The organism is Kribbella caucasensis (assembly GCF_004361855.1).
Lineage (GTDB): Bacteria > Actinomycetota > Actinomycetes > Propionibacteriales > Kribbellaceae > Kribbella > Kribbella caucasensis.
In genome coordinates this window covers 336,762-392,478 of the sequence record NZ_SNWQ01000008.1, presented here as the reverse complement: position 1 = coordinate 392,478, position 55,717 = coordinate 336,762, and the positions used below count along the sequence as shown (strand labels likewise).

Here is a 55,717-nt window from a genome sequence, read left to right as displayed (position 1 = left end):
AGAGGTCTTCCAAAGGATCACGCGATGACCGCCTTCAAGCGTCTACGCCACGCCCGTCACCGGGCCTGCCGTACACCACTCTGCTGGACGCCACTGCCGTCAGGGCCGCCGTACGAGGTGAAGCCGTAAGCGAGAGGCATGGCAAGGACGCTAGCCGCCGCCCCGGTTGAGCGGTCCGGACGGTGTTCCGGTCAGCGAACCGACACCGGCGCGGCGCATCATGGTTGCAGCCGAGGATCGGCGACCGTGATCACGACACGCTGGTAGTGCGTCAGGGCAGGGCTCCCGTTGTCCATTGCCTCCAGGATCACGTGGATGGTTTGGCCTGGCTCTGCGTCACGGGGGATCTGCAGAGCCGTCGAATTGTCGTCGATCGCAGAGAGCCTGACAGTGCTCGGAAAGGTGCCCGCCTCCTGGTACTGCCACCATCTGAGGGTCACGGCGTTGCCGTCCGGGTGGCTCGCCTTTCCGTGCAATGTCACGGTTTCACCCGGATGCCGGATGAGGTCCAAGCCTTCGGCCACGGACGCCTTGGGGTGATGATTGGCCCCGGTCGGATCGCTGGTCACACTCCACTTCAGGCGCGCGGCGAAGTCGTTCTGGATCGCCGAGAAGAAGCGAGCGCTTGAGTAGTCGTTGGCCGTGGTGCCCTGCGGGGTCGCATCAAGCGCCCCCTTGTTCAACCACCGCTTGGGGTCAGCCGGATCGACGATCTGGCGCCCGCCCCATCCACCCCACCTCGGGTCCTGCCAGTTGCGCAGGCCGTTGTCGATGAGCAGCGCGAAGTTCGAGGAGTCGCCCTCGGAGATCCAAGAGTTCTTCGGCTGCGGCGGTGTCCAGACCTTGTACCCCATCGCGGTCAGTTGCTCGCTGTTGTACCCGGACAGACCGAAGTAGTCTTCGTCGTCGAAGCCTGCGGCCATTTGCTTGCCGTCGCCCCAGACGCGGTAGGCCGCGCCGATCGGACCAACTCGAGTGACGTTGTCACGCGTCCAGTCCGCGGTCAGGTAGTGCGTATCGGCCGGCAGAACAACGTTGCACGCGCCATATCCCCACGTGGACGTGGCAACCTCGCGGCTCTGGATGTCAGGCCAATGCGGCTTGATGTAGTCCGTGAACGTCGTGTCCTGCAGACCGAAGCTCGTGATGACGGCCTTGTCCACGATCTTCGCGTAGATCGACTCCCACTGACCTGTGCCCTTGAACTCGTCCTCGACCGACCTCAGGGCGCGCGCGATCGTGTTGGGCCCGCCCCACGCCTGCAGGAATACCTGGCCAGGCTCGTCGTCAACCAGGATCTCCTTGATCAGATCCGAGCCCTCGGTGTCCGCTCGCATGTCCCCGACCTCGATCACGTTCCCCTCACGAATGAGGGACCGCAGATGGTCGGGTGTGGGATACCTGGCGTCGTGCTGGACGAGGTTGGCGTAGACCTGCGCGTAGGCGTCGACCGCCTCGTCGATGTGCAGCCGCGCTCCTGGCGCCGGCCACCGGTAGGGATCGATGCCCAACGCAGTGTCACCCTTGTGGTGCACCATGCTCGAGGAGTAGATGAGCCCGGCGACGTTGATCTCGTTGCTGTACAGCAGGAGACGCAGCATCGAGTTCAGATCGTCGAGCTCCGGGTCCGTAGTGATGACCGTGCGTGGTGCGGAAAAGCTCAGCGACGCTTCGGCATGATGTCGTAGTTCGGTGCTTGCAGGCGGCCGGGTGAGAGGCATGGCACCGGACGCTAACCGCCGCCCGTGAGCCCCGGCCGGGCGGCGTTCCGGTCAGCGAACCGAGACCGGCACGGGGCCGATCCACCGGCCCTACAGTGTGGCGATCACTGCGAGGACCGGACCTGATCCGGTTGCCGCCCCGGCGTTCCTCACTGCGCTTCGCACTCCGTTCACGGCAGGTGTCAGGACTAGCTCGAGGAGTTTCGATGTCACTCAAGAAGACAGCGGTAGCGGTGGCCGCCGCTGCGGTGATGCTGGCCGGCACCGCGTGCAGTGCCGCCACCCGGAACGACGGCCAGGCCGCGCAGAGCGCCGGACCGGTCCGCAACGGCGGCACGCTGGTGGTCGCCCAAGCCTACGACGCCGACCCGGCCTCGTTCCTGAAGACCGCGATCGGCAACATCGTCTCGGAGTACGCCGTCCTCGAGACGCTGACCCTGATCGATCCGCAGACGGCCGAACCCAAGGGTGTGCTGGCGTCGTCCTGGACGCTGGCCCCGGACGGCAAGAGCATGACGGTGAAGCTGCGTGACGACGTCACCTTCCACAGCGGCCGCAAGCTCACCGCCGCCGACGCCGTGTTCACGCTGAACAAGGCGAAGGACCCGGCCGTCGGTGCCGCGAACCAGAAGATCGCCGCCCAGTTCAGCAGCGTGCAGGCCAACGGCGACGACGAGTTCGTGCTCACCTTCGCAAAACCGCTGCCGAACATCTTCGACCTGTTCGAGACGCTGCCGATCCTGAACAAGGACGCGTACGCCGACTATGCCGCCGGTAAGAAGGTGGACGGCACCGGCCGGTTCGAGTGGAAGTCGTACACGCCGGGCGGCAAGATCGAGCTCGCGAAGTACGCCAAGTACCGCGACGCGGCGAACACGCATCTCGACGCGATCGAGATCAGCATGATCAAGGACCCGACGGCGCTGGTCTCGGCGATCCGCAGCGGCCGGGCGCAGTACGCGGTCGGCGTTCCGCCGGTGGACGCACGCAGTCTCGGTGAGCAGCAGGGCTTCGCTCTGGTCAGCTCCGGCGGTGCGGCGTTCCCGTTCGCCCTCAACGTGACGAAGCCTCCGTTCGACAAGAAGGCCGTCCGGCAGGCAGTCCAGTACGCAATCGACCGCGACCGCATCGTCCAGCAGGTCGAAGGCGGCAAGGGCCAGTCCGCCAGCTTGCCGTGGCGCCCGTCGACTGTCGGGTACGACGCCGCACAGTCGGGGCACTACACCTACGACCAGGCCAAGGCGAAGCAGCTCCTGACCGATGCCGGAGTCAAGCCCGGTACGACGTTCGACGTCGCGATGGGAGACGCCCCCGAGGCACTGGCGATCTTCCAGATCGTCAAGAACAACCTCGCCGCCGTCGGCCTGAACGCCAACCCGGTGATCATGAACATCCCCGACTACGAGCAGAAGCTGGCCACCCGGAGGTTCAGCACCTCGGCCGTCTTGATGCAGGCCGGCAACGGCAACTCGCCGGCCACGGCGATGGTGGCGCGTCCCGAGCTTGTTGCCGACAACAACGTCTCGAAGTTCGCCAGCGCGGAGTACACCAAGCTGACGCAGGCGGTGATGAACGCGAGTGTGAAGGCCGACCAGGAGAAGGCGTTGCGGGACTACAATTCCTACTTCGTCGACGAGGCGTTCGCTGTGCCGCTGATCATCCGCCCGACGCTCACGGTCCGGACCAGCCCGCTGAACAACATCTTGCCGACCCAGATGGGCTTTCTGAACCTCGGCCAAGCCTGGCTGAGCGACTGAAGGTGCACATGACTGTCACCAGTCCAGTCTCCTGTTCCGCCGCGATGATCACCACGCCGGCCGATCTCGGGTCCGCGCCGCTCTTCCGCAAGGAGGTGCGGCTGCACCCTGGCCACGGTCCGGTGGAGTCCGGGCTCCTGCACATCAGCGCTCTCGGCGTGTTCGAGGCCGCGCTGAACGGACGCCCGGTCGGCGACGACGTCCTGAGCCCCGGCTGGACGTCGTACGAATGGCGGCTTCGCTACCGCTCGTACGACGTCACCTCACGGCTCGGCGACCACAACACCCTGACCGTGTCGGTGGGCAACGGCTGGTACCGCGGTCGCCTCGGGTGGAGCGGCCTCCGCGCGTTGTACGGCAAGGAGCTCGGCGTCATCGCCCAACTGGAGATCACCTTCGCCGACGGGCATCGCCAAGTCACCGGCACCGATGAGTCCTGGATCGTGACCGGCTCCGACGTGATCGCCGACGACCTGTACGACGGCGAGACGATCGACGCCCGCCGCAGGACGCTCGGCACGGATGCCCTCCAGGTGAAGCGGCTCGAGTTCGACACCACCAAGCTCATGCCGTACGTCGGACCGCCCGTCGTCCGGCAGGAGACGCTGACGCCGATCAGGATCTGGACCTCGCCCTCTGGCCGGACCCTGGTCGACTTCGGCCAGAACCTGGTCGGCTGGCTGCGCTTCACCGTGATCGGTCCGCGTGGCTCCGAGATCAGGATTCGGCATGCGGAGGTGCTCGCGGATGGCGAACTCGGGGTCCGGCCGCTCCGGGACGTGCAGGCGACCGACTGCTTCGTCCTCAGCGGTGGCGAGGACTTCTTCGAGCCTACCAAGACCTTCCACGGCTTCCGGTACGCCGAGATGAGCGGCTGGCCGGTGGAGTTGGGACCGGATGCGATCGAGGCGGTCGTGGTGCACTCCGAGCTGCGCCGGACCGGGTCCTTCGAATGCTCCGACCCGGCGCTCAACCAGCTGCACCGCAACGTTGTCTGGGGCACCAAGGGCAACTTCCTCGACCTGCCGACCGACTGTCCGCAACGCGACGAGCGGCTCGGCTGGACCGGCGACATCGCCGCCTTCGCGCCGTCGGCGGCGTACCTCTTCGACGTCGAGTCCTTCCTGGCCGACTGGCTGATCGACCTCGGCCTGGAGCAACGTCATCACGACGGCCTGGTGCCGCTCGTCGTACCGGACCTTCTCAAGATCATGCCCGGTCCCGCGCGGGCGGCCGATCGGGACAGTACTGCGTTCTGGAGTGACGCGGCGGTCTGGGTGCCGTGGGCGCTCTATCAGGCGTACGGCGACCCTGCCGTGCTCGAGCGCCAGTACGACTCGATGACGGCGCACGTCCTCCGGGTGGAATCCCTGACGTCGCCGAACGGGTTGTGGGACACCGGCTTCCAGATCGGCGATCATCTCGACCCGACCGCGCCGCCGGACTCGCCCTGGCAGTCGAAGGCTGACAAGGGCGTCGTGGCTACCGCGTGCCTGCACCGCTCGGCGTCGATGGTCGCGGATGCCGCGGCTGTACTCGGCCGAGCCGCCGACGCCGGTAAGTTCAGGGTTCTCGCCGAGCGCACCCGGGCGGCGTTCAACGCGCACTATGTCGGGGCGGACGCCACCATCACGTCGGACTGCCCGACCGTGTACGCCCTGGCGATCGAGTTCGGGCTGCTCGACGAGGCCACCGCACAGTTGGCCGGCAAGCGACTTGCCCGGCTGGTCGCGGACAACGGCTACCGCATCTCGACGGGCTTCGCCGGTACGCCGTTCGTCACCGACGCACTCACCAGCACCGGACATCTCGACGACGCCTACCGCCTGCTGCTCCAACGCGAGTGCCCTTCGTGGCTGTACGCCGTCACGATGGGCGCGACCACGGTGTGGGAGCGGTGGGACTCGATGCTGCCGGACGGCTCGATCAACCCCGGCGAGATGACCAGCTTCAACCATTACGCGCTCGGAGCCGTGGCCGACTGGATGCACCGGACGGTCGGCGGGATCGCTCCCGCCAAGCCGGGCTACTCGAAGGTGCGGATCGCTCCGCGCCCGGGAGGCGGCCTGACCTGGGCCGACTCCGCGCTGGAGACCAGGCACGGCCGGGTCGAGGTGCGGTGGCGCCGGGAGGACGGCGTGCTGACCGTGCAGACCACCCTGCCCGACGGTGTCGCCGGGGTGCTTGCTCTGGACAACCAACCGGAGCGGATCCTGATCGCGGGCACGCAGACGCACGAGGTACCGGACGGAGGTGTGGTTCGATGACGAGATTTCTGTTGCGCAAGGCGCCGTCGGTGTTCTTCGTGTTGTTCGCCAGTTCGATCATCGCGTTCGCGTTGCCGCGGCTCGCGCCGGGGGACGTGGCGGTCGTCCTGGCCGGGGAGAATCCGGACGCTCAGACGATCGCGGCGATTCGTGAGCAGCTGGGGTTGAACAAGTCTCCGGTGCTGCAGTACGCCGACTGGGTCGGCGGCCTGTTCCGCGGGGACCTGGGGGAGTCGTTCCTGCTGCACCGGAGTGTGGCGAGTCTGATCGGGGACCGGGTCGGCAGCACGCTGGAGTTGGCCGTGCTGTCCACGCTGTTCGTGATCGTCATCGGCGCCGGGCTGGGCATCATGGCCGGTTCAGCGCGGATCGGGTGGGTACGGGCGCTGCTCGACTTCACCGACAGCTTGTTCGTGGCGATTCCGTCGTTCGTGGTCGGGCTGGGCCTGATCCTCTTGTTCGGGGTGTTCAACCGCTGGCTCCCGGTCAGTGGCGAGGTCGGCGTCCTGCAGAATCCGGCGATCGGGATCCAGTACCTCGTCCTGCCCTCGCTCGCCCTCGCGCTGGGTCCGGCGGCGGTCGTCGCCCGGTTCATTCAGACCGAGATGGCGACGATGCGGAAGGCGGAGTTCGTCGATCTGGCCGTCAGCAAGGGAGCCTCGCGGCGCCGGATCACGTTCCGGCACGTGTTCCGCAACAGCCTCGGCAGCGCGGTGGTCGCCGTTGGTCTGCAGGTGGGACACGTGCTCGCCGGTGCAGTGGTGATCGAAGCGATCTTCGCCCGGAACGGGCTCGGTCAACTGGCCGTGACGAGCGTGCAATCGCGGGACTTCACCGTCCTGCAAGTACTGATCCTGGGTGCGGTCTTCGTGGCCGTCGTGTGCCAGTTGTTCACCGAGATCATCCTGGCCGCCCTCGATCCCCGAATCCGGCTGGGAGAGTAGATAGAGATGACGAGCATCGAAGCCATAGGTAGAGCCCGGGCAACCCGCCGGCTCAACCCGACGGTGGCGCGCTACCTGTCGGCGTTCCGCACCACGCGAGGCATCATCGGCCTGACCCTGCTGGGCATCCTGGTCCTCGCGGCGGTGCTGGCGCCGGTCCTGTTCCCCGGCGGCTACGACCAGCAAGGCAGTACGTCGTTGACCGGGATGTCGGCCGCGCATCCGTTCGGGTTGGACGAGTTCGGCCGGGACATCCTCACCCGCAGCGTCTACGGGCTGCGGATCGACCTCAGTCTGATCTTCGCCGCCGTACCGCTGAGCATGGCGCTCGGGATGGTGCTCGGGCTGGCCGGGGCGATCTCGGAACGGCTCGGCGAGGCGGTGCAGCGACTGTTCGACGTGGTGATCGGGTTCCCCGGTCTGCTGCTGGGCATCTGCCTGGTGGCGGTTCTCGGTCCGGGCTGGCTCGCACTGTTCCTGACCATCCTGATCTCCGGGATGCCCACCGCCGGCCGGTTGGCCCGGGCGGCGTGGCTGTCCCAGCAGTCCCGCGAGTACGTGCTGGCCGCACGTGTTCTCGGCGTACCGAAACCGAAGGTGCTGACCCGCCACATCGTGCCGAACGCGATGGACTCGATCGTGGTGAACGGCTCGGTCTGGATGGTGATCGGCGTGTACATCGAGGCCGGGCTGAGCATCGTCGGGCTGGGTGTGCAGCCGCCGACGCCGTCGCTCGGGGTGCTGCTGAACAACGGACTGCGGTTCGTCACCCAGGCACCGACGTACCTGATCGGCCCCGCACTGATCCTTGTTCTGCTCGCGCTGGCGTTCAGCTTGATCGCGGACGCCCTCAACGAGGCGGTGAACCGGTGAGCAATCCGACGGTGGTGGCGACCGCTGCGAGGCCCGACTCGGGCCGAGCGCTGCTGCGGGTCAGGAACCTGCGCACCGAGTTCAAGGTCGGTCAGGGCCGGGTGCAGGCCGTCAACGACGTCAGCTTCGACATCCACCCCGGCGACGTGCTCGGGATCGTCGGCGAATCCGGGTCCGGCAAGTCGGTCACCGCCCGCTCGATCATGCGGATGGTCCGCGCGCCTGGCGAGATCGTCGGCGGGTCGGTCGAGTTCGGCGGCGAGGACCTGCTGTTGCTGCCGGAGCGCGAGATGCGGCGCCGGCGGGGGAGCGGCGTGGCGATGGTGTTCCAGGATCCGCAGGCCGCGCTCAACCCGGTGATGACGATCGGCGACCAGATCATCGAGGCGCTCACCCTGCACGGCACCGAAAAGCGGACGGCGCGCGGGCGGGCGCTCGAACTGCTGGACCAGGTGGGCATCCCCGACTCGGGGGTCAAGATCGACCAGTACCCGCACCAGTTCTCCGGCGGGATGCGGCAGCGCGTCGTGATCGCGATCGCGCTGGCGAACGACCCGGTGCTGCTGATCGCGGACGAGCCGACGACCGCACTCGACGTGACCATCCAGGCGCAGATCCTGCGGCTGCTGCTCAGACTGCGCGAGGAACTCGGGCTGGCGATCGCGATCATCACCCACGACATGGGCGTGGTCGCGGAGATGTGCTCGCGGGTCGCGGTGATGTACGGCGGCCGCGTCGTCGAGCAGGGCACCGTCGAGCAGGTCCTCCGCACACCCCGTCATCCCTATACGGCGGCGCTGCTGGCGGCGATGCCACGGCTGGACGATGAGCGCCTTGGGCAACCATTGCCGGCCATCCCGGGTTCGCCGCCCGATCCGTCGGCGCTGCCGCCAGGCTGTTCCTTCGCACCTCGCTGCCGGTTCGCCGAGGACGGTTGCCGTCACGAGGTCCCGGCTCTGCTCCAGGTAGGTGACGAGGATCAGCTGTCCGCCTGCTTCGTGGCGCAACGTGGCGTCGCCGTCAACGTCACGCCGGCATTCGATCCGGTGGCGGTCGATCCGGTGGCGGCCGAGCCTGTGCCGGTCGAGGATGTGCTGGTCGAGCACCGTACCGCGGTCGATACCGACACGGTTCTGGAGGTTCGCGACCTGCGTGTCGATGTCGGCTCGCGACGCCGCGGCCTGTTCCACCGCGACCCTCCGGTGTACGCCGTCGACTCGGTCAGCCTGGCGGTGCACGCGGGCGAAACAGTCGGCCTGGTCGGCGAGAGCGGCTGTGGCAAGTCGACGCTCTCGCGGAGCATCGTCGGCATCACGCCGGTGGCCGGTGGTTCCGTCGAGGTGGACGGTGAAGACGTCACGTCGATGGGTGACGAGCAGGTGGCCCGGATCCGCTCGTCGGTCCAGTACGTGTTCCAGGATCCCTACGCGTCGCTGAATCCACGCCGTACCGTCCGTCAATCGCTTGCCGAAGCCCTGTCGCTGCGAGGGCTGCGCGGTGCGGAGCTGGAAGCGGAGTCGCACGCGCTGATGGATCGGGTCGGCCTGCGCCGGGAGTACCTCGACCGCTACCCGCACGCGTTCTCCGGTGGGCAACGGCAACGCATCGGCATTGCCCGGGCACTGGCCCGCCGGCCGAAGGTGCTCATCCTCGACGAGCCGGTGTCGGCCCTGGACATGTCGATCCAGGCGCAGATCATCAACCTGCTCGAGGAGCTCCAGCGCGAACTCGGCCTCGGCTACCTGTTCATCGCCCACGACTTGTCGGTGGTCCGTCACCTGAGCGACCGGGTCGCCGTGATGTACCTCGGCCGCATCGTCGAGACCGGCACGGCGGCCGAGGTGTACGGCGACCCGCAGCATCCGTACACGGTCGCGCTCCTGTCCTCGTCGCCGACACCGACCGTCGAGGAGCGCACCCGCGAACAGATCGTGTTGCAAGGCGACCTGCCGAGTCCGGCGAACCCGCCGTCCGGCTGCCGCTTCCGCACCCGCTGCCCGATCGGTCCACTGGTCCATCCCGAGCGAACGATCTGCGCCGAGCAGGATCCCGAACTCCTGCCACGCCACAACCACCAGGCCGCCGCCTGCCACTTCCCAGGGGAGCTCCTGTGACGATCCCTGCCGCTGCCGACCGACTCCGGCAGGCGACGATCACCAAGACCCCATGTGAACCCGTCCGCGACCTCATCGGCCGAGACGACGTCAGTACGGCGTACGCGGTGCAGGAGGTGATCGTCGCCGAGCGACTGGCCGCTGGAGGCAGCGTGGTCGGCCGGAAGATCGGGCTCACGTCGCCCGCGGTCCAGGAGCAGCTCGGCGTGGATCGGCCGGACTTCGGGGTGCTGTTCGCCGACATGGAGATCGCGAACGGAGGCGTCGTCGGGGTCGGCGTGCTGCTGCAGCCGAAGATCGAGGCGGAGGTGGCTTTCATCCTCGGCCGCAATCTGGACGATCCGATCGACGACGCGACCATCCGGGATGCCGTCGAGTTCGTGGTACCCGCCCTGGAGATCGTCGACAGCCGGATCGCCGGCTGGGACATCTCCTTCGGCGACACCGTCGCGGACAACGCGTCCAGCGGGCTGTTCGTACTCGGCGACGACCGGCTGCCGCTGGCGAAGGTCGAACCGGCCGACGTGGAGATGACGCTGTGGCTCGACGGCGAGGAGGCGTCCCAAGGCTCGGGCCGGGCCTGTCTGGGCGATCCCCTGCACGCACTCGCCTGGTTGGCACGAACCGCCCAGGCGCTGGGCGATCCACTCCGCGCCGGACAGGTCGTCTTGTCCGGCGCCCTCGGACCGATGGTCGCGGTGAGATCCGGTGCCCGCGTGGAGGCCGAGATCTCTGGACTCGGCCGCGTAGCGGTCACCTTCAGCTGAGAGGAACCCATGGAACGCACGAAGGTCGCCGTCATCGGCTCGGGCAACATCGGCACCGACCTGATGATCAAGATCAAGCGGCTGTCGGACAAGCTCGAGCTGGTGGCGATGGCCGGTATCGATCCGGCGTCGGACGGACTCGCAAGAGCCGCCCGGCTCGGCGTGCCGACGACCCACGAAGGAGTCGAAGGCCTGATCGCCCTCGACGGCTTCGACGAGATCGGCATCGTGTTCGACGCCACCTCGGCGAAGGCGCACGAGGTGAACGCCCGGACGCTGGCGCCGTACGGCAAGCGGCTGGTCGACCTGACCCCGGCCGCGCTCGGGCCGTTCGTCGTGCCGGCGGTGAACCTCGACCAGAACATTGCCGAGGGCAACGTCAACATGGTCACCTGCGGCGGGCAGGCGACCATCCCGGTGGTCGCGGCGGTGGCCCGGGTGACCGAAGTGGTGTACGCCGAGATCGTCGCGTCGATCGCGTCGAGGTCGGCGGGACCCGGGACCCGGGCGAACATCGACGAGTTCACCGAGACGACCGCCGGCGCCATCGAGAAGGTCGGCGGCGCCCGGCGTGGCAAGGCCGTCATCGTGCTGAATCCGGCCGAGCCGCCGCTGATCATGCGCGACACCGTGCTCTGCCTGGTCAACGCGACGGACCCGGACACGCATGAGCGGATCCGCGCGTCGGTGCGCGAGATGGTCGGCGTAGTCGCCGGTTACGTGCCGGGATACCGGCTGAAGCAGGAGGTCCAGATCACCGAGATTCCGAACGGCCAACCAGTGCACACGCTGACCGGCGGACAACCGGTGACGCATCAGGTTTCGGTGTTCCTCGAGGTCGAGGGCGCGGCGCACTACCTTCCGTCGTACGCCGGGAACCTCGACATCATGACGTCGGCGGCGCTGGCCGCGGCCGAGCGGATCTCCGACGACATCACCGGGCGGACGCGGCAGGAGGCCGGCGCATGACCAAGTTGTTCATCCAGGACGTGACCTTGCGGGACGGCATGCACGCGGTCCGGCACCGGATGGCGACCGAGGACGTCGCGCGGATCGTCTCGGCGCTCGACGCGGCCGGGGTCGACGGTATCGAGGTCGCCCACGGCGACGGTCTCGCCGGCGGCAGCCTCACCTACGGGCCTGGCTCGCACTCGGACTGGGAGTGGATCGAGGCCGCGGCGGAGAACATCTCCCATGCTCGGTTGACGACGTTGCTGCTGCCTGGCATCGGGACCATCCAGGACCTCAAGCACGCGCACAGCCTAGGCGTGCGGTCGGTGCGGGTGGCGACACACTGCACCGAGGCCGACGTCTCGGCCCAGCACATCGCGACCGCGCGCGAGCTCGGGATGGACGTCGCCGGATTCCTGATGATGAGCCACCTGGCGCCGGCCGCCGAGCTGGCGAAGCAGGCCGCCCTGATGGAGTCGTACGGCGCGCACTGCGTCTACGTCACGGACTCCGGCGGCCGGCTGCTGATGGACGGAGTACGGGAGCGGGTCCGGGCCTATCGCGACGTACTCGACCCGGCAACCGAGGTCGGCATCCACGCGCACGAGAACCTCTCGCTGTCGGTGGCGAACTCGGTCGCGGCGGTCGAGGAGGGCGTGACCCGCGTCGATGCGTCGCTGGCGGGTCAGGGCGCTGGTGCCGGCAATTGCCCGATCGAGCCGTTCGTGGCGGTTGCGACGCTGCAGGGCTGGGAGCACGGCTGCGACCTGTTCGCTCTCCAGGACGCGGCCGATGACGTGGTCCGCCCGTTGCAGGACCGGCCCGTGCGGGTCGACCGCGAGACGCTGACACTGGGCTACGCAGGGGTGTACTCGAGCTTCCTGCGGCACGCCGAGGTCGCCGCCGAGCGATACGACCTCGACGTGCGCACCATCCTCGTCGAGGTCGGCCGGCGGAAACTGGTCGGCGGGCAGGAGGACATGATCGTCGACATCGCCCTCGACCTGGCGAAGGCCTGAGGTCAGCCGCGCAGCCTGAGGTCAGCCGCGCAGGAAGGCGCCGACCAGCCCGGCGACTTCCCGCGGTGCGTGCTCCATCAACGGGATCGTGCCGCCCTCGATGATTGCCGAGTCGATCGAGCGGGCGGCCGTCAGCCGTTCGGAGAGTACGGCGAGGTTCGGCAGCGCGAAGGGGTCGGCACTGGCGCCGATCAGCAGCACCGGGGCAGTGACCAGACCGACGCGGTCTTCCATCCGGTACCGATGGCAGGCCCGATGCCCCTCGGCCGGGTCGACGCCAGGAGCTAGCGCGTCCCGGACGAATCGCTCCAGGAGGTCGGGCCGGCCGACCGGGTAGTACGGCTGGCGCAGTCTCCACAACTCACCCAGGTGGTTGCCGTCAGCATCGGTCTCGACGTGGTCCACGCTCACCCGACCGGACCGGTACTCCGGCCCCGTCCATGGCGGAGACGAAAGCACCAACGCACGGACTCGCGTCGCATGCGCGGCCGCCATCTCAAGGGCTACCGCCGCTCCGGTGTGATGACCCAGCACCACCGCGTCGCCGACCTCGAGTGCGTCCAGCAGCGCGAACGCGCCGACGGCGTACTGCTCGATGGTCTGTGGCGTCTCCAGTCCGGCGCTGAGCCCGAAACCGAGCATGTCCATCGCGACGACCCGGTGCCGATCGGCGAGTAGCGGCTGTACCTCGCGGAACTCGTCGTACGAGCGAGGTGTCTGGTGCAGCAGCAACAACACCGGTCCGGAGCCGGCCTCGGCGTAGTGCAGTTGACCGAACGGAGTGTCGGCGTACCCGCGCCGTAGGGTCATCGAGGGCTCCAGTGGTCTGCGGACAGGGTGGTGCGATGTTCGCTCAGGTTGTGCCGACCGGGCGACGAGCACGGTCCGCTGACCGGAACCGCGGTTCTGATGAACCGCCGGTAGCCGCTCTACATTCGTTGTCATGGATGACGAGTTGGAGCCTGAGGACTTCGGGATCCTGATGTCCCGCACGTCGCTGTGTGTGCTGATCCACGACGCGGCGAGCAAGGACATCTTGTGGGCCAACCCGGCGGCCTGCGAGATGCTCGAGTTCAGCCTCGACGAGATCAAGCCGCTCAAGGCACCGGACATGAGCAGCCAGGCGCGCGAGTACAGTCGCGCGATCGGCCGGGCGTGGCTGCAGCGCGCGGTGGACGAGGGATCGAGCCGGATCGTCTGGCGGTACCGCGCGAAGTCCGGCCGGGAGTTTCCCACCGAGGCACTGGCGGTGCTCGTGCAGCTCGGCCGCGGTCCGGCGGTCATGGTCCAGTTCCGCGACATCGAGAAGGAGCAGGCGATCGAACGCTCCTTGCACCGGACGGAGGAGTACTTCCGGGCCTTGGCGCGGCATACGTCGGCCGGGGCGGTCGTTCTCGACCCGCGGGGCGTCGTCGAGTACGCATCGGGGACCGCGCTCAGCCAGTTCAAGGTCGGAGACCAGGAGCTGATCGGAGCTCGCCTCACGGATCTGGCCGAGATCACGAGTGCGTCCGGACATGTCGGCTGGGCCGCGGCTGTCGACGCGGCGCGGCCCGTGGTCGCAGTGCGCCTCGAGGTGCGGACGGCGGACGTGGCTGTCTGGCTGGGCGGAAGCCTCGACCATCTGCAGGTCGACGGAGACGACCTGTACCTGTTGACGTTGCATGACATCACCGACCGCGTGGTCGAGGACCTCGAACACGGCCGGCGCGTCGAGTACGAGAACTACCTGTCCCGCTACAACGCGATGGGGGACATGGCGATGGCGATCGCGCACGAGCTGGGCCAACCGTTGGCCGCGGCCGGCAACTTCCTCGCCGGTGCGCGGCTGCGAGCCACGCCGGAGGAGTCGTACGCCCTGGACAGCGCCCGGCGGCAGATCGACCGGGCCAGCGCGATCGTCAAGGCGCTCCGGGAGTTCGTCGGGCACCTCGAGCAGGTCGAGACGCTCGTCGACCTCAACGACGTCGTCCGGGAGTGCATGTACTTCGTCCGGCTGCGGGCCGACGGCGCCGGCATCCGGGTTCGGGAGTCGTGGAGCGAGGAGCCGATCCCGGTGCGATGCGAACGGGTGCTCACCGGACAGGTGGTGCTGAACCTCTGCTTCAACGCGCTCGACGAGATGGCCGGATCGCCTGAATCGGAGCGCGAGATCACCGTCGCGACGGCCCGTGAAGCCGGCGTCGGGCGCTTCACCGTCGAGGACCGGGGCAAGGGTCTGGGCGGACTCTCGGCGCACATCTTCGACCAGCCGTTCACGTCGAAGGAGCACGGCAGCGGGATCGGGCTTGCCCTGAGCCACCGGATCATCAGCCGGCAGCATGGCCGGCTGGTCGCCTGGTCCCGTGAACCGCGGGGCGCAGCCTTCTCCTTCACGCTGCCGCTCGCGGGCGACGAGCCGGGCGCCGCCGCCGGGTAGGGGATTGCCTTACGCGGGCTGGAACTGATCCCTAGGGCAGGCAGCAGAATCGCGAATTTCCGCGCCCGCGGTCGCTGGATACCGTCGGTGGTGTCGTACCAATCCGGTACCAGGCAGCCCCTTGGAGGCCGACCGTGACGCCACTCAGCCCGACTCAGCTCGAGTTTCGTTCCGCGATGGCGAAGTTGCCGGCGGCGGTCAACGTCGTCACCACGAACGGGACGCACGGCCGCGTCGGTATCACGGTGAGCGCGGTGTGCTCGGTGACCGACGAGCCGCCGAGCGTCATCATCTGTCTCAACAAGTCGAGCTACACCCACGACATCTTCGAGGCGAACGGACGCGTCTGTATCAACGTCCTGAGCGCGGACGACGAGGAGCTGGCCCTGCACTTCGCCGGGGTGACAGAGGTCCCGATGGACGCACGGTTCGGGTGGGACCGGTGGGACCACCACAGCGAGGACGTCCCGGTACTGCGCCAATCGCTGGTCTCGCTGGTCGGGCACATCGTCCAGCAGAGCGATTGTGGATCGCATTCGGTCTGGCTGGTCCGGATCTCCCGCGTTCTCCAGCGCGGCGAGACCGAGGCCCTCGTGTACTTCCAGCGCCGGTTCCACCGGGTCTGACCAGAGGAGAGAGATGATCGAGAAGCAGACCGACGTACCGCAGGGCCTGGAGTCGTTCGACTCGGTCCTCGACGAGATCCGCAGGCGCCGCGGTGAGTTCGCCCGGCAGCGGTACGTGCCGAGGGACCTGATCCAGCGCTTCAAGGCGCTCGGCCTGTTCCGGGCGTCCGCGCCGGCCCGGTTCGGCGGTGAGCCGATGCCACCGGCCGACTTCCTCGAACGGATCGAGACGATCTCGGCCGTCGACGGATCCTGCGGCTGGGTGGCCAGCTTCGGCGCGTCGCTCACCTACCTCGCCGCGCTCCCGGTCGACACCCAGGCGGAGATCTACCAGAACGGGCCCGACGTCGCCTTCACGGCCGGGGTCTGGCCGGTCCACCCGGCCACCGAGACGGCGTCCGGGCGACTGCTGATCAACGGCCGGTGGAAGTTCGCCAGCGGGTCCCGCACCGCCGATCTCCTCGGGGTCGGGATCCCAGGTGACGCCGGCGGGAAGCCTCGTACGGCGGTGCTGTGGCCCGACCAGGTCGAGGTGGTGGGGGACTGGAACACCATCGGGTTGCGGGGCACCGGCAGCTTCGATCTGCTGGTCAGGAATGTCGAGGTGCCGAAGGAGTGGACCTTCGTGCGCGGCGGCCAGCCGACGATCGACGAGCCCCTGTATCAGTACCCGCTCATCGCGTACGCCGCTCAGGTCCTCGCGGTGGTGAATCTCGGCATCGCCCGGGCGGCCCTGGAATACGCCGAGGCGGTGGGAAGCGGCAGCACCGGCGTGACCGGAGCACCACGACTCGCGGACCGTGCCTACTTCCGGACCGAGTTCGCGCAGGCCGAGGCCAAGCTCCGGTCGGCTCGCGCGTTCTTCTACGAGACCACTCGGGAGGCCTGGGACACGATCCTGACCGGAGACCCTGTCTCCGACCGGCAGAACGCGATGCTCCGACTGGCCGCGACGCATGCGGCCAAGGCCGGTGACCAGGTCGTGCGCGACGTCTATCAGCTCTCCGGCACCGCCGCCATCGACGACAGCCATCCCGTGCAGGAGCTGCTCCGGGACGCCAGCGTGCCGCCCCAGCACGCCTTCCTGACCTCCGCCATGTACGACGCTTCCGGCGCGGTCCTGATGGGTCTCGAGCCGACCGTTCCGGGCTTCCGCTGAGGTGGCTGGTCAGACGTCGATGCCGTTGGACAGCACGTCACGGACCAGGGTGGCGATGCTCTCGGCGTCCGTCTTGACCCGGATCCGGGCGCGGTGCACGTCGATGGTCTTGACGCTGGTGCCGAGCCGGCGCGCGATGTTCTGGCTGGGTAGTCCGGTGACGACGAGCCTGAGCACCTCTCGCTCTCGCTGGGTCAACGTGCTCAGCCGTCGGACGACGTCACGTCGCTCCACCTGCTGCCGGAACCGCGCGACGGCTGTCGACAGGCCTTCCTGCACGACGTCGATCATCTGCTGCGGCTCGTAGGGCTTCTCCAGGAAGGTGACCGCGCCCCGCTGCAGCGCTCGGACGGACATCTGGATGTCGCCGTGAGCAGAGCAGAAGATCACCGGTGCCGGAGATTCCAGCGCGTTCAGCCGCTCCTGCACCTGGAAGCCACTCACGACCGGCATCCGAACGTCGACGACGACGCAGGCCGGGCGGGATTCGTCGTAGGCGGCGAAGAAGGAGTCGGCGTCCGGGTGGTCCTTCACCTGGATGCCGACACTCCCCAGCAGCCAGACCAGCGACTCGCGCAGGTCGTCGTCATCGTCGACGACGTGAACGACGACGTCCTCGAGCTCGGATGGTGAAGGTGTCATCCCGCGACCAACGAGGTGTCGACGCCGACCTCGCCGAGTCTCTGCGCGCCGCCGGGATCACCCAGCGGTTCGGCCCGGCCGGGCAGCGGCAGCTCGAAGAAGGCACGCGAGTCGTCGAGGTGGGCCAACAGGTCGGGGTCCTTGCGGGCGACCCGGTCCACCACGATCGCCTCGACCGGGCACTCGACCTCGCAGGCGCCGCAGTCGATGCACTCGTTGCCGTTGATGTAGCTCTTGCGTCCGCCGACGTAGATGCAGTCGACCGGGCAGACCTCGACACAGGAACGGTCGAGGACGTCGATGCAGTCGGCGCCGATCACGTAGCTCATGGCGGTTCCTCTCAGGCGGCGTCGGTGGAATGGCCGGGGAACAAGGTCAGGTCGGGGTCGAGGTCCACGGCCACATGGTTCATGGCGGTGGCGACTTCGCCGAAGCCGACGGACATCAGCTTGACCTTGCCGTCGTAGTCGGTGAGGTCGCCGGCGGCGTACACCCGCGGCAGGTTGGTCCGCATCGCCCGGTCGACGGCGACGGACCGGCCGCGGAGCTCGAGACCCCAGTCGCGCAACGGCCCGAGGTCGCTGATGAACCCGAGGGCGGCGATCACGTGGTCGGCCGGGACAACTGACTCCTGGCCGTCGTTCGACCGCAGCGTGACCTTCGCCAGCCGACCTTCATCGCCGTCGAGGGCGATCACCTGGGTGTCGGTGTGCAACCGGGTGCTGCCGGACTTGACGCGTTCGAGGGTCGCGGCATGACCGCGGAAGACCTTGCGGCGGTGCACGAGGGTGACGGACCGTGCGATCGGCTCCAACGCGTCCGCCCAGTCGAGAGCGCTGTCCCCTCCACCGACGATGACGACGTCCTGGTCGGCATGCCGCTGCGGGTCCGTGACGAAGAACGACAGCCCGGTGCCGAGCCAGTCCTCGCCGCATTCCAGCGGACGCGGCGTCGGCGTACCGATACCCGACGTGAGTATGACGGCGCGGGCGCGGATGACCGTGCCGTCGTCCAGCGTCACGACTGCCTCGTCGTCGGTGTGCTCGAGCGTCGACGCCTGCCGGCCCAGCAGGTACGTCGGCTCGTACGACGACGCCTGCTCGACCAGTGCGGCAACGAAGTCGCGCCCCTTGATCGCGGGGATGGCGGCAACGTCGCGGATCTGCTTCTCCGGGTAGAGCGCCATCACCTGCCCGCCGGGCTGTGGCAGTACGTCGACGACCGTCGTACTGAGGCCGCGGAAGCCGGCGTAGTAGGCGCCGTACAGGCCGGTCGGTCCCGCGCCGACGATCAGTACATCGGTCGAGACGGTCTGGGAGGTGGTCATGAGAGGCCTCCTGGGGAGATGGGTGCGCCGTCGAATGTAGGTACGGGCCACGCCGGACGTCCCGTCGTCGGGACCGCTCACCGGACCACCGGCCCGGATTCGCGCCAGCGGGCAGGGGCGTTCCGTCAGACGAACCGAACTTGTTGGTCGCGCTCCAAGCCCGGTGATGTGCTCGCTGCACCGATTGCGACGACCAGTGGAGCTGACGTGACCGACACCGTTGACCGAAGGCAGGTACGCAAGCACCGGGCCGGCCGGCTGCCCGGTCGCCAGGACTGGTCGAGCTGGCCGCACTACCAGGCCGCGAAGGCCGGTTTCCGCGGCTACTGGTACCCGGTCTGCTTCTCGTCGCAGGTGAGGGAGAAACCGCGCCAGGTGACCCTGCTCGGCGAGCGGCTGTTCGTCATCCGCGACAAGGGCAAGGTCTTCGGCATGAAGGACCGCTGCCCACATCGCGGCGTACCGCTGAGCTACGGCAACAAGCAGTTCCCGGGCACGGTGTCCTGCGTCTACCACGGCTGGACGTTCGACCTGGAGACCGGCGACCTCAAGGCCGCGATCACCGACGGGCCGCGGTCGCCGATCTGCGGGAAGGTGACGCAGCCGACGTACGACGTCGAGGAACGGCTCGGGATGGTCTGGGTGTACGTCGGCGACGGCGAACCACCGCACCCGATCGACGAGCAGTTGCCCGAGGAGCTCGTGTCGAACCCGGCCGTGATCGGCGCGCGCATCCAGCCGCGGGAGGGGAACTGGCGCTTCGCCTGCGAGAACGGGTTCGACGAGGGCCACGCGAAGTACCTGCACCGGACCGCGCTGTGGCGGCTGTTCAAGCCGATGCCGGTCTGGAACACGACCAGGATCGTCAAGCGTGGCCGGTGGATCTACCGGGTGCAGCAGGAGCAGTTCTGGGAGGCCGACTTCCCGGGACTGGGCCGCTGGTCAGGCACGGCCTGGTACAAGCTGAAGCCGCCGAAGGAGACCAAGAACATCGGCAACACCTCCACCCATCGCGAGGTCAACCCGACCATCGCGGCCCAGGAGTTCCCCGGGTTCGCCTCGGTCAGCATGCCCGGCGTCCTGCGGATCGCCTACCCGACCTTCATCCACTACGAGTTCTACGTACCCGTTGACCAAGACAACCATCTGTACGTCGGCGTGCTCGCGGACTTCAAGCAGGGCCTGAAGACCCTGCCCTTCTACGCCAAGTACCTCGGCGCGGTGCGCTGGCTGTTCCACGGCCAGTTCTCCGGTCAGGACAAGTGGATGGTCGAGGTCACCGACGCGCCGCCGGAGAAGCTGTACCGACCGGACGACTCGCTGCTGCAGTGGCGCAAGCTCGCCGAGGACGTCACCGAGGAACGACTCGACCGGTTGCGCGAGCAGGGCTACGAGCCTGCCGACGCGACCGCGGAGTGACGCCGATGGGAGAGATCGTGCTCGGCGTCGGTGCGTCCCACTCGACGCTGATGAACACCCACTGGGACCAGGTCGTCCACACCGACCGCGCCGAGGCGTTCCGCGACGCCCTCGGTACGGCTCGCGACCTCATCGCCGACGTGGACCCGGACGTTGTGGTGATCGTCGGCTCGAACCACTTCCGCGGCTTCTGGCTCGACCTGATCCCATCGTTCACGCTGGGCGTCGGCGAGGTGATCGCGGCCGGTGAGTCGGGTACGCCGAAGGGCCCGCAGAAAACCGACCCAGCCTTAGCGCAGGCGCTCGCCGCCGACCTGGTGGAGGCGGGGACCGAGGTGGCGATCTCGGCCCGGCTCCAGATCGACCACGGACAATCGCACGCGATCCAGTATCTGCTCAACGGCATCGACGTACCCGTAGTGCCCCTGGTGGTGAATGTGTTCGCGCAGCCGTTGCCGACGCCGGCGCGGTGTGTCCAGCTCGGTGAGAACCTGGCGGCCGCGATCCAGCGGAGTGATCGGCGCGTGGTTGTGATCGCGTCCGGCGGTCTGTCCCACCAGCTGCCGTGGCCGAGTGACTGGACCGATCCGGCCGACGAGGACGAAGCCTTCCTGGTCGAAGCCTGGCTGAACGGGCGCGGTGAGTGGGAGCGATACGACAAACGCCGCCGGGAGATCATCGTGGCCGCCCGTCCGACGATCTTCCCTGAGTTCGATGAAGCCTTCCTCGACGACCTTCAGAAGGGCGAACTTCGGCGCTACGCCTCGATGACGGCCGTCGAGCTGGAAGCGGTCGCCGGGAACGGCGGTCAGGAACTTCGCACCTGGCTCGTGATGGCGGCCGCCCTCGGCTTCACGCCCGGACGGCGCCTCGCCTACGCACCGATGCCCGAATGGCTGACCGGAATGGGTGTCGCCTTCCTCGACTCTTCGGAGGTCCGTCGATGAGCACCCGATCACCGGCAGCTGGACCGGCACCGGAGAGCCGTTTCGCCGCGGCCGGCGACGTCAAGTACCACTTCCACGAACTGGGCGAAGGCCCCGACACGATCTTCTTGCACGGCGGCGGTCCCGGCTGCACCGGCTGGAGTGACTTCGGCCCGGTGGCGCCGTACTTCGCCACCGACCGCCACTGCCTGATCGTCGACATCCTGCAATACGGCAAGTCGGACAAGTGCCTGATCACCGGACCGATGTGGGACTTCCACGCCGCGAAGACGGTCGAGTTGATGGACACACTCGGTGTCGAGCAGGCCGACTTCATCTGCAACTCCTGGGGCGGCACCATCGCGCTCTGCCTGGCCGCGAAGTACCCGGAACGCGTCCGTTCGCTGGTCATGACCGGCAGCATGCCCGTCTTCTACGGGCCACTCGCGCCGCTGCCCGAACGCGGTCACCGCGGCCGTGCCGCGCGCGACGTGTACTACGGCGGCGAAGGACCGACCCGGGACAAGATGCGCGCCCTCATCACCCGCCTGGAGTGGTACGACTCCGACCGCCTGCCCGAGGAGACCGTCGACCTGCGCTACCAGCAGAGTCTCGACCCGGGCGAGCGGGAGCTGGCCGCGATGTCGGACTCGCCCCGCGGCGACTGGCAGGACCTGACCGGCGAGCTCGGCCTGATCAAGGCGCCGGCGCTCTTCGTCTGGGGACGTGAGGACGCGTTCCTCACGCCCGACTATCCGTTGATGCTGGCGCGGATGGTCAAGCGCGGAAACCTCCACGTGATGGACCACGTGTCACACCACCTGCAGGAGGAACGACCGGCCGCCTACCACGCCGTGGTCGACGGCTTCCTGCGCTCCGTCGGCCATCCGTGATCCAGGAGAACCATGAAGAAGATCCTCGTCGTCCTCGCCCCGCTCCTACTAGCACTGTCGGCGCTCGTCGTCGTACTGCGCAAACTGCTTGCCCGGAGCAACACACAGATCCACCGGATCAACCAGCACCGCTGACCCCCATTCCGGAGGAATCGAATGACGCTGCCGGAGGAACCGAATGACGCTGTCGGAGGAATCGAAATGACTCTGTTGGAGGAAACCGATATGACGCTGGCCGAAACCATCTGGACCGAGCTGACCGGCACGGAGTTCCGTATCACCACGGTGGACGCCGGCGGCGTCCCGACCCGGTCGCTGCAGGCCGGGTCCGGTGAACCGGTGATCTTCCTGCACGGCACCAGCGGTCACCTGGAGGCGTTCACTCGCAACCTCGGCGCGCACGCCGACCGGTACGCCTGCCACGCGATCGACATGCTCGGCCACGGCTACACCGGCAAGCCCGACTACCCGTACGAGATCCCGCGCTACCGGGATCACCTGCTTGCCTACATGGATGCCGTCGGCATCGAATCCGCGCACATCGTCGGTGAGTCCCTCGGCGGCTGGGTCGGTGCCCGTACGGCGATCGACGTACCGGACCGGATCGCGTCGCTGCAGTTGCTGTGCGCCGGCGGGACCGTGGCCAACCCACAGGTGATGGAACGGATCCGGACCAGCACCCGCGAGGCCGTCTCGCGTGACGACGTTGAGCTGACCCGGGCCAGGATGCGGTTGCTGATGGCGGATCCGGTGGACGCGACCGAGGAGCTCGTCGCCGTACGGCACGCGATCTACCACCAGCCCGACTTCGTCGAGAACATCGACAACCTGCTCTGCCTGCAGAACATGGAGGTCCGGCTGCGCAACGTGCTACGTCCCGAGCACCTGGCCCAGATCACCGTGCCGACGCTGGTGGTGTGGGGTCGGAACAACCCGTTCGGCGAGGTCCCGGAGGCGAATGCCATGCACGAGGCCATCGCCGGTTCGGAGCTGGTGCTCTTCGACGAGTGCGGGCACTGGCCGCAGCACGAGCAGGCCGCCCGGTACAACGAGCTCAGCCTCGAGTTCCTCGCGAAGCACCCGGCGCCGTGATGCGTGCGATTCGTTTTCACGAGTGGGGCGCCGATCCGGTGGTCGAGGAGGTGCCGGCGCCGCTCGTGAAGGAAGGCGAGACGCTCGTCCGGGTCGAGGCGGCCGCCGTGTCGCACCTGGACCTCACAGTGGCGAGCGGGACGTTCGACTTCAAACCGCAGCTCCCCTATGTCGGCGGGGTCGAGGGCTGCGGCATCGTCGTCTCGTCCGACGTCCACGAGCCGGGCACGCGGGTGGTCCTGCGAGGCGGCGGACTCGGCCTGCTCCGCGACGGCACGTGGGCGGGGTTCGTCGCGACCCGCAAGGCCGCGTCCCCGTTGCCGGCCGAGCTGTCGCCCGAGGTCGGCGCGACGTACTTCGTCCCGACGACGACGGCGTACGTCGCTCTGCACGACATCGGGCGTCTTGGGGCCTGGCCCGGTGTCGAGGACGAGGTCGTGGTGGTAGCGGGAGCCGCGGGTGCCGTCGGTTCGGTGGTCGCACAGCTCGCGGTGCGCGCCGGATGCGTAGTGGTCGGCGTGGTCGACCCGACACAGGTCGATCTGCTGCCTGCCGGTGTGGAACCTGTTCTGATCGGCGACGACGAGCGTGCTGCCGAGCTGCTGAAGGAGCGGCCGGCAACCCTGCTGGTCGACACACTCGGAGGTCAGGCGGTGGCTCAGCGGGCGCGCTGGGTGCGGCCCGGCGGGCGCGCGGTCGTCGTCGGGTATGTGGCGGGCAAGGAGCTCGGTCTCGATGTGCCGTCCTGGTTGCTCGACGATGTGGCGCTGCTGCCGGTCAACATGATCCGTCGCGAGGCGGCGGCTCGCGAGTACGCACCGCTGCTCGCCGAACTGCTCGCAAAGGGGGAGCTGACGCTGGAGGTCCAGTCGTTCGCGATGGACGACGCTCCGAAGGCATTGCACCTGCTGGCGACCGGCGGCCTGCGCGGCCGCGCCGTGATCCTGCCGGGGAGCTGACAATGACGACCGAGCAGGCGGTTGGGCGAGTGATGGAGTACGTCACCCGCGACCGCCTGGCGACGGCGATCTGCGGAGTCGTCGACATCCCCAGCCCGACCGGCGCGGAGGCCCGCGTCGCCGAGTGGATTGTCGACCACCTGATCGCCAACGGTGTGACCGCCCGACTGCAGCCGCTCGACGACCGGCAGGCCAATGCGGTCGGCACACTGGCCGGTGGCGATGGTCCGTCCACCTTGCTCTATGCGCCGCTCGACACGTTCACCACCGGCGATCCGGCGTACGACGTACCGTCGGCAACCCTCGCGATGCGGCCCGACATGCTGCCGCGGGCGACCCTGCACGGCGACCTCGTGCAGGGTCTCGGCGCCGGGAACCCGAAGGGGCACGCGGCGTGCGTCATCGTGGCGATGGAGGCGCTGGCGGCGGATGGGATCGAGCTCCCCGGAGACGTGATCGGTGGGTTCGGCGCGGGCGGTATGCCGAGCTTCGCCATCGAGGGTGGACGACAGAACACCGGCCATGGGGTCGGCGCCGGCTTCCTGCTCGAACGCGGGTTCACCACCGACTACGGGGTCATCGCCAAGCCGGGATGGAACGTGTCGCACGAGGAGGTCGGGCTGGTCTGGCTCGACGTACTGGTGCCGGGGATCCACACCTACGCCGGGAGCCGGCACCGACTGCCGTACCGCAACGCGGTCGCACTCGCGGGCGAGGTGGCCGGGCACCTCGAGGACTGGCTGGAGGAGTACGCCGTACGCCATGAGCACGGCACGATGCGCCCGCAGGGGATCGTGTCGTCGATCAACGGCGGCTCGGAACGTCTCGCCGCGTCGAGTCCGGCGCTGGTCCGGCTGCGGCTCGATCTACGTATCACGACGGCGCAGACACCGGCCGGTGTCACCCGTGAAGTACGGGCCGAGGTCGAGCGCCTCGGAGCGAAACTGGGCGCTGAACTCCGGGTCGAACAGGTCGCCGCCGTCCCCGCCTCGCACACGTCGCCTGGTGAGCCGATCGTGCGGGCGGCCGTGGCAGCCTGGGAGGCCGTCGCGGGGGAGCGGCACGTGCCGATCTTGGCCAACAGCGGCGCTACCGACGCCAACATCCTGCGCATGCGCGGGGTTCCGACCGCGCGAGTCGGGATGCCGAAGGTGCCGGCGACGCCGACCGGGGAGCCGCCGGACTTCACCGCGGGGATGAACCTGGCCGATCTGCGGGAGATGCGGCGATTGGTCGAGATTCTCGTCCGGACCGTACTGCTGGTCGAAGGGTTGTGAGATGGACGTTCCGCGGGCACGACCGTACGGCGAGGGCCTGGGCGCCGGGGCGAACAGTGTGCTGGGAAAGGCCCGGCTGATCCTCGAGGCGTTCCAGATCGACGAACTCGACCTGTCGCTGTCGGAGTTGTCCCGTCGTACCGGCATCTCGAAGGCGTCCGTGCACCGGCTGGCCCAGGAGCTGTTGGAGTGGGGCATGCTGGAGCGGTCTGGTGCGGAGTACCGGCTCGGGATGCGGGCGTTCGAGCTGGGTTCGCGGGTGCCGCGATTCCGGGTGCTGCGCGACGAGGTCCGGCGATACATGGAGAACTTGCATCACGCGGTGAAAGAGGCCGTCCACCTGGGCGTGCTGGACGGCCTGGAGGTGCTGTACCTGGAGAAGATCGCCGGCGGTCCGCAGGCCGCGCGACCGTCCCGAATCGCCGGGCGGATGCCGCTGCACTGCACCGCGACCGGCAAGATCCTGCTCGCGTACTCGCCGCCCACGCTGCTCGACGACGTACTCGCCCGGCCGCTCGAACGCCTTACACCGTCCACTGTGATCATGCCGGGGGCGTTGCGGGAGCAGGTGCGCAAGATCCGCACGGCCGGTCACGCGGTGGAGTTGGAGGAGACGGTCATCGGGTACTGCTCCGTCGCCGTGCCGCTGTTCGGGAGCAGCGGCCTGCTGCTCGGCGCCCTGTCGATCACCGCGCCGACCTTCCGCGCGGACTGCACCGGGTACGCCGCCGCGCTGACCGCCGTGAGCCGGAAGGTCGCGTTGACGCACCAGATCAACTGAGCCCGTGCGTACTGTTCTGTTTGTGGAAGAGGTGAGTCCGCGGCGGTACGGCGAAGGTCTCGGTGACGGGGCGAACAGTGTGCTGGGCAAGACCCGGCTGATTCTCGAGGCGTTCCAGCTCGACGACACCGACGTGTCGTTGTCGGAGTTGTCCCGCCGTACCGGCATCTCGAAGGCGTCCGTCCACCGGCTGGCCCAGGAGCTGCTGGAGTGGGGCATGCTGGAGCGGTCGGGTGCCGAATACCGGTTGGGGATGCGGGCCTTCGAGCTCGGCTCGCGGGTACCGCGGTTCCGGGTGCTGCGCGACACCGTGCGGCCGTATATGGAGAGCCTGCATCACGCCACCAAAGAGACCGTCCACCTGGCTGTTCGTGACGGCCTCGAGGTTCTGTACCTGGAGAAGATCAGCCCCAACCCGCAGGCGGCCAAACCGTCGCGGATCGCCGGCCGGATGCCGCTGCACTGCACGGCGACCGGCAAGGTTCTGCTGGCCTACTCCGCGCCGACGTTGCTGGAGGAGGTGCTCGCCCGGCCGCTGGAGCGGCTGACGCCGTCGACGGTCTCGCTGCCGGGGATGCTGCGGGAGCAGATCCGTAAGGTGCGCAGCGTCGGGCACGCGATCGAGTTGGAGGAAACGGCGATCGGCTACTGCTCGGTCGCGGTGCCGATCTTCGGCAGCAGCGAACTGTTGCTCGGGGCACTCTCCATCACCGCGCCGACCTTCCGCGCCGACACCGCCAGGTACGCCGCCGCGCTCACCGAGGTGATGCGCAAGGTCGCGGCCACCCAGCAGATCAACTAGGGCCTAGCGGCCACTGAACGACGGCGGCCGCTTGTCGAGGAACGCCTGCAGCCCTTCGGCGGCATCCTCGAGCTCGAGGTTGCGCAGCACGAACTCCTCCTCGACCGCCATCGCCTCCTCGATCGGCAGTCCCCAGCCACGGTCGACCACCTGCTTGACCAGAGCGATCGTTGCCGTCGGCAATGCCGCGAGGCGGGCCGCCTCGCGGTCGACCACCGCGTCGAAGTCGTCACCCGCCACGATGTCGACCAGGCCTTCCGCCAGGGCTTCCTGCGCGGTCAGCCGGGTGCCGTCGATGATGAGCCGCTTGGCCCGGTGCGGGCCGATGAGCCTCGGCAGGCGCTGCGAACCGCCCGCGCCGGGGAAGATGCCCAGCCGCGTCTCGGGGAAGCCGAACGTCGCGCGTGCGTGCAGGATGCGCAGGTCGCACGCCAGCGCCAGCTCCGCGCCACCGCCGAGCGCGTGACCGTTGAGCGCCGCGATCACCGGCTTCGGGGCGAGTTCGAGAGCTCGTTGGACCTCGACCCAGCGTCGCATGGCCTTGTACGTCGCCGGCTCCAGGCGGCGCATCACCGTGATGTCGGCGCCACCGACGAAGACCTTGTGCTTGCCGCGGACGACGATGCACCGGACGTCGGGATCGTCGGTCAGCGCGGGCAGGCCGTCGATCAGCCGCTCGATCAGACCGGGATCCACGGTATTCACCGGTCCGTTGTCGATGGCCAGTGTCGCGACCGGACCGTCGTACCGGATCTGGAAGCCGTCCTTCATTCCAGGACTCCTTCGTCGTGGAGGTTGCCGAGGCGTTCGGGGGTGAGGCCGAGCAGTTCGGTCAGGAGCTCGTCGGTGTGCTGGCCGAGGAGCGGAGCGGGTTGCCAGAGGCCGCCGGGGGTTCCGTGGAGGTGCGCCACGACGCCCTCGTGTGCCACCGGGCCCGCGAGTGGATGATCCAGCTGCTGGTAGAAGCCGCCGGCGGCGAGTTGAGGGTCGTGGTCGACCAGGTCACGGCCGTCGCGTACGGGGTAGGCGGGGAAGCCGAGTGATTGTAGGCGGTCGGCGAGAGCGTCTGCGTCCTGCTCACCGATGACGTCCGTGAGCTCGGACGCTGTGGTGCCGAGTGCCGTGGCCAGCGCGTCGTCGGTCGCGGCGCCGATCGCGATCCAGCGGTCGTCGCCGGCGGTCCGGAGGATGCGCGAGCCGACCCGGGCCGGTTTTGCTTCGAGCACGGCAGGCCCGAGGTGGGCTGCCATTGCTTCGAGTTGGGACAGGTCGACGTGGCCGCCGACGCCTTGGTGGAGCAGATCCAAAGTGGCCAGCGTTGCGGCGTTGGCGGCGACCATGTCACCGAGGCCGAACGTCAGGCCCTGCGGCGGATGGCCGGTTTCGTAGGTGAGTCCGGACATCGCGGCCAAGGTGTCCGCGAACGTCACCGCCTGGCGCCAGGGACCGGTCTGCCCGACGCCGGCCATCGACACGAGCACGACGTTCGGATTGAGCTTCCGCAGCTGCTGGTAGCCGAGACCCCAGCGGTCGAGGACGCCCGGACTGAAGTTCTCGATCACGACATCGACGAACGGGACCAGTTGCCGTAGGAGCTCCTGGGCCTCGGGCTTGCGGAGGTTCAGTGCGAGGCTGCGCTTGTTGCGGTTGAAGTTGAGGAAGTACCCGCTGTCGTCGTACGTCGCCTCCGGCCGCAACCGCATCGAGGGCGCGAACCGCGTCGGGTCTTGCCGGTGCATCGACTCGACCTTCACGATGTCCGCGCCGTGCTCGGCCAGCAGCTTGGTCGCATACGGTCCGGCGAGCACCCAGGTCAGGTCGAGCACCCGGACGCCGTCCAGCGCCGCTCCACGCTTATGGGCCGTACGACGACGAGGCCTCTGGACACCTTCCAGCCAGGTGACCGTCGCGTCGACATCCTGCGGCTCGCGAAGTCGCACCGGACACTGGAGAGACCGGAACGGGAAGCCGACGTCCCGGACCGCTCCCTCGGCGGTGTCGATGTCGAGGAAGAACTGACGATCGAGCAGCTGTGGGTTCTTCAGTACGTCGTCCGGTGCGGCGACCGTTGCCCAGGGCAACCCCCTGGACCGGGCGCCGGTGGCGATCTCGTCGGCGGTACGCCGAGCGACGAACGCCCCGACGACCTCGTCGACGTACGGCCGATGCTGCCAGCGGTAGGCGGCGTCCTGCCAACGCTCCTCGGTCAGGTCGGCGGCCTCACCTTCGTCGGCCATCCAGGCGAGCAGGTCGTCCCACATCCGGTTCGGTCCCGAGTAGCCGCCGGCCACGTGGCCATCCTTGGTCGCGAAGACGCGATGCGCGACATGCCCGTACACCCCCGAGGTCCGGCCCGGGATCGTGCCGGCGTGGATCCACGAGATAGCGCCGGTCTCGAGCGTCGCGGCCACCACCTCCTGCACCGAGATCTCGGCGAGCTGGCCGACGCCGGTCCGTTGCCGGGCCAGCAGAGCGAGCATCGCGGCGATGGCGGCATGGGTGCCGGCCAGCTGCCCTGCCTGTGCACGCGGTGGCGGCTCCGGCGCCTCGCCGGGCGCACCGCCGAGCCACGCCATCCCGCCCGCCGCTGTGGCCACGACATCGTCGGCCGGCCACGTCTTGCACGGTCCCCAGGTCCCGAACGGTGTAACGACAACATGTGCCACGTGTTGCCAGTCGGGCCCGCGCAGTTTCAGTGTGCGAAGCCGGTCCAGTGGTCCCGACTCGACTACGACATCCGCCTCGGGCAGCAGGCGATCCAGCACCACGCCCAGCTCGGCGTCGTCGGGCAGGTGCAGTACGCGCTGACCTGAGTGCCAGTGCAGCCTCTCCGCACGGGCGGTCGTCCGGTCGCGCTCGATCCGGATGACTTCGGCGCCCATCCCGACGAACAGCCGGCCGGCGTAACGTGCCAGCTCGTCGGTCAGGTCGAGCACACGCAGGCGGCTCATGATTTCTCCGTTTCGGCGTCCCAGGTGCCGGGCGATACGCCACGGGAACGCAGCTCAGCCCTGGACACCTTCAGATTGGCGTTACGCGGCAGCGACGGCTCGACGCTGATGAAGCGGGGGAGTGCATGTCGTGGCAGCCGGGCGATGCAATGACGCCGTACCTCGGCCGGATCGAGCACCCGGCCGGGCAGCGGTACGGCGATCGCCAGCACCTCGTCCTCGGTGAACTCGGACGGCACACCGACAACGGCGACCTCGGCGACACCCGGCATACCCGCGATGGCCTCCTCGACAGCATCAGGGGAGATGTTGATGCCACGCCGCCGTACGACGTCCGCACTCCGGCCCTCGAAGTACAACCAGCCGTCGTCCAGCCGCACCTGATCGCCGGTGTGGAACCAACCACCACGCCAGGCCCGTTCGGTCGCCACAGGATCACCGACGTAGGTGCTGAACGTGAGATCCGGCTGCTCGGGACGGACGAGCAGTTCGCCCACTTCGCCGGCCGGAACGTCGACACCCGCATGGTCGACGATCCTCAGTTGGTATTCGGGCACCGGCCGACCAGCAGCGCCTCGACGGACCTGACCCGCGTACGTCGTTGCCACGTCGCCCAGCTCGGTGCAGGCATAGGCCTGGAGAAGCGTGATGCCGAAGCGGTCCCGCATCGCGTGGAACAGGTGCTCCGGTGCAGGTCCGCCGTACGCCCGCCGAATCAGATGATCGCGGTCGCCGTCGGTCGGCGGCTGCCGGAGCAGCAGCGCACACACCGCTCCCATGAAGTTGAACGCGGTGACGCCCTCGGCCCGGACCGTCTCGAGGAACCCGGACGCGGAGAACCTCGTCCCGATCACCAGCCGCGCGCCGGACAGCACCGCCGGGAGGAACGCCGCGTGCCGGGCATTGATGTGCTGCCAGGAGAAGAAGCTGTACAGCACATCGGACTCGTCGTACCGCATCGCCCGCTGGACCCGCGCCGCCTGACCAGGACCCGCGGCCACCGGCAGCAGGGCACCCTTGACGCGCCCGGTCGTACCCGACGTCGTCATCACGGTCGCCGGGTCGCCAGGCGCACTCTTGTACGGCGACACCCGCCGCCCGTCGGCGATCAAGTCGTCCAGCAGCACCCCGCCCGGCCCGTCAACCGTCACCACCCGGCCGAACCCATTCGGGTGCGGCGGCTCGCCGGTGGTGACCACGGTCGTACAGTTCGATGCCTTCGCCAGCGTCCGGACCCACTGCTCGTCCAGGTCCCGGCTGAGCGGCAACTCGATCGCACCGAGCGCCGAGATCGCCGTCGTCACCGCGATCGCCTCCGGCCCAGGTGCGAGACAGGTCGCGACGGCCGTACCCGGCTCGGCGAACCGCGACAGACCACTCGCGATCGCCAGCGCGCGCTCCCACAGGGCCGCCGCGGTCCAGCCCGGAGCGCCCACGAGCCGCACGACCTCCTCGTCCGGCCGCGCCTCGGCCCGCTGCGCGACGATCCCGTGGAACGACACCGCACCGGAATCCATACCTGATCCTCCACAGACAGGCCCGAAATCGGGCAGCCCGATGTTCCGCTGACCGAACCGTTAGTGTCCCGTGTCGGACACTAGGTCAGGTCTTTCACCACAGTGCCGCCGGTGATGACGAGCTGGATGCGGGTCGGGTCGCCGAGGGCCTTGATCTCACGTAGCGGATCGGCGTCGGTCGCGACGAGGTCGGCGATCAGGCCGGGCCGGAGGGTGCCGACCTGGTCGGCGATGCCGAGGAGTTCGGCACCGGCCCTGGTGCCGGCGACGATGGCGGCCATCGGCGACATGCCGAGCTGCACGAGGTGGTCGAGTTCGCGCAGGTTCTCGCCGTGTGGGCAGACGCCGGCGTCGGTTCCGAGCGCGATGCGCGCGCCGCGGGCGATCGCGTTGCCGATGTTCTCCTTGGTGATCTCCGACCATTTCACCTTCTTGGCGTAGTGGTACGGCTGCATCGTCGCCTGATCGATCGCGAACACAGTCGACAGCGTCGGCACCAGGAACGTCCCGCGTTCGCAGAGCAGGTCGAGGCCCTCGTCGTCGATGCCGTACCCGTGCTCGACACTGGCGACACCGCCCCGGAGCGCGGTCAGGATGCCCTTGCGTCCCTGGGCGTGCGCGGCGACCGGTCTGCCGCCGTGCCGGTCGAGTTCGTCGACGATCGCGCGAACCTCGTCGAGGCGCAGCCCCTCGTCATCGGGCTGGTCGTGCCGGCTGCCCATCCCGCCCGTCGTACAGATCTTGACCAGGTCGGCGCCGTCGCGCAGCACCCGCCGGGTCGCCTTCCGGACCTCGTCGACTGTGTCGGCCAGTTCCATCATTCCGGGCAGCGTGTGGACGACGTGCCCGCCGTGCAGATGCATGTCGCCGTGGCCCGCCGTATGGCTGATCGGGCGGACGGCCAACTGCAGCCTCGGCCCCGGGATCAGCCCGCGGTCGATCGCCTCCCGGAAGCCGAGCGTCAGGCCGCCGAGATCCCGGGCGGTCGTGACTCCGGCGTCGAGCGTCGCCCGGATCCGTGCCGCGGACTCGAGCACGACGAGGGCCGGATCGTTCTGTACGACGTGGAACGGCCCGTCCGCCAGGCTGAACCCGAGGTGCAAGTGACAGTCGATGAACCCTGGCATCAGCGTTCTGCCGCGCAGGTCGCGTACCTCGGTACCGACCGCGATCGGCGGCGCCTCGGCCGCCGTACCGACGTAGCCGATCCGGCCGTCCGGTGTCACGTCGAGGACGCCGGTGCGGATCGGAGCTGCTCCGGTGCCGTCGATGATGTCGGCGTTGACGAACCTCATGCGACCTCCCGCCGTCGGGGTTCGATGTCGAAGCCCGGCGCTCCGGGGACCGCGTTCAGCAGGGTGCGGGTGTACTCGTGCTGCGGGTCGTCGTACACCTGATCGGCCGGGCCGTGCTCCACGACCTCGCCGCGGTACAACACCACGACCTCGTCGCTGATCTGCCGTACGACGGCCAAGTTGTGCGAGATGAACACCATCGTCAGACCGAGCTCGACGCGCAGCCTCGCGATCAGCCTGAGGATCTCGGCCTGGACCGAGACGTCGAGTGCGGAGGTGATCTCGTCGGCGATCACCACCTCGGGCCGGACGATCAGTCCGCGCGCGATCGCGACCCGCTGCCGCTGCCCACCGGAGAGCTCGTGCGGATACCGATGCAGGGTGTCGGCAGGCATCCGGACCGTCTCGAGCCACGAGACGATCTCGTCCGCGTGCCTCGTCACCTTCGCCCGACGTGGATCCACTGCCTCGGCGAGCGCGTCGCCGATGGTCCGCCGCGGGTCGAGCGAGGAGTACGGATCCTGCGGGATCATCTGGACCTTGCGTCGCATCGCCGTACGACGTGCGCCGCGTGCTGCGGTCACGTCGATCCCGCCGATCGTCACGCTGCCGGCCGACGGGCGGACCGCGCCGACCAGCGTCTTGGCCAGCGTGGATTTGCCCGACCCGGACTCACCGACGACGGCGACAGTGGTGCCCTTGGCAACGTCGATGGTGATGCCGTGCAGGACTCGCGTCGTACTGCGGCCCCAGCCGTAGCTCACCTCGAGGTCGCGGACCTCGATGACCGGTGCGTCGTCAGCCATGGGAGTTCTCCAAGGTGAGTTCGGGGGTGGCCTCGAGCAGGGCCTTCGTGTAGGAGTGCTGGGCGGACGCGACCGTGAGGTGCGCGGCCTCGATCTCCTCGACCGCCTTGCCCTGGTACATCACGATCACCCGGTGACAGAGCGCGCGGACCACGCCGATGTCGTGCGAGATGACCATGATCGACGTACCGAACTCGCTGTTCAGCCGCTTCAGCTCGCGCAGGATCTCGGCCTGGACGGTCACGTCGAGGGCTGTGGTCGGTTCGTCGGCGATGATGAGCCGCGGCTCGGTCGCCAGCGCGGCCGCGATCATCGCCCGCTGCCGCATCCCGCCGGACAGTTCGTGCGGATGCTGTTTCATTCGCTGCTCGGGTTTCGACAGGCGCACCGTGCCGAGTGCGTCGATGATGCGGCGTCTCGCCGCCTGCGCGCCGAGCCGGCGGTGTGTGCGCAGTACCTCGGTGAGCTGGGTGCCCATCCGGAGCGCGGGATTGAAGGTCGAGCCCGGGTCCTGGTAGACGAGACCGACCGTCTGCGCCATCAGGCCGGGCGGGACCGGTCCGAGCAGGTCCAGGTCGCCCAGTGTCATCCTGGTGGCGTTCGAGATGAGGCCGTCGGGCAGCAGTTGCGCGAGTGCCATCGCGGTGAGCGTCTTGCCCGAACCGCTCTCGCCGACGATGCCGAGGATCTCGCCCTGCCTGATCCCGAACGAGATCCCCTTCACCAACTGCTTGCCGTCGTACTCGATGGAGAGTTCCTGCACATCGACCAGATATCCGTCCCGCGGAGTGCCCTGGCTGGTCCGCCGGGTGCTGGCGCCGCCGGCCGCCGTCCGGGCCGCCCGAGGATTCGCCGCCGCTGCAAGCCCATCGCCGATCAGCACCGCGGCGAGTCCGGTGACGACGATGAGCACCGCCGGGCCGACCAGCTGGAACGGCCGGTCCGCCAGCAACGACGGCAAGGCCTCGTTGAGGAGCTTTCCCCAGTCGTACGACGGAGACTGCACACCGAGGCCGACGAACGACAGGGCCGAGATCGCTGTCAGTGTGCCTGCGAAGGTCGAAGCAGACAGCACGAGTAGTGGCTCGGACATGTTCGGCAGCAGATGCCGGAACGCGATCCGGACCGGGCTCACGCCGAGCAGCCGGGCGGTCGAGACGAACTCCCGCTGGGACACCTTCGCGGCGAGGTTCCCGGTGAGGCGGGCGAAATACGGGATGCCTGCCACCCCGATGGCGATCACGGCCGACGAGCCGCCCGCCCCCAGCACCGCCGCCACCACGAGCGCGAGCAACAGACCGGGGAACGCAACCATCGCGTCGATCGCGCGCAGACACAGCTCCCGCAGCCGACGCGGCATCAGCCAGACACTGGTGCCGAGCAGTACGCCGAGTGCCACCGCGATCGCCGTCGCCGCCACCGTCATCAGCAGCGTGAGTCGCGTCGCGACCAGGCTGCGGAGCAGCACGTCGTGACCTGCCGCGTCGGTGCCGAGCCAGTGATCGGCCGACGGGGGAGCGAACCGTTGCCCAAGCTCGTCGGCCCCTGTTTTGAAGAGGATCGGCGCCAGCACGGCGATCACGACGACAACGCCCAACAGGCTCAGACCGAGAACGAGCCCCAGGTTTCTACGCCGAGACATGCGATCCTCCGAGGGTTCGTTCGTCGATCAGGCCGAGCAGGATGTCGACCAGCAGGTTGATCAGCGCCGCGATCATGCCGATGACGATCACCATCGCCTGGATCACCGGGTAGTCGCGGTCGAGAATGGCCTTGATGATGCCGCTGCCCAGACCGGGGAGCGCGAACACCGACTCGATCACGACCGCACCGCCGATCAGCCCGGTCAGCACCAGGCCGCTCACCGTGAGCGTGCTGGTGAGGAGGTTCGGCAGCGCCCACTTGATGTATCGCTTCCAGGCGGGCAGCCGCCAGCCGTGCGCGGTCCGCTGGTAGTCGTTGCCGAGGACAACAGCCGTCTCCCGCCGGACCACCCGCGACACCGTGCAGATCGGGCCGATCACGATCGCCGCGATCGGCAGCACGAACGACGCGGACCCGAACCGCGGCGTGTAGGCCGGCGGGAACAGAGGCAGCACACCGATCCCGAGCGCGAACATCACCACCAGGAACGTCGCCATCACGTAGCCGGGCACCGAGTCGAGGAAGCCGGTGACGAACCCGAACCCCGTGTCCAGCCACTTGCGCCGGCCGCCCTGGGTCAGTACGCCGATCAGCATGCCCAGCGGGATCGCCACCAGCAGCACGATCGCGATACCGGCCAGCGCGATGGTCGCGGTGAACGGCAGCCGGTTCTCGATGATCGTCAGCACCGGCTGCCGGTACATGAACGACGTACCCAGGTCGCCGGACAAGACCCCGCCGGCGTAGTCGATGAACCGTTGCCACAGTGGCTGGTCGAGTCCGAGCTGATGCCGGATGCGCTCGATATCGGCCAGGTCGGCGTTGGCCCCGGCCAGCCCCGCCGCCGGATCGCCCGGGATCAGCTGCACGATCAGGAACGACACGACCAGCAGGACGAGGAAGATCGCGGCCAGCCCGATCAGGCGTCGTACGGCGAAGTGCAACCAAGGTGAGGTAGAACGGTGTTCGGCAACCGCGGCGTGAGCCATGACGTCTTCGCCTTCCGGCTAGTCGGTGATCCGGACGGTGGCCGGGTCGATGTAGTCGTCGAACTTCCGGATGCCCACCCCGCTCGCGGTGATGACGGTGGTCGGCAACGTGGCCAGCGGGATCGCGTCGACCCGCTGGAGGAACGACTTCTGCGCGCCTTGCAGGGCGGCACACTGCGCGCTCTTGTCGACCTCGCTCATCGCCTTCTGGACGTGGCCGTAGCCCTCGTCGTTGACCAGTCCCATCTTGTTCCGGCCGCCGTTCTCGGTGGCCGGTCCCATCACCCGCAGCAGGGACGACGTCAGGGTGCCCAGCTGGTTGTTGTCACCCTGGACGTTGATGTCCCAGTCCTTGCCGCCCGCTGCCGTCACGGTGGCCCAGTTCGCGTTGTCGAGGGAGCTGACCGTGACCTTCGCGCCGGCCTTGCGGAGTGCCTCGCCGATGTACTCGTTCCCGCCGCGCAGCAACGTGGTACCGACGATGCGGAACTTGACCCCGGTCAGCGTCGCCTTGGCAGCCGCGGCGTCGGCAGCGACCAGCAACTGCTTGTTCGTGTTGACGCAGGCCACCTTGTCCGATCCGACCGTGGCGATCGTCGTGCCCCGCTTGCCGCTGATGATGTCGCTGAAGGCCTGTGCGTCGATCGCCTGCGCGACCGCGGCGCGCAGGTCGGGCCGGTCCGCGAACACCGTGCCGGGACGCTCGTTGAAGAGCAGGTACGTCGTGGTGTTGGCGGCCGTCGTACTGGTGAACTGACTGTTGTCGGCGAAGCGGACCACGTTCTCGTCGTTCACGCCGCCCACGTCCAGGCTGCCGGACAGCATCTGGGTAGCGATCGTGGCAATGTCGGTGATCGGCATCAGGTTCAGCTGCTTGGCGGGCTTGCCTTCGAGCGGCTGGGCGAACGTCGGCCAGGCGGAGTAGTCGTCGCGCAACGTCAGCTGGTACGACACCGCGGCCTGTGATGACGTCAGCGTGTACGGACCGGAGAACGCTCCCTTGACCGTGCCGGCCGCCAGACCCTTGAGGTCGGCCAGGCCGGCCGGGCACACGATGCCGGCTTGCGGGAGGGTCAGTCCGGTGAGGAAGTCCGACCACGGCTTGGACAGCGCGGCCTTGACCGTGCCGGCTGTGTCGTCGGGCGTGAACGTCGCCTTGGCGGAGCCCGTCGCGAGCGTGCGGCCCGACGATCCGGTGTCCTTCGCGGCGAACCGGGTCAGCGACGCCGCCACCACCGACGGTGTGATCGCGCTGCCGTCGGAGCACTTCAGCCCGGCGCGGATGGTGAACGTGTAGTTCGAGGCGTCGATCGCCTTCCACTCCGAGGCGATCCCGCCGGCCAGCGTGTTGCCCTCGTCCTTGCGGACGACGGTGTCGAACAGCAACCGGGCCACGGTGTAGTCGTCACCACCCTTGGCCAGCGCCGGGTCGAAGGTCGCCGGATCGGTGTTCAGCGACATACCGAGCGTGTCGCGCGACCCGGAGCTCGCCGGTCCACCACATCCGGCCACCACCACGCCCACTGCGGCGACCAGCGCCACGGGAACAGCAAATTGACGTAACACGGCTCCTCCAACAGGGCCAGGAGAACAATGGCGTGGAGCGTAGGACCGGCAGCATCGGTTCGAGGTGTCCCGGGACCGACTGTGCAAGGAATTGGGCCAAACCGCTGCCCGGCTGCACGATCTCGCCCCGCACGCCCCGATCGGGCCGGTTTCCCGGGCGTTACGGTGGCTGCACGAATTCGCGTCGTACCGGGCAAGCCGGAACCCGCTTTTCCGCTCAGCGGACCGCGCTGTGCACGATCACTGGAGCCGGGGCCGGTCCGGGCGCATGATGCTGGACATGGTCGACACGCTGGATCTGCAGATCATCAACGCGCTGCAGATCCATCCCCGGGTCTCCTGGGCACAGCTGGGACGGATCCTGCGGGTGGACCCGTCCACGATCTCGCGCCGCTGGTCGACGCTGACCAAGGAGCGGCAGGTGTGGACGAGCTGCTTCGAGGGTGCCGGCGCACGGTCGCAGGAACCGACCGTCTCGGCGCTGGTCGAGATCCGCTGCGCACCCGGCCGGCGCGGTGACGTGATCGCCGAGCTCGCCCGGCAGGGTCCGATCTTCAGCGTGCACTGCACGTCCGGGCCGCGCGACCTCTACATCATGATCACGACCCACAGCCTGCTGTCGATGGACCGCTATATCGACGAGCACATCGTGGTGACACCGGGCATCCTCGGCACCCGGACCCACTACCTGCGCACGATCTTCCTCGAGGGCTCGGGCTGGCGGCTGCAGGCGCTCGCCGACGACCAGGTCAAGGCCCTGCACCACCTGCGGCCGTCCGACCCGCCGACGGAGCGCAAGGCCGCCTATCGCGACATCATCGATGCCCTCGGCACCGACGTACGCCGTACCACCGCGGAACTGCAACGCGAGCTGGGCCGGTCGCTGTCGGTGGTGTCGCGGGACATCGACGCGCTGCTCGCCGCGAGCTGGGTGCGTTGGCGGGTCGATTTCGCGCACACGTTGCTCGGCTGGTCGGCTGGAGCCGTGTTGTGGCTGAACGTGCAGCATCCAGACCTGGAGCGCATCGTCGCGTCGTTCCGGCAGCTGAACCAGGTCCGGTTCTGCGCGTCGGTGACGGGGGAGGCGAACCTGGCGGTGTTCCTCTGGCTGCACAACCTGCAGGAACTGGACGAGATCGAGAGCAAGCTCGGCGCGGTGTTTCCGCGGGTGCTGATCAAGGACCGGTGGATCGTGCCGCGGATCGCGAAGCGGACCGGTTACATCCTCGATCTCGACAGTCGCCGGCTGCGCTACGTCCCGGTCAGCAGCCAGCCGGTGTTCGAGGACTGACTTCGTGCAGCACCGGGCCCGGATCGTGGTGTTTCGTGCCGAGTTCACCGGATCCGGCCGGGATTCGCCGTACCGGTCCCTACCCTGAGCGCACGTTTCGCTGAGGAAAGAGGTCTGGTGTGGAGTTTGAGCAGCTCCGTGCGTTTCGCCGGGAACTGCACCGCAACCCCGAGCCCGCGTTCGCCGAGATCGGAACCGCGGCCCGGATCGAGCAAGCCATCGCGGGATTGCCGGTCGCGGTCCTGACGGGTAAGGAGGCGCATGACCTCTCAGCCGTCGTCGACTACCCGGCTCCGGCGACCCTGGAGCGGTCGGAGGCAGCCGCCGTCGCGGCGGGAGTGGCGCCTGAACGTGCCCGGTACTTCCGGGAGAACGGCACAGCGCTGGTGGTTGATCTCGACGGTTCCAGGCCGGGCCCGAAGTGGGGACTGCGGGTGGACATCGACGCGTTGCCCATGCGTGAGTCCGCCGATCCGGCCCACTTCCCGGTGGCGAACGGATTCGCCGCGACGAACGGCGCGATGCACGCATGCGGCCACGACGCGAACGCGACCATGGGCGTCGGCCTGTTGCATCGCCTAGCGGACCACGACTTCGCCGGCTCGCTGCGGGTTCTGTTCCAGCCCGCGGAGGAAGGCGTCCGGGGCGCGCAGACGCTGATCGACGCCGGTGTTGCCGACGGCATCGACCGGATGCTGGCCATTCACCTGGCCGGTGGTTTGCCGCTGGGCACGGTGGTCGGCAGCTTCACCGGCGGCATGGCCACCCGGAAGCTGAAGGTGAACTTCGATGGCAGGGCCTCACACGCGGCGGGCGCTCCGGAGGCCGGTCGCAACGCGTTGCTCGCGGCATCGATGTCCGCCTTGGCCATCATGGCCGTGCCCCGCTTCAGCTCTGCCGACACCCGGCTCAACGTCGGCACGCTGGTCGCCGGTGACGGCGTGAACATCGTCCCGTCCTCGGCGGTGATGACCTGTGAGGCCCGCGCGACCGACGACGTCGTTGTCGACGAGCTGGTCGACCGGATCCGGTCCATCGTGGCGGGTACGGCGGCGGCGCAAGGAGTCGAGGCCGACGTCGTGGTGATGGGCCAGTCCGCGACTCTGTCACCAGACGACGAACTGATCGACCGCATCGTCGCCGTCGCCAACGCGCGGCAGGGCGTGGCCGAGGTGATCCGGACCCAGACACTGGCCGGCAGCGACGACGCCAACCTGCTGATCAGGCACGTCCAGGGCCACGGCAGCCAGGGCGCCTACATCATGATCGGCGCGTCGAGCCCCGGCCCACACCACAGCGCGACCTTCGACCTCGCCGAGGACGCCATTGCCATCGGCATCGACACCCTCGAAGCCCTGATCCGCTCAAACTGACGAATTCCTGGTGGCGGATTCCGGCGGAAGAACCGACCCGGTGGCAGGAGACAAGGTGAACGAACTTGTCGGTCGCGTCGCACTCGGGGCGGCAAGCTTCTCGTTCGCATCCCGTGACCGCATACGCAGCGGACCTGGCCCTGGTCGCACCACAGTCCGGGGCGACCTGAGCCCGTCGGCACCGGACCACAATTCCAGGAGTCCGGGACTTACCGTTCCGGGTTCGTGTCTGTCCGGCGTACGGCGACAGTGGTGCTGTGAACACGCAGTGGAGCGTGAATGGCGGATCAGCGTCGCCGCGAGCCCAGAAATGAGAAAGGGTTCAAGTCCCCAGGGACTTGAACCCCCACGTGTCCGAGGAGGGACACGAACCTTAACCACACGCATCAACCTGAACGTCTGACTGGACGAGGCGTGCCGGCTCGTATTGGGACACCATGATCGGCAGGGCTCGTCAGCGGTCTGGAGTGGATAGTTGAGCCAGGGCGCGGGACGCGCGGGCGCCGTCGCGGATGTCGGCGGGCAGCACGACGTGGTGGGCGCGGGTTCCTTCGTGGGCCTTGATTGCTTCCTCGAGGAGGCCGACAGCGGCATGGCCCATCTCCTTCGATGGCAGTACGGCGGCCGCGGTGATGAACGGGACGATGTCGAACGGTGCGACGTTGTCCATGCTGGCGAGGTCCAGACGTTCCAGGAGTTCGGGGTCCAGGTCGAGCAGGTCCTGGATGATGGTGGCGAGCACATACCCGTGGGCGCAGAGTAGGGCGGTCGGGGGTTCCGCCGAGGCGAGGAGTTCGGACAGGTACCGGCGCCGCGCCGGAGTGGGCATCTTCTGGTACGAGCGGAGCACGGTCAGCTCGGCATCCATCGGCAACTCGTGGGCGGTCAATGCCTGCTGATGCCCGGTGAGCCTGTCTCGCACACTGGTGCAGTAGATCTCGTCCCACAGGGCCGCGATGCGGCGGTGGCCGCGGTCGATGAGCTTCTCGGTCACCCGGTAGCCGATCGAGTAGTTGTCGGCAGTGACGGCGCCGGTGGCGATCTCCGGCAGGTACCGGTCCACCATCACCAGCGGGATCCCTGACTGGCGTAGCTCCGCGATCGCGAGCGCGTTCGTGCTGCCTTCGACGGGGAACAGCACCACCCCGCTGACGTTGTCCTCCCTCGCGCGGCGCATTGCGGCGAGCTCTTGCTCGGACGATGCTTCCGAATTGGACAGCAGGAGACGGTATCCCAGCTCCTTGCAGCCGGCCTCGACACCACTCAGCATCTGGCTCACATGACCACTGCTCAGGCCGAACAGTATGCAGGCGATGGTCGCGCCGCTCCGATCGGCCGGGGCGGGCGTTCGGACCGGCTGCTCCGCGACGAACGTGCCGCGCCCGCGATGGCGAACCAGGATGCCCTGGTTGACCAGCTCGTTGAGGGCTCGGATCGCGGTCGCGGTGCTCACACCGAACCGTTCACAGACCTCGCGCTGCGAGATGAACGGCTTGCCGGCGATGTACTCGTTCCTGACGATCGACGCGTGCAGCTCACGGACGATCTGGCGGTAGAGCGGCAGTCCACCATCGGCCGGTGTCGTGGTCACGCGGCCCCCTGGAACACATCGGCACTGTTGATCATGCAACGAGATTAACAGGTTATCCGGCTAGATATCATCCAAGCTTATCGGGAGTGCGCCCGATCTATTGACAGCTTAGCCTGCTATTTCTACTGTGATGCCTACGTGACGTCCGTGAAACGTTTCAGCAACCTTCCCTGCTCGGCTCCCTAGGTGGGTGGAGTCCCATGACCATGAAGCCTGAACACGCCGCCCGGCCGGATCAGCTGCGGACGGAGTACTGCACAGATCCACTCGGTGTTGAAGACGCCCGGCCAAGGTTCTCCTGGTTGCCCGCTCACCCGAGAGGCGGTGGAGTGGGAGGTCAGCGCGCGTACCAGGTGCGGGTCGCCTCGACGCGAACAGACTGCCTCTCCGGTGGCGCCGACATCTGGGACTCGGGCAAGGTCGTGTCGAGCCAGACCGATCAGATCGCCTTCGCTGGAACAGAACTGGGCTCGGCCCACCGCTACTACTGGTCCGTGCGGACGTGGGATCCGGCCGGTGATGTCTCAGCCTGGGCTGCGCCGGCGACATTCGAGATGGGTCTGCTCACTCCAGGGGAGTGGCGCTGCGCCCAGTGGATCACGCGCAACCTCCCAGCAGACGAACTCTCGGCGGACGCCTTGCCCGCACCCCTGCTACGCAAGACCTTCCGGCTTCCTGATCGTCCGATCGATCGGGCGCGGCTCTACATCAGTGCCTTGGGCTACGGCGTCGCGCACCTCGACGGGCATCGGATCGGCACGAACCTGTTGGACCCAGCGCCGACCAACTACGCCGAGACGGTCCTCTACACCGTGCACGACGCCACCGAGACCCTCCGTCGTGGCGCCGGCGGATCGCATGTCCTAGCGGTGGAACTCGGTCGCGGGCGATATGGCGAGCCGGCCTCCAACGTCTGGTTCTGGCACAAGGCGCCCTGGTGGGACAACCCCAAACTGCTCGCGCTGTTGAGGGTCTGGTTCGCGGATGGGACCGTCGCGAACATCGTCTCCGACCCGTCGTGGCGAGCCGCCGATGGGCCGACCCGCTTCGACTCGCTGTTCCTCGGAGAGCAATACGACGCCCGGCTACGTCGTACCGGTTGGGAGCTTTCCGACTACGACGACACGGCCTGGCAGCCGGCGGTGGCGAGTGCGCCGCCCGGAGGAGCGCTGCGGTCACAGCAGCAGGAGCCGATCCGAGCCGTCGCTGAGACCGAGCCGGTAGGAGTTTCCGAGCCCCAAGACGGTGTGCAGGTCGTCGACTTCGGCCGGCAGCTCGCAGGCCATGCACGGCTGACTGTCTCCGGCCGGCGCGGGGTTTGCTTGTCCATTCGGTACGGCGAGCGCCTCGACGCGGACGGGTTGGTCGACATCAGCCAGAACCACATCGATGGAGACATCCAGACCGACACCTATGTGCTGGCGGGTGAGGACGAAGAGGTCTTCGCGCCGCAGTTCAGCTACAAGGGCTTCCAGTACATGCAGATCGAGGGACATCCCGGCAAGCTCCGGCCCGAAGACGTCCGTGCCGTGGAGCTGCACACCGATGTGGCGTCGACCGGTGACTTCGCCTGCGACGACGAGCTGGTCAACCGGATCCACCAGGGCTGTCGTCGCGCGATCCTGAGTAATCTGCACGGCCTGCCGACCGACACCCCGACATACGAGAAGAACGGCTGGACGGCGGACGCGCACCTGACCGCGAACGTTGCCTCCTACAACTTCTTCATGCCGCGCGTCTACACCAAGTGGTTGCAGGACTTCACCGACGCCCAGCTGCCGAGCGGGGAACTGCCACCGATCGTCCCGACCAGTGGCTGGGGCTACCGGGGCAGCGACGCGTCGATCACGGCACCCGTGCCGGCCTGGGACGCCGCCTACTTCGAGATCCCGTGGACGATGTACCGCCACTACGGCGACGAGAGGATCCTGGCGCGCCACTACGACGGCCAGCGCCGTTACCTGGACTTCCTCTCAACCGCGATCGACGGCGGCGTCGTGTACGGCGGACTCGGTGACTTCCTGGCGCCAGGTGCCAACGGCAGGCCGCCCGAGGGACCGGCGGTCCACGAGACCGCGTACACCTATCGGATCGTCACGCTCCTGAAGCAGATCGCCGCCGTCCTAGGGCATGACCAGGATCTACCCGCGTACGACGAGATCGGCAGGCTGGTCCGCGACGGATTCACCGCGACCTTCTTCGACCAGGCGTCAGTTGCTTGCCACGGCGAGGTCGCGACCGAGTACCGACAATCGCCGAATGTGCTGGGCCTGGCTTTCGACCTTGTCCCGCACGACCAGCGGTCGGCCGTGCTGGACGGGCTGGTCGCCGATATCCGTGCCCGCGGCAACCATCTCGACACCGGCGTGCTCGGCACGAAGTACCTGTTCCCGTTGCTCAGCGACAACGGGCTGGTCGATCTCGCCTATGTGGTGGCGACGCAGCGGACCTACCCCGGCTACGGCTACTGGATCGACCAGGGCGCCACCGCGCTGTTCGAGGCGTGGCATGCCGATGCGCGATCCCGCAATCATCATTTCTACGGCACCGTGGACCAGTGGTTCTATGAGGACATCGCCGGTATCCGCCCGGGCGCCGCCGGCTACGCACAAGTCCGCATCCGTCCAGTTCCCCCTGCGGCGTTGGGCTGGGCCAAGGCCTCTCTGACGACTGTCCGCGGGCCGATCACCGCGCAGTGGCGTCGGATGACCGACGGCATCGAGATCACCGCGGACATCCCTCCGGGCGTCACGGCTGAGATCCATGTGCCGATGCATGGAGGGTACGACGTCCACTACCGCCACGACGGCACCTGGACATTCCGTGGTGAGTAACGTCGTGATGAGTGCGATCCCGCTGATACGCCGTCGCTTGTGCGCCGTTCTCAGGGATCAGGTCGCGCGGGACGGGAACGTCGCCCCAGTGCTTCCCGGTGCCGACGGCGAGTGGCCGGACGTCGACTACCAGGACCGTTCCGCCGCCACGTGGTCACCCTCGACGCATCTGCAGGGTTTGATCAGCCTCGCCTGCCGGGCCGGCTGCGACCCGGCAGCGCGCGATGCGGCCTTCCGCGCCCTCGAGCTATGGCTCGTGCGCGATCCGCGCAGTGACAACTGGTGGCACAACCAGATCGGCACCCCGATTGCGCTCGGCGGCGCGGCGACGCTGCTGGACGGTTATCTGACCAGTGACCAGCGCAGGAGAATCGCCTGGGTTCTCTCGCGTTCTCGGTGGGAGCAGATGACCGGGCAGAACGCATTGTGGGTGGCGCAGGCGAAGATCCGCCGTGGTCTGCTGACGAGTGACCCGCACCTGCTGGCCGATGCCTTCGCGCGCTCAGCGAATGTCTTGGTGACAACGACTGGCGAAGGCATCCAGCCCGACCAGAGCTTCCACCAACATGGTGCACAGCTCTACTCAGGTGGCTACGGCCACGCCTTCGCGTGCGACGCAATTGCTCTGGTCGCGCTGGCCGCGGGGACTCCTTTCGCCTTCACCGACAGGGCGCTCGGGGTGCTCACCGACTGTCTCCTCGACGGTCAGCGATGGATGATGCGCGACGGTCGGTACGACCTGGCTTGCCAGGGGCGGGAGAGCTCACGACCGGGCGCGGCGAAGCGCGCGCATGAGCTGGCCCGCGCGGTCCGTGCACTCGCCGGCGCCGACGCTCCACGGCGTACTGAACTGCTGGCGTTCGCCGCGCGGCTCGCTGAGGCCGACCGCGCACCGGTCGTCGGTGTGCGGTACTTCTGGCGCTCGGACTACCTGGCCGTGCATCGCAGGCGATGGTCGGCCTCGGTGAAGACGTCCTCGACCCGCACCGTGTTGCCAGAGAGCGGCAACGGGGAGGGCCTGCGGAACTGGCACGTTGCCGACGGATTGTGTCTGCTGCAACGCAGTGACAGACAAGCCCATGAGTTGGCCCCGGTTTGGGACTGGCGCCGGCTCCCCGGTACGACGACCGAGCCGCAAGCTGGTCCTGATCCGATGGGGACTTTTGGGCTGGACGGCCAGGGCAACTGGATCACCGGCGGTTCATCCTGCTGCGGTGGAGTTGCCGATGGCAACTCGGGGCTGGCTGCGATGCAGTTACGCAAGGACGGCATCAGTGCCTGCAAGGCCTGGTTCTTCTTCGAGGACGAGTACGTCGCGCTCGGCGCCGGGATCGAGGCCCCCAGAGCTCGTTGTCCGGTGCAGACCACGATCGAGCAGACGACGTGCGCCGGGCAGGTCGAATACGCCACGGCAGCCGGCCGGAACAAGATCCTCACCGGCGAGCGGTCGTTGCCTGACGTGCGGTGGGTCTATCACAACAGCGTCGGGTATCTCTTTCCGTACACCGCCGCGGTCGGCTGTGCCGTGGTCGACCGGACCGGCAGCTGGGCCGACATCAGTAGGAGCCAATCCACCGATCCGATCCATGAGGTCCTGTTCAGCCTCTGGGTCGACCACGGGCAGCGCCCGACCGACGGTGGTTACGCCTACGTCGTCATCCCGGACACCACACCCGCGGAGCTCGCCGCACGGGCTGACATGTCCCGGCTGGCGGTCTTGACCAACACCGCCCACCTGCAGGCCGTCTGGCATCGAGAACTGGGCATTGTCCAGGCGGTCTTTCACCAACCCGGCGTCCTGCGTATCCCGGAGATCGCGGACGTCGAGGTCGACCGGCCGGTGCTGATTCAGCTGAGCGAGCAGCCGCTCGGCCTTCGGATCGCGGTTGCGAGCGCGCTCGGCCAGCCCGGCACAGCGATCGTCCGACTCGGCTTCGCTACCGGCGGCCGTCTCGATGTACGCATCGAGCTGCCCGGCGAGGGATTCGCAGGGCAGACCACGACGGCTATCTGTTCGCCACCCCGCGGATTCCGCCTGACCGATCGGATGGAGACGAGCAATGCCTGAACTCGACCTGCACGGTGAGGTCTTCTACGACAAGGTGTACGGCTGCTGGCTCGGCAAGAACGCCGGTGGCACGCTCGGTGCGCCGCTGGAGGAGATGTTCGGTACGCCGGAACCGCTCGACGTCCGGTGGTATCCGGAGCTGCGCGCCGGCGGGATTCCCAACGACGATCTCGAGATGCAGCTGGTCTGGCTGCTTGCGTTGGAGGAGGTCGGACCGGGGATTCTGGCGCGGGACCTTGCCCGGTACTGGCTGGACCACATCGGCTACAACTTCGACGAGTACGGCATGGCGAAGGCCAACCTCAGGCTGGGCCTGGAACCTCCGCTCAGCGGGTCTCACAACAACTGGTTCGTCGACTGCATGGGCAGCCCGATCCGCTCGGAGATCTGGGCCTGTGTCGCACCGGGCGCGCCTCGCGTCGCGACGCGGTATGCCTATCAGGACGCGATCTGCGACCACGCCGGTGGGGAGTCGGTGTACGGCGAGATGTTCAACGCGGCGGTCGAGTCCGCGGCATTCGTGGTCTCAGACCGGCACCAGTTGATCGACGTCGGCTTGTCGTACGTCCCTCAGAACAGCAAGACCGCAGTCGCGATCCGTACGGCGGTCGACGGTCACGCCGGCGGGCTGGACTGGCGGGAGACCCGGCGCCGGGTGCTGGCGGCCACGCCGCATCACGTGGCGCAGTACTCGCCGATCAATCTCGGCTTCCAGGTGATCGGCCTGCTGTACGGCGAGGACTTCGGAGACGGGATCTGCACCACCGTCAACTGCGGGTACGACACCGACTCCTCGGGCGCGGCCATCGGTAGCTACCTCGGCATTCTCGCCGGCCGCTCCGGCCTGCCCGAGCGGTGGATCGCACCGCTGGGTGACACCATCGCGACCAACGAGTCATGGGGCGGGGTACGCCATCTGTCCGACTTGCCTCGGCCGGCGCCGACCGAGCTGGGGGAGCTGGCCGAGCGGATCCGTGCGGTCGCGCTCACGGTGCTCGGCGCGGCCGGCGCCGTCGGGGCTGACGGCGTGCTGCGAACGACCGAGGACGAGCTCTACGCGGACGCCTCGGTGCGCGACCTCTGGTCGGCGAGCCCGACGACGGTCGAGTATCAGCACGCCGATCTGCGCGTCGCGGTCGACTATCTCGACGGCCCGACGGTTGCGGCGGACGGCGTCAAGGAGCTGCGGACGGTTGTGCGCAACGATCGCCGCGACCCGATCACGGTCCGGTGCGCAGTCGACGTATCGGATGGATGGAAGGCGCCACCGGTGCAGGAGGTCGAGGTACTGCCCGGATCGGAAACGCCGCTGACGTGGCGGATCGACGTACCTGTCCGGGCCCTCCTGCAGGACAGCAACCGGCTCTTCTTGCGGGTCTCTCCCGTTGATCGCCCCGAGCTGCCGGCGGTCCCGCTGGTATTGCTGGGTGGTGCCGCATGCCGAGTGAGCGGACCCTACGACGCCAATGGCTATGGGGACGAGTGGCCACTGGACACTCCGTTTCCACCAGAGCGGGTACGGGGCAGTGTTCTCGCCAGCGACAGCAGAGACGGTTCCTGGCGCGAGGTTGTTGCTAGTGGCAATAGCTTGCCGGTCGCCGGGGAGTTCGCCGATCCCGGTGTGCTGTACCTGCAGACATTCGTGTACGCCGAGATGGCGCAGGACGCCTGGGTGGTGGTCGACGCCAACTGCCCGGTCCGGTTCTGGGTGAACGACGAGCCGGTCGCCACGGCGAACCGCTACCGCGGCGTGCGGCCCTGCCATCGCGGTAGCCCGGACTCCGCCGGGCAGGTCGGCCTTCGGGCCGGCTGGAACGAATTACTCATCAAGCTGGTCCGCCGAATGGATGCCCCGGCGGCCGACTGCCACCTGTTGTTCGCCAGCCCGGACCGGTTCCGCACTGCACTGACGCAGCTCGGCCGGACCCACTTCCCTTGGGACTGAACCGCCCGTGGGACTGAACGACCCGAATCTCTTGGAGGTGTTGTCATGTCTGATCAGGTGACCCGTCGATCCGTCCTGCGTGGCCTGGGCGGTGCGGCCCTGTTGTCGCTCGGATCGGGGTCTGTACTCGCAGGCTGCTCGAGTGGCTCAACCGCCGGCGCCAGCGCGGAAGCGGGAGGGAAGGTCAAGCTACCGACCTACCTGCCCTATGCCGGCGTCAAGCCCGACCTGCCCGGCAACGCACAAGGCGTGTTGGCCGGCTATTCCGTCTATCCCGCGGATCCGGTCTCGGTGATCAAGGAGCCACCAGGAACGGGCGGCACCGTGACCGCCATGACCCTTACCTACGGGGCAGTGCCGCCGGCCGTCGACCGAAACCGGTACTGGCAGGAGCTCAACAAGCGACTCGGCACCGAGTTGGCGATCAACGTCGTACCGAACGCCAACTACGCAGACAAGCTCGCCACGGTCATCGCGGGCGGCGACCTGCCGGACATGGTGCAGTTCTTCGCCGCGTTGAAGCCGCCGCAGTTCCAGGCGCTGCTGCGCTCGAAGTTCCAGAACCTCAACGAGTTCCTGTCCGGCGACGCTGTCAAGGACTACCCGTTCCTCGCCAATATCCCGACCCCCAGTTGGCGCAACGCGGTATTTGGCGGCGGCATCTACGGCGTGCCCATCCCGCGCGGAACGGTCGGCACGATCGTGTTCGTCCGCGACGACCTGGTCCGGGCAAAAGGCCTGCAGCGCCAGCCGAAGAGCTTCGCCGAGTTCCGTGAGCTCTGCAAAGGCCTGACCGACGCGAAGAACAACCGCTGGGCTCTGGGTCATCCGCCGACCTTCCTGGCGTTTCTCGAGCAGATGGCCGGTGCGCCGAACACGTGGCGCGAGGAGAACGGGAAGTTCACCCACCACTACGAGACCGAGGAAGCGAAGCAGGCGCTCGGCGACATGCTGACGCTCCTCAAGGACGGTGTGTTCCACCCTGACGCAGCCGCCGCCGAGACCGACCAGGTCAAGCAATGGCTGCAGGCCGGCACCGTGGCGATCAACCGTGACGGGGCCGGTGCCTGGTCCGGTATCGCGCCGACGGACTCCAAGGATCCCGACAACGTCGTCGGTGCGATGCTTCCGCCCGGTCGGGACGGCGGGAAGGGAGTCCACTGGGCAGGTGGCGGCGCCTTCGGCATCGTCAGCTTCCCGACGGCGGACAAGGCCAAGATCACCGAGCTGCTGGGGATCTGCAACTGGCTCGCCGCGCCGTTCGGCACGGCCGAGTACCAGTTCCGCAAGTACGGCCTCCCGGGCGTGCACTACGAGCTGAAGGGCAGCGAGCCGGTGCTGAACAAGACCGGGGAGACCGAGCTGTCCGTGCCGGTGAAGTACCTGTCGGACTCGCCGGCCGTGCTGTACGAGTCGGGCAAACCGGCGCTGACCAAGGCCGAGCACGCCTTCCAGGAGCAGATCATGCCGCTGGCCATTGCCGATCCGTCGATCGGCCTGTTCTCCGAGACGCAGAGCGCGAAGGGAGCCCAGCTCGACAAGCAGCTCGACGACACGCTGCGCGACATCTTTGCCGGGCGCAAGCAGTTCTCCGACTGGGATCAGACGGTCCAGCAGTGGCGGCGCAACGGCGGCGACAAGATGCGAGCCGAGTACGAGCAGTCCTACCACGAAGCCAACGGATGACGCCCGGACTGACACGGGTTGGAGGAGGGCGGTCATGAACAGCAGCCGGCGACAGTTTCTTCAATTCGGCGGGGTGGCGATCGGAGGCGTGGTGCTGGGTGATGCCATCGCCCCGGCCGGCGCTAACGCGACCCCGTCGCTACCCCCACAGGCTGCCCCGCAGGCACAGGCGGCGGGCTTCCAGCCACCGATGATCCGCAGTGTCAACTCAGTGCGGCCGAGGGACTACGTCCGGGCCAGGGAGAACTTCGGCGCGAACGCGGTCCGGTACTTCCTGACCCCACAGTCGATGGCGGCGAGCGGTGGGATGTCCGTGGCGCAGGCGTGGCACCTCCAGCTCGAGCTGCTCGAGGCCGGCGTCCGCGAGGCCGCCCGACTGGGTATGTGGGTGATCGTCGATCTGCACCAACCCCCGAACGGGGACCGGATCCCCTTCCAACGACCGGAATTCTGGGCCAATGACGGCAATCTGGACGTCCTCATCGGTGCCTGGCGGGACATCGTCCAGCGCATCACGCCGTACCGGGACTACATCTGGGGATACGACCTCCTCAACGAGCCCTACAACCGGGACGAACTCCCGCTCGGCGCGAGCAAGTGGCCGGGGTGGGCGCAGGCGATGGTGGACGACATCAGGACCCGCGATGCGACCACGCCGATCGTGCTGGAGCCCGGGCCGGGTGCGCTGCCGCGCGGGTTCATCGAGAACGAGTGGATCGACGCCGGCCCGGGCTACCCGATCAAGTACCAGGGCGACTTCCCCCTGATCGACGACCCGCGGGTCATCTACAGCCCGCACGTCTACGACCCCTACCCGTACAGCCACCAAGGGCTGGGAACGTTCAACTCGGCTCCGACCACGTCGGACTGGCCGGACAAGTCGACGTACCCCGGGATGATCGGCGACACGTACTGGGACAAGGACAAGCTGCGCGAACTCCTCGCGCCGGTCCGCCACGTCGAGCTGAAGTACCGGGTGCCGATCTACGTGGGGGAGTTCAGCGCGATCCGCTGGGCGCCCGGCGCCTCGAACTACATCCGCGACCTGATCGAGCTGTACGACGAGTACGGGTGGAGCTGGAGCTACCACGCCTTCGCCGAGTGGCACGGCTGGGACACCGAGTTCACCGAGCAGATGACCAGTGACGCGAACCGGCTCGTGGCCAGGGCGACCGAACCGACCGATCGCGAGCTGATTGTGAAGGGCTACTTCGCTGCGAACGCGTTCCTGCCACCAGGCAGCTTCCCCGCGCCGGCCAACCTCCTCGCGAACGGAGATCTCACCGAGGACTTCGACCGGAACGGCCTGGCGGACTGGTGGAGCAAGGGGAGCCAGGCCACGGCCTCCTTCGTCCAGGTCGACGGCTCGCCGATGCAGAAGGTGACGTGCTCCGGTCCTGGCAAGGGCATCGACCAGGAGTGGATCGCGGTGACGGACGAGAACAGGTACCGCCTGCGGGCACGGTTCCGGGTCGATGGCCCGGGGTCGGTGCGCTTCTGGCACCAGGACGCGACCGAGGTCAACACTCCGGTCGGCAGCGGTATCGTCGCGGACGCGTCGCCGACCGGCCAGTTCACCGTGCGAGAGCTGGAGTTCGTACCGTCGGCCGGCGCCGGTCGGACGAGCATTCGACTCTGGGCGAACAGCGCCACGACGTTCATCGTTGACTCCGTCGAACTGGTCGACCTCGGTCCACTGGTCGAGGTGCATCCACCAACGACGCAGGCCGTGGTCCACGACGCCGCCCATGTGACCTTCACAGCCGCGGCGTACGACGGAGCGGCGGTCGAGCGCACGGAGTACCGGATCGTCGGGCCAGGCACGGACTGGCAGCCGGTACCTGCAGACGGACTCCGTTTCAGCCCCGGTGATACCCACATTGTCGGATACCGCTCGATCGACACGGCCGGGCACACGGAGCCAGCTAGGTCGATCGTGGTGGGCGCATGAGCGCAACCGTGGAAGGCGCCGGCACGACCTCGCGCTGGGCCCGGCTGCGACGGGACAAGTTCGTGCTCTTGCTGGGCCTGCCGGGGGTGGCGGTGATCCTGCTGTTCCACTACCTGCCGATGCTCGGCAATGTGATCGCGTTCAAGGATTACCAGCCCTTCATCGGGATCCGCGACTCGCCGTGGGTCGGGCTGGAGAACTTCCGGGTGATCTTCAACGGCGACCCCGAGTTCCTCAACGCCTTGACCAACACCCTCATCATCTCGTTCATCCAGGTGGTCCTCGTGTTCCCGGCCCCCATCGCGATCGCGTTGCTGCTGAACTCATTGCTGTCGGAGCGGATCAAGCGCGTGGTGCAGTCTGTGCTCTACCTTCCGCACTTCATGTCCTGGGTGATCGTGGTGGCGATCTTCCAGCAGCTGCTCGGCAACGCTGGCCTCCTCAACACCTGGCTGCACGCCCGGGGTCTCGAGGGCCTGCACATCATCGGCGACCCCGGTCTCTTCAAGGTTCTGATCACCTCGCAGGTGATCTGGAAGGACGCGGGCTGGGGAACCATCCTCTTCCTCGCCGCGCTGTCCCGCGTCGACCTCGCCCTCTACGAGGCGGCCGCCGTGGACGGCGCCTCCCGCTGGCGGCAGCTGTGGCATGTCACGCTGCCCGCCATCAGGGGCGTCGTCGTACTGTTGCTCATCCTCAAGCTCGGCGACGTTCTCACCGTCGGGTTCGAGCAGATCATCCTGCAGCAAGGTCCGGTCGGCACGGATGCCTCCGAGGTCCTGGACACCTACGTCTACTCCAACGGCATCCTCGGCGGGAACTGGGGCGTCTCCTCCGCGGTCGGCCTGGTGAAGGGTCTCGTCGGTGTCGCCCTCATCCTTGCCGCCAACCGGGTCGCGCATCTGTTCGGTGAACGTGGCATCTACGCCAATGACAGGTGAGAGGAATCTGCGATGACCACCAAGGCCCTCACGTTCGCCGTAGGCCGTCGCGACGCGCCGGCCGGATCACCTCGCCTGCGCACCGTCAACGGCGTCGCGCCACCGTCGATCCCGATGCGGGCGCTGAAAGGCGTCGTACTGCTCGCCTGCTGCACGGTCGTGGTGTTGCCGATCGTGTCCGTGGTCTCGACCAGCTTGGCGGACCAGCGGCAGATCACCACGGCCGGCGGGTTCGTCCTCTGGCCGGACAACCCGTCCTTGAACGCCTACCGGGCGATCTTCGCCGGCGGCGTCGTCACCCGTGCCCTCACCGTCTCTCTGGGGATCACGGTGGTCGGCGCGCTGCTGTCGCTGGCCGTGACCGCCGGGCTCGCGTACTCCCTGACCCGGCCACGCACCTTTGCCCACAAGCCGTTGCTGATGATGGTGTTGCTGACGCTGCTGTTCAGCCCAGGCATCATCCCGTCATATCTCACCGTCCGCCAGCTCGGTCTGCTCGACAGCTACTGGTCGTTGATCCTGCCCGTGCTGGTGAACGGGTTCAATGTCATCGTCATGCGGGCCTTCTTCATGGACCTACCGCAGGACCTGCTCGACTCCGCCCGGATCGACGGCGCCGGTGAGTTCCAGACGCTCACTCGCATCGTGCTGCCGCTGTCGAAGGCTGTCCTGGCCGTCGTGGGTCTGTTCTATGCCGTCGCCTACTGGAACAGCTTCTTCTCCGCACTTCTCTACATCAACGACACGGCGAAGTGGCCACTCCAACTGGTCCTGCGCACCTATGTCGTCGACAACGCCGTCCTCAGTGCCGACCAGCTCAATCTCGTCGGCGAAGCCCCGCCACCGCAACAGTCGCTCCAAATGGCGATCCTCGTCATCTCCCTGGTCCCGATCCTGCTGGTGTACCCCTTGCTCCAACGCCACTTCGCCAAAGGCCTCCTGATCGGTGCCGTCAAGGGCTGAGCCGGTGCGCACTGAGCTCGGCTGAGGCCCGCTGACGGACAATGGCGCAATGGGCAGTGTCGGGCGGAGCCAGGTCGATCCGGACCAGGCCAGCAGATGTCCGGTGTCTGCGGCGGTGAAGCCGCTGTCGTCGAGCCGTTGCAGGGGTCCATTGGCGTAACTAGGGTCGGGGGCACAACTCGAGACGCCTTTCCCGGAGGTGCCCGCCATGCGCCGACTCATCCCTGTGTTGCTGGTGGTAAGCCTCGCTGTGGCCACCACGGCCACCGCGACGGCCGACCCACAGACTGTCCCGAACGGCCCCTGGGTGCAGGACTCCCAGCAGGTCAGCCTGGAGCGTCTGCATTCGTACGACGAGATGGTCAAGGCGCTCCGGCAGATCGAGCGCCAGTCCAACGGACGGGTCTCGCTGGAGACTGTCGGCCGGTCGAACGAAGGCCGCGACCTTTATCTGGCGAAGGTCGGTACCGGCCCGACCAGGGTCCTCTACATCACGCAGCAGCATGGCAACGAGCCGCTCGGCACGGAGGCTGCGCTGCAGTTGTTGCAGCGGCTGGGCAACGGCGGCGCAGGTTGGGACGCGATTCTCAGCAAGATCACCCTGCTGGTCATCCCCAAGGTGAACCCGGACGGCTCCGAGCGGTTCCAGCGGGAGAACCACGATCCGGACTGCTCCGGCGCCTTCTGTACGCCGGGCGTCGGCTTCGACGTCAATCGCTGGCACGATCCGGCCGTCGCGCCGGAGGCGAATCCGGTGCCGGAGGCTGCCGCTGTGCAACGCGTCGCGATCAGGTATCAGCCGAAGATGGTCGTCGACTACCACCACCAAGGTTCCTACCGCAGCGCCGACGGTGACCTGATCACCACGTCGATCTTCTGGCCGAACCACCCCGACGCGCCGGCGTCGGCGGTCGCGCTGTCCCGGCAGATGTGCTTGGTCATCTTCGACACGCTGATGCACTACGGGTTCGCCGAGGTCAGCCAGTACCCGGGCACGCTGCCGCGCGGGATCGCGCGCAACTCCTACGGCATCCGCGGTGCCGGCAGCGTCCTGGTCGAGCTGCGCGGCGACATCGGGCAGAAGAGTGCCGGGATGCTGGTCCGGACGGCGTACGCGTCGATGGGTGCGCTGCTGGAGTCGATCGCAGAGGGCACGGTCTTCACCCAGGATCCGGCCCGCGCGGACACCATCCCACTACGCGGTGACTTCGTCGAGAACCCCCACGACGAGTAGACGCAATCGCCTGGCCCACGGGTTGGTTTGGACCGAGCGGAGGTCGGCCGATGGGGATGGCGATCGAGGTTGAGGGGCTCGTCAAGCGGTACCGCCGCAAGCCGGCATTGGATGGCGTGTCGTTGTCGGTCGCCGACGGCGATGCCTTCGGGTACGTCGGCCCTAACGGCGCCGGTAAGACGACCACGATCAGATGCTTGCTCGGCCTCGTCCGGCCGACGGCGGGTGTGATCCGTATCCTCGGACACAACGTGGCCACCGACCTTGGCGCAGTGCTGGCCGATGTCGGGCACCTACCGGGTGAATTCGGGCTGTGGCCGCAGCTGACCGGCGCCGA

At 68.0% G+C, this 55,717-nt stretch carries 45 protein-coding genes (1 of these 45 running past the window's edge); 31 read left to right on the top strand and 14 right to left on the bottom strand.

Annotated features, from left to right (window positions below; genetic code table 11):
• Positions 1-218 precede the first annotated feature (218 nt).
• On the bottom strand, positions 219-1,721 hold the full coding sequence (locus EV643_RS19360) for a nucleoside hydrolase-like domain-containing protein (protein ID WP_133801479.1): 1,503 nt from the start codon (positions 1,719-1,721) through the stop codon (positions 219-221).
• 206 nt (positions 1,722-1,927) lie between these two features.
• On the opposite strand from EV643_RS19360, the gene EV643_RS19355 reads away from it, so the two are divergent.
• From EV643_RS19355 to dmpG, 8 genes are read left to right on the top strand one after another with little or no spacing between them, the layout of a single operon-like run.
• Positions 1,928-3,478: an ABC transporter substrate-binding protein gene (locus EV643_RS19355; RefSeq protein WP_133801478.1), complete on the top strand. Its 1,551-nt coding sequence runs from the start codon at positions 1,928-1,930 to the stop codon at positions 3,476-3,478.
• Between the two features lie 8 nt (positions 3,479-3,486).
• The gene (locus EV643_RS19350; RefSeq protein ID WP_133801477.1) at positions 3,487-5,745 is read left to right on the top strand and encodes an alpha-L-rhamnosidase; all 2,259 of its coding nucleotides are present in this window, start codon (positions 3,487-3,489) and stop codon (positions 5,743-5,745) included.
• Entirely contained in the window at positions 5,742-6,689 is a 948-nt protein-coding gene (locus EV643_RS19345; protein ID WP_133801476.1) for an ABC transporter permease, read from the top strand. The genes EV643_RS19350 and EV643_RS19345 overlap by 4 nt, the downstream gene beginning before the upstream one ends.
• A gap of 6 nt (positions 6,690-6,695) precedes the next feature.
• Positions 6,696-7,562: an ABC transporter permease gene (locus tag EV643_RS44900; RefSeq protein ID WP_202869622.1), complete on the top strand. Its 867-nt coding sequence runs from the start codon at positions 6,696-6,698 to the stop codon at positions 7,560-7,562.
• A complete protein-coding gene (locus EV643_RS19340) occupies positions 7,559-9,676 on the top strand; it encodes a dipeptide ABC transporter ATP-binding protein (protein WP_202869621.1) in 2,118 nt (705 codons plus the stop codon). The genes EV643_RS44900 and EV643_RS19340 overlap by 4 nt, the downstream gene beginning before the upstream one ends.
• A complete protein-coding gene (locus tag EV643_RS19335; RefSeq protein WP_238165664.1) occupies positions 9,673-10,443 on the top strand; it encodes a 2-keto-4-pentenoate hydratase in 771 nt (256 codons plus the stop codon). Before EV643_RS19340 ends, EV643_RS19335 begins: the two co-directional genes overlap by 4 nt.
• A 9-nt stretch (positions 10,444-10,452) precedes the next feature.
• Positions 10,453-11,412: an acetaldehyde dehydrogenase (acetylating) gene (locus EV643_RS19330; protein ID WP_133801473.1), complete on the top strand. Its 960-nt coding sequence runs from the start codon at positions 10,453-10,455 to the stop codon at positions 11,410-11,412.
• Complete coding sequence (gene dmpG / locus EV643_RS19325; protein ID WP_133801472.1) at positions 11,409-12,413, top strand: 4-hydroxy-2-oxovalerate aldolase; 1,005 nt, start codon at positions 11,409-11,411, stop codon at positions 12,411-12,413. Before EV643_RS19330 ends, dmpG begins: the two co-directional genes overlap by 4 nt.
• A gap of 21 nt (positions 12,414-12,434) precedes the next feature.
• Here the strand turns inward: dmpG and EV643_RS19320 are convergent, their stop codons facing one another.
• Entirely contained in the window at positions 12,435-13,223 is a 789-nt protein-coding gene (locus tag EV643_RS19320) for an alpha/beta fold hydrolase (RefSeq protein WP_133801471.1), read from the bottom strand.
• A gap of 133 nt (positions 13,224-13,356) precedes the next feature.
• Here EV643_RS19320 and EV643_RS19315 point away from each other — a divergent pair, with 133 nt between their 5' ends.
• The 3 genes from EV643_RS19315 to EV643_RS19305 all read left to right on the top strand — a co-directional run bounded on the left by EV643_RS19315 (position 13,357) and on the right by EV643_RS19305 (position 16,617).
• Positions 13,357-14,832, top strand: a complete 1,476-nt coding sequence (locus tag EV643_RS19315; RefSeq protein WP_133801470.1) for a PAS domain-containing sensor histidine kinase — start codon at positions 13,357-13,359, stop codon at positions 14,830-14,832.
• Positions 14,833-15,008: 176 nt separating this feature from the next.
• On the top strand, positions 15,009-15,458 hold the full coding sequence (locus EV643_RS19310; RefSeq protein WP_133801469.1) for a flavin reductase: 450 nt from the start codon (positions 15,009-15,011) through the stop codon (positions 15,456-15,458).
• A gap of 13 nt (positions 15,459-15,471) precedes the next feature.
• The gene (locus EV643_RS19305; RefSeq protein WP_133801468.1) at positions 15,472-16,617 is read left to right on the top strand and encodes an acyl-CoA dehydrogenase family protein; all 1,146 of its coding nucleotides are present in this window, start codon (positions 15,472-15,474) and stop codon (positions 16,615-16,617) included.
• A gap of 9 nt (positions 16,618-16,626) precedes the next feature.
• Here the strand turns inward: EV643_RS19305 and EV643_RS19300 are convergent, their stop codons facing one another.
• The 3 genes from EV643_RS19300 to EV643_RS19290 are packed head-to-tail and all read right to left on the bottom strand — an operon-like array spanning position 16,627 to position 18,586.
• Positions 16,627-17,259: a response regulator transcription factor gene (locus EV643_RS19300; protein ID WP_133801467.1), complete on the bottom strand. Its 633-nt coding sequence runs from the start codon at positions 17,257-17,259 to the stop codon at positions 16,627-16,629.
• On the bottom strand, positions 17,256-17,588 hold the full coding sequence (locus tag EV643_RS19295) for a ferredoxin family protein (RefSeq protein ID WP_133801466.1): 333 nt from the start codon (positions 17,586-17,588) through the stop codon (positions 17,256-17,258). Before EV643_RS19295 ends, EV643_RS19300 begins: the two co-directional genes overlap by 4 nt.
• Positions 17,589-17,599: 11 nt before the next feature.
• Positions 17,600-18,586 (bottom strand): NAD(P)/FAD-dependent oxidoreductase, encoded by a 987-nt coding sequence (locus tag EV643_RS19290; RefSeq protein WP_133801465.1) that lies wholly within the window; start codon positions 18,584-18,586, stop codon positions 17,600-17,602.
• A gap of 207 nt (positions 18,587-18,793) precedes the next feature.
• Between EV643_RS19290 and EV643_RS19285 the strand changes: the two genes are divergently transcribed.
• The 9 genes from EV643_RS19285 (at position 18,794) to EV643_RS19250 (ending at position 26,735) form a co-directional block, all read left to right on the top strand.
• Positions 18,794-20,005, top strand: a complete 1,212-nt coding sequence (locus EV643_RS19285; RefSeq protein WP_202869620.1) for an aromatic ring-hydroxylating oxygenase subunit alpha — start codon at positions 18,794-18,796, stop codon at positions 20,003-20,005.
• 5 nt (positions 20,006-20,010) lie between these two features.
• Entirely contained in the window at positions 20,011-20,952 is a 942-nt protein-coding gene (locus EV643_RS19280; protein WP_133801463.1) for a DODA-type extradiol aromatic ring-opening family dioxygenase, read from the top strand.
• Positions 20,949-21,824, top strand: coding sequence for an alpha/beta fold hydrolase (locus EV643_RS19275; protein ID WP_133801462.1), 876 nt, complete (start codon positions 20,949-20,951; stop codon positions 21,822-21,824). Before EV643_RS19280 ends, EV643_RS19275 begins: the two co-directional genes overlap by 4 nt.
• Before the next feature lie 12 nt (positions 21,825-21,836).
• Positions 21,837-21,959, top strand: coding sequence for a hypothetical protein (locus EV643_RS46490; protein WP_255513004.1), 123 nt, complete (start codon positions 21,837-21,839; stop codon positions 21,957-21,959).
• Between the two features lie 66 nt (positions 21,960-22,025).
• Positions 22,026-22,916, top strand: a complete 891-nt coding sequence (locus tag EV643_RS19270; RefSeq protein ID WP_202869619.1) for an alpha/beta fold hydrolase — start codon at positions 22,026-22,028, stop codon at positions 22,914-22,916.
• Positions 22,916-23,875, top strand: coding sequence for a quinone oxidoreductase family protein (locus EV643_RS19265; RefSeq protein WP_133801461.1), 960 nt, complete (start codon positions 22,916-22,918; stop codon positions 23,873-23,875). The genes EV643_RS19270 and EV643_RS19265 overlap by 1 nt, the downstream gene beginning before the upstream one ends.
• Before the next feature lie 2 nt (positions 23,876-23,877).
• Positions 23,878-25,152 (top strand): M20/M25/M40 family metallo-hydrolase, encoded by a 1,275-nt coding sequence (locus EV643_RS19260; RefSeq protein ID WP_133801460.1) that lies wholly within the window; start codon positions 23,878-23,880, stop codon positions 25,150-25,152.
• A gap of 1 nt (position 25,153) precedes the next feature.
• Positions 25,154-25,933 (top strand): IclR family transcriptional regulator, encoded by a 780-nt coding sequence (locus EV643_RS19255; protein WP_133801459.1) that lies wholly within the window; start codon positions 25,154-25,156, stop codon positions 25,931-25,933.
• 4 nt (positions 25,934-25,937) lie between these two features.
• Positions 25,938-26,735 (top strand): IclR family transcriptional regulator, encoded by a 798-nt coding sequence (locus tag EV643_RS19250; protein ID WP_202869618.1) that lies wholly within the window; start codon positions 25,938-25,940, stop codon positions 26,733-26,735.
• Positions 26,736-26,738: 3 nt separating this feature from the next.
• Here EV643_RS19250 and EV643_RS19245 read toward each other — a convergent pair whose 3' ends face one another.
• The 8 genes from EV643_RS19245 to EV643_RS19210 form a co-directional block, all read right to left on the bottom strand.
• Entirely contained in the window at positions 26,739-27,506 is a 768-nt protein-coding gene (locus EV643_RS19245) for an enoyl-CoA hydratase/isomerase family protein (RefSeq protein ID WP_133801458.1), read from the bottom strand.
• Complete coding sequence (locus EV643_RS19240) at positions 27,503-29,686, bottom strand: CaiB/BaiF CoA-transferase family protein (protein WP_133801457.1); 2,184 nt, start codon at positions 29,684-29,686, stop codon at positions 27,503-27,505. The genes EV643_RS19245 and EV643_RS19240 overlap by 4 nt, the downstream gene beginning before the upstream one ends.
• Complete coding sequence (locus EV643_RS19235; protein ID WP_133801456.1) at positions 29,683-31,203, bottom strand: AMP-binding protein; 1,521 nt, start codon at positions 31,201-31,203, stop codon at positions 29,683-29,685. The genes EV643_RS19240 and EV643_RS19235 overlap by 4 nt, the downstream gene beginning before the upstream one ends.
• Before the next feature lie 80 nt (positions 31,204-31,283).
• A complete protein-coding gene (locus tag EV643_RS19230) occupies positions 31,284-32,498 on the bottom strand; it encodes a metal-dependent hydrolase family protein (RefSeq protein WP_133801455.1) in 1,215 nt (404 codons plus the stop codon).
• The gene (locus tag EV643_RS19225) at positions 32,495-33,304 is read right to left on the bottom strand and encodes an ABC transporter ATP-binding protein (protein ID WP_133801454.1); all 810 of its coding nucleotides are present in this window, start codon (positions 33,302-33,304) and stop codon (positions 32,495-32,497) included. The genes EV643_RS19230 and EV643_RS19225 overlap by 4 nt, the downstream gene beginning before the upstream one ends.
• On the bottom strand, positions 33,297-34,946 hold the full coding sequence (locus EV643_RS19220) for a dipeptide/oligopeptide/nickel ABC transporter permease/ATP-binding protein (RefSeq protein WP_133801453.1): 1,650 nt from the start codon (positions 34,944-34,946) through the stop codon (positions 33,297-33,299). Before EV643_RS19220 ends, EV643_RS19225 begins: the two co-directional genes overlap by 8 nt.
• Positions 34,933-35,937 carry an ABC transporter permease gene (locus EV643_RS19215; RefSeq protein WP_133801452.1) on the bottom strand — a complete coding sequence of 335 codons (1,005 nt, stop codon included), beginning with the start codon at positions 35,935-35,937 and terminating at the stop codon, positions 34,933-34,935. The genes EV643_RS19220 and EV643_RS19215 overlap by 14 nt, the downstream gene beginning before the upstream one ends.
• Before the next feature lie 18 nt (positions 35,938-35,955).
• Positions 35,956-37,503 (bottom strand): ABC transporter substrate-binding protein, encoded by a 1,548-nt coding sequence (locus EV643_RS19210; protein WP_133801451.1) that lies wholly within the window; start codon positions 37,501-37,503, stop codon positions 35,956-35,958.
• Between the two features lie 280 nt (positions 37,504-37,783).
• On the opposite strand from EV643_RS19210, the gene EV643_RS19205 reads away from it, so the two are divergent.
• A complete protein-coding gene (locus tag EV643_RS19205; RefSeq protein WP_166665494.1) occupies positions 37,784-38,794 on the top strand; it encodes an Lrp/AsnC family transcriptional regulator in 1,011 nt (336 codons plus the stop codon).
• A 119-nt stretch (positions 38,795-38,913) separates the two neighbouring features.
• Positions 38,914-40,167: an amidohydrolase gene (locus tag EV643_RS19200; RefSeq protein WP_133801449.1), complete on the top strand. Its 1,254-nt coding sequence runs from the start codon at positions 38,914-38,916 to the stop codon at positions 40,165-40,167.
• A 454-nt stretch (positions 40,168-40,621) separates the two neighbouring features.
• On the opposite strand, the gene EV643_RS19195 is transcribed toward EV643_RS19200, so the two are convergent.
• Positions 40,622-41,758: a GntR family transcriptional regulator gene (locus EV643_RS19195; protein WP_166665493.1), complete on the bottom strand. Its 1,137-nt coding sequence runs from the start codon at positions 41,756-41,758 to the stop codon at positions 40,622-40,624.
• Positions 41,759-41,964: 206 nt separating this feature from the next.
• Here EV643_RS19195 and EV643_RS19190 point away from each other — a divergent pair, with 206 nt between their 5' ends.
• The 9 genes from EV643_RS19190 to EV643_RS19150 all read left to right on the top strand — a co-directional run.
• Positions 41,965-44,592, top strand: coding sequence for an alpha-L-rhamnosidase (locus EV643_RS19190; protein WP_166665492.1), 2,628 nt, complete (start codon positions 41,965-41,967; stop codon positions 44,590-44,592).
• Positions 44,585-46,660: a polysaccharide lyase family 8 super-sandwich domain-containing protein gene (locus EV643_RS19185; protein WP_166665491.1), complete on the top strand. Its 2,076-nt coding sequence runs from the start codon at positions 44,585-44,587 to the stop codon at positions 46,658-46,660. Before EV643_RS19190 ends, EV643_RS19185 begins: the two co-directional genes overlap by 8 nt.
• Positions 46,653-48,605 (top strand): ADP-ribosylglycohydrolase family protein, encoded by a 1,953-nt coding sequence (locus EV643_RS19180; RefSeq protein WP_133801446.1) that lies wholly within the window; start codon positions 46,653-46,655, stop codon positions 48,603-48,605. Before EV643_RS19185 ends, EV643_RS19180 begins: the two co-directional genes overlap by 8 nt.
• 45 nt (positions 48,606-48,650) lie before the next feature.
• Positions 48,651-50,291, top strand: a complete 1,641-nt coding sequence (locus EV643_RS19175) for an extracellular solute-binding protein (protein ID WP_133801445.1) — start codon at positions 48,651-48,653, stop codon at positions 50,289-50,291.
• Between the two features lie 34 nt (positions 50,292-50,325).
• Positions 50,326-52,242 (top strand): glycoside hydrolase family 5 protein, encoded by a 1,917-nt coding sequence (locus EV643_RS19170; RefSeq protein WP_133801444.1) that lies wholly within the window; start codon positions 50,326-50,328, stop codon positions 52,240-52,242.
• The gene (locus tag EV643_RS19165; protein ID WP_133801443.1) at positions 52,239-53,183 is read left to right on the top strand and encodes an ABC transporter permease; all 945 of its coding nucleotides are present in this window, start codon (positions 52,239-52,241) and stop codon (positions 53,181-53,183) included. The genes EV643_RS19170 and EV643_RS19165 overlap by 4 nt, the downstream gene beginning before the upstream one ends.
• Positions 53,184-53,195: 12 nt before the next feature.
• Positions 53,196-54,146 (top strand): carbohydrate ABC transporter permease, encoded by a 951-nt coding sequence (locus EV643_RS19160; protein ID WP_133801442.1) that lies wholly within the window; start codon positions 53,196-53,198, stop codon positions 54,144-54,146.
• 208 nt (positions 54,147-54,354) lie between these two features.
• Positions 54,355-55,380 (top strand): M14 family zinc carboxypeptidase, encoded by a 1,026-nt coding sequence (locus tag EV643_RS19155; protein WP_133801441.1) that lies wholly within the window; start codon positions 54,355-54,357, stop codon positions 55,378-55,380.
• Between the two features lie 56 nt (positions 55,381-55,436).
• Positions 55,437-55,717, top strand: partial view of an ABC transporter ATP-binding protein gene (locus EV643_RS19150; protein WP_166665490.1) — the start only. 625 nt of this gene lie beyond the right edge of the window; 281 of the gene's 906 nt are visible here — the first part of the coding sequence; the start codon lies at positions 55,437-55,439; its stop codon lies beyond the right edge, outside the window.

Bases quoted from the DNA above. Each gene is read 5' to 3' on its own strand.
- EV643_RS19165 (WP_133801443.1), top strand. From the start codon at position 52,239: ATGAGCGCAACCGTGGAAGGCGCCGGCACGACCTCGCGCTGGGCCCGG.
- EV643_RS19160 (WP_133801442.1), top strand. From the start codon at position 53,196: ATGACCACCAAGGCCCTCACGTTCGCCGTAGGCCGTCGCGACGCGCCG.
- EV643_RS19155 (WP_133801441.1), top strand. From the start codon at position 54,355: ATGCGCCGACTCATCCCTGTGTTGCTGGTGGTAAGCCTCGCTGTGGCC.
- EV643_RS19300 (WP_133801467.1), bottom strand. From the start codon at position 17,259: ATGACACCTTCACCATCCGAGCTCGAGGACGTCGTCGTTCACGTCGTC.
- EV643_RS19265 (WP_133801461.1), top strand. From the start codon at position 22,916: ATGCGTGCGATTCGTTTTCACGAGTGGGGCGCCGATCCGGTGGTCGAG.
- EV643_RS19345 (WP_133801476.1), top strand. From the start codon at position 5,742: ATGACGAGATTTCTGTTGCGCAAGGCGCCGTCGGTGTTCTTCGTGTTG.
- EV643_RS19170 (WP_133801444.1), top strand. From the start codon at position 50,326: ATGAACAGCAGCCGGCGACAGTTTCTTCAATTCGGCGGGGTGGCGATC.
- EV643_RS19275 (WP_133801462.1), top strand. From the start codon at position 20,949: ATGAGCACCCGATCACCGGCAGCTGGACCGGCACCGGAGAGCCGTTTC.
- EV643_RS19295 (WP_133801466.1), bottom strand. From the start codon at position 17,588: ATGAGCTACGTGATCGGCGCCGACTGCATCGACGTCCTCGACCGTTCC.
- EV643_RS19320 (WP_133801471.1), bottom strand. From the start codon at position 13,223: ATGACCCTACGGCGCGGGTACGCCGACACTCCGTTCGGTCAACTGCAC.
- EV643_RS19350 (WP_133801477.1), top strand. From the start codon at position 3,487: ATGACTGTCACCAGTCCAGTCTCCTGTTCCGCCGCGATGATCACCACG.
- EV643_RS19330 (WP_133801473.1), top strand. From the start codon at position 10,453: ATGGAACGCACGAAGGTCGCCGTCATCGGCTCGGGCAACATCGGCACC.
- EV643_RS19290 (WP_133801465.1), bottom strand. From the start codon at position 18,586: ATGACCACCTCCCAGACCGTCTCGACCGATGTACTGATCGTCGGCGCG.
- EV643_RS19305 (WP_133801468.1), top strand. From the start codon at position 15,472: ATGATCGAGAAGCAGACCGACGTACCGCAGGGCCTGGAGTCGTTCGAC.
- EV643_RS44900 (WP_202869622.1), top strand. From the start codon at position 6,696: ATGACGAGCATCGAAGCCATAGGTAGAGCCCGGGCAACCCGCCGGCTC.
- EV643_RS19255 (WP_133801459.1), top strand. From the start codon at position 25,154: ATGGACGTTCCGCGGGCACGACCGTACGGCGAGGGCCTGGGCGCCGGG.
- EV643_RS19270 (WP_202869619.1), top strand. From the start codon at position 22,026: ATGACTCTGTTGGAGGAAACCGATATGACGCTGGCCGAAACCATCTGG.
- EV643_RS19220 (WP_133801453.1), bottom strand. From the start codon at position 34,946: ATGTCTCGGCGTAGAAACCTGGGGCTCGTTCTCGGTCTGAGCCTGTTG.
- EV643_RS46490 (WP_255513004.1), top strand. From the start codon at position 21,837: ATGAAGAAGATCCTCGTCGTCCTCGCCCCGCTCCTACTAGCACTGTCG.
- EV643_RS19315 (WP_133801470.1), top strand. From the start codon at position 13,357: ATGGATGACGAGTTGGAGCCTGAGGACTTCGGGATCCTGATGTCCCGC.
- EV643_RS19215 (WP_133801452.1), bottom strand. From the start codon at position 35,937: ATGGCTCACGCCGCGGTTGCCGAACACCGTTCTACCTCACCTTGGTTG.
- EV643_RS19360 (WP_133801479.1), bottom strand. From the start codon at position 1,721: ATGCCTCTCACCCGGCCGCCTGCAAGCACCGAACTACGACATCATGCC.
- EV643_RS19230 (WP_133801455.1), bottom strand. From the start codon at position 32,498: ATGAGGTTCGTCAACGCCGACATCATCGACGGCACCGGAGCAGCTCCG.
- EV643_RS19240 (WP_133801457.1), bottom strand. From the start codon at position 29,686: ATGAGCCGCCTGCGTGTGCTCGACCTGACCGACGAGCTGGCACGTTAC.
- EV643_RS19175 (WP_133801445.1), top strand. From the start codon at position 48,651: ATGTCTGATCAGGTGACCCGTCGATCCGTCCTGCGTGGCCTGGGCGGT.
- EV643_RS19245 (WP_133801458.1), bottom strand. From the start codon at position 27,506: ATGAAGGACGGCTTCCAGATCCGGTACGACGGTCCGGTCGCGACACTG.
- EV643_RS19260 (WP_133801460.1), top strand. From the start codon at position 23,878: ATGACGACCGAGCAGGCGGTTGGGCGAGTGATGGAGTACGTCACCCGC.
- dmpG (WP_133801472.1), top strand. From the start codon at position 11,409: ATGACCAAGTTGTTCATCCAGGACGTGACCTTGCGGGACGGCATGCAC.
- EV643_RS19190 (WP_166665492.1), top strand. From the start codon at position 41,965: ATGAAGCCTGAACACGCCGCCCGGCCGGATCAGCTGCGGACGGAGTAC.
- EV643_RS19235 (WP_133801456.1), bottom strand. From the start codon at position 31,203: ATGGATTCCGGTGCGGTGTCGTTCCACGGGATCGTCGCGCAGCGGGCC.
- EV643_RS19225 (WP_133801454.1), bottom strand. From the start codon at position 33,304: ATGGCTGACGACGCACCGGTCATCGAGGTCCGCGACCTCGAGGTGAGC.
- EV643_RS19205 (WP_166665494.1), top strand. From the start codon at position 37,784: ATGGTCGACACGCTGGATCTGCAGATCATCAACGCGCTGCAGATCCAT.
- EV643_RS19355 (WP_133801478.1), top strand. From the start codon at position 1,928: ATGTCACTCAAGAAGACAGCGGTAGCGGTGGCCGCCGCTGCGGTGATG.
- EV643_RS19280 (WP_133801463.1), top strand. From the start codon at position 20,011: ATGGGAGAGATCGTGCTCGGCGTCGGTGCGTCCCACTCGACGCTGATG.
- EV643_RS19180 (WP_133801446.1), top strand. From the start codon at position 46,653: ATGCCTGAACTCGACCTGCACGGTGAGGTCTTCTACGACAAGGTGTAC.
- EV643_RS19310 (WP_133801469.1), top strand. From the start codon at position 15,009: ATGGCGAAGTTGCCGGCGGCGGTCAACGTCGTCACCACGAACGGGACG.